The sequence below is a fragment of the Paenibacillus dokdonensis genome, assembly GCF_004916975.1.
Lineage (GTDB): Bacteria > Bacillota > Bacilli > Paenibacillales > Paenibacillaceae > Paenibacillus_AQ > Paenibacillus_AQ dokdonensis.
Map to the genome: position 1 here is coordinate 228,734 of NZ_STGQ01000003.1, position 57,671 is coordinate 286,404.

General features: G+C 47.2%; 56 protein-coding genes and 2 riboswitches (2 of these 58 running past the window's edge). Of the genes, 20 read left to right on the top strand and 36 right to left on the bottom strand.

Annotated features, from left to right (window positions below; translation table 11 throughout):
• The 3 genes in view from E6W40_RS25470 to E6W40_RS25480 are tightly spaced (at most 51 nt apart) and all read right to left on the bottom strand, a layout consistent with a single transcriptional unit that may run on beyond the window.
• Positions 1-951 carry the 5' portion of a cation:proton antiporter gene (locus E6W40_RS25470; protein WP_136608431.1) on the bottom strand. 300 nt of this gene lie to the left of the window's left edge, so only the first 951 of its 1,251 coding nucleotides appear in the window; it begins with the start codon at positions 949-951; its stop codon lies off the left edge, out of view.
• A gap of 18 nt (positions 952-969) precedes the next feature.
• Complete coding sequence (locus E6W40_RS25475) at positions 970-1,638, bottom strand: potassium channel family protein (protein WP_136608432.1); 669 nt, start codon at positions 1,636-1,638, stop codon at positions 970-972.
• Between the two features lie 51 nt (positions 1,639-1,689).
• A complete protein-coding gene (locus tag E6W40_RS25480) occupies positions 1,690-3,033 on the bottom strand; it encodes a TrkH family potassium uptake protein (protein WP_136608433.1) in 1,344 nt (447 codons plus the stop codon).
• Positions 3,034-3,096: 63 nt separating this feature from the next.
• Positions 3,097-3,235: riboswitch (cyclic di-AMP (ydaO/yuaA leader) on the bottom strand.
• Between the two features lie 262 nt (positions 3,236-3,497).
• Between E6W40_RS25480 and E6W40_RS25485 the strand changes: the two genes are divergently transcribed.
• Positions 3,498-5,192 carry a CPBP family intramembrane glutamic endopeptidase gene (locus E6W40_RS25485; protein ID WP_136608434.1) on the top strand — a complete coding sequence of 565 codons (1,695 nt, stop codon included), beginning with the start codon at positions 3,498-3,500 and terminating at the stop codon, positions 5,190-5,192.
• Here the strand turns inward: E6W40_RS25485 and uvrC are convergent.
• Complete coding sequence (gene uvrC, locus E6W40_RS25490) at positions 5,161-7,050, bottom strand: excinuclease ABC subunit UvrC (protein WP_136608435.1); 1,890 nt, start codon at positions 7,048-7,050, stop codon at positions 5,161-5,163. The genes E6W40_RS25485 and uvrC overlap by 32 nt on opposite strands.
• Before the next feature lie 153 nt (positions 7,051-7,203).
• Complete coding sequence (trxA, locus tag E6W40_RS25495) at positions 7,204-7,521, bottom strand: thioredoxin (RefSeq protein ID WP_136608436.1); 318 nt, start codon at positions 7,519-7,521, stop codon at positions 7,204-7,206.
• A 348-nt stretch (positions 7,522-7,869) separates the two neighbouring features.
• Between trxA and E6W40_RS25500 the strand changes: the two genes are divergently transcribed.
• Positions 7,870-8,028, top strand: a complete 159-nt coding sequence (locus E6W40_RS25500) for a YqzM family protein (RefSeq protein ID WP_127605276.1) — start codon at positions 7,870-7,872, stop codon at positions 8,026-8,028.
• 95 nt (positions 8,029-8,123) lie between these two features.
• Here the strand turns inward: E6W40_RS25500 and dnaI are convergent, their stop codons facing one another.
• The 4 genes from dnaI to E6W40_RS25520 form a co-directional block, all read right to left on the bottom strand.
• The gene (dnaI, locus tag E6W40_RS25505) at positions 8,124-9,080 is read right to left on the bottom strand and encodes a primosomal protein DnaI (RefSeq protein ID WP_136608437.1); all 957 of its coding nucleotides are present in this window, start codon (positions 9,078-9,080) and stop codon (positions 8,124-8,126) included.
• Between the two features lie 44 nt (positions 9,081-9,124).
• Positions 9,125-10,645, bottom strand: coding sequence for a replication initiation and membrane attachment family protein (locus tag E6W40_RS25510; protein ID WP_136608438.1), 1,521 nt, complete (start codon positions 10,643-10,645; stop codon positions 9,125-9,127).
• 79 nt (positions 10,646-10,724) lie between these two features.
• Positions 10,725-12,365, bottom strand: a complete 1,641-nt coding sequence (locus tag E6W40_RS25515) for an alpha/beta hydrolase family protein (RefSeq protein WP_168929051.1) — start codon at positions 12,363-12,365, stop codon at positions 10,725-10,727.
• Positions 12,366-12,467: 102 nt separating this feature from the next.
• Positions 12,468-12,764 carry a YuiB family protein gene (locus E6W40_RS25520; RefSeq protein WP_136608440.1) on the bottom strand — a complete coding sequence of 99 codons (297 nt, stop codon included), beginning with the start codon at positions 12,762-12,764 and terminating at the stop codon, positions 12,468-12,470.
• 360 nt (positions 12,765-13,124) lie between these two features.
• Between E6W40_RS25520 and hemQ the strand changes: the two genes are divergently transcribed.
• Positions 13,125-13,874, top strand: coding sequence for a hydrogen peroxide-dependent heme synthase (gene hemQ, locus E6W40_RS25525; protein WP_136608441.1), 750 nt, complete (start codon positions 13,125-13,127; stop codon positions 13,872-13,874).
• 71 nt (positions 13,875-13,945) lie between these two features.
• Here the strand turns inward: hemQ and E6W40_RS25530 are convergent, their stop codons facing one another.
• Complete coding sequence (locus tag E6W40_RS25530; protein WP_136608442.1) at positions 13,946-14,197, bottom strand: hypothetical protein; 252 nt, start codon at positions 14,195-14,197, stop codon at positions 13,946-13,948.
• A 1-nt stretch (position 14,198) separates the two neighbouring features.
• Complete coding sequence (locus tag E6W40_RS25535) at positions 14,199-15,392, bottom strand: NAD(P)/FAD-dependent oxidoreductase (protein WP_136608443.1); 1,194 nt, start codon at positions 15,390-15,392, stop codon at positions 14,199-14,201.
• 471 nt (positions 15,393-15,863) lie between these two features.
• Here E6W40_RS25535 and E6W40_RS25540 point away from each other — a divergent pair, with 471 nt between their 5' ends.
• Positions 15,864-16,865, top strand: a complete 1,002-nt coding sequence (locus E6W40_RS25540) for an NAD(P)/FAD-dependent oxidoreductase (protein WP_136608444.1) — start codon at positions 15,864-15,866, stop codon at positions 16,863-16,865.
• Positions 16,866-17,072: 207 nt separating this feature from the next.
• Here the strand turns inward: E6W40_RS25540 and sda are convergent, their stop codons facing one another.
• Together sda and E6W40_RS25550 are read right to left on the bottom strand one after the other, a co-directional pair.
• Positions 17,073-17,216, bottom strand: a complete 144-nt coding sequence (sda, locus tag E6W40_RS25545; RefSeq protein WP_136608445.1) for a sporulation histidine kinase inhibitor Sda — start codon at positions 17,214-17,216, stop codon at positions 17,073-17,075.
• A gap of 288 nt (positions 17,217-17,504) precedes the next feature.
• Positions 17,505-18,167 (bottom strand): YheC/YheD family protein, encoded by a 663-nt coding sequence (locus tag E6W40_RS25550; protein ID WP_136608446.1) that lies wholly within the window; start codon positions 18,165-18,167, stop codon positions 17,505-17,507.
• 212 nt (positions 18,168-18,379) lie between these two features.
• Between E6W40_RS25550 and E6W40_RS25555 the strand changes: the two genes are divergently transcribed.
• On the top strand, positions 18,380-18,592 hold the full coding sequence (locus E6W40_RS25555; protein WP_136608447.1) for a hypothetical protein: 213 nt from the start codon (positions 18,380-18,382) through the stop codon (positions 18,590-18,592).
• A gap of 86 nt (positions 18,593-18,678) precedes the next feature.
• Here E6W40_RS25555 and E6W40_RS25560 read toward each other — a convergent pair whose 3' ends face one another.
• Entirely contained in the window at positions 18,679-19,038 is a 360-nt protein-coding gene (locus tag E6W40_RS25560) for a HesB/IscA family protein (protein ID WP_136608448.1), read from the bottom strand.
• Between the two features lie 424 nt (positions 19,039-19,462).
• Between E6W40_RS25560 and mqnE the strand changes: the two genes are divergently transcribed.
• Positions 19,463-20,569, top strand: coding sequence for an aminofutalosine synthase MqnE (gene mqnE, locus E6W40_RS25565; protein ID WP_136608449.1), 1,107 nt, complete (start codon positions 19,463-19,465; stop codon positions 20,567-20,569).
• 113 nt (positions 20,570-20,682) lie between these two features.
• Entirely contained in the window at positions 20,683-21,744 is a 1,062-nt protein-coding gene (locus E6W40_RS25570; protein WP_136608450.1) for an NAD(P)/FAD-dependent oxidoreductase, read from the top strand.
• On the opposite strand, the gene E6W40_RS25575 is transcribed toward E6W40_RS25570, so the two are convergent.
• Positions 21,741-21,995, bottom strand: a complete 255-nt coding sequence (locus E6W40_RS25575) for a YuzB family protein (RefSeq protein ID WP_281281509.1) — start codon at positions 21,993-21,995, stop codon at positions 21,741-21,743. The genes E6W40_RS25570 and E6W40_RS25575 overlap by 4 nt on opposite strands.
• Before the next feature lie 166 nt (positions 21,996-22,161).
• Between E6W40_RS25575 and E6W40_RS25580 the strand changes: the two genes are divergently transcribed.
• Complete coding sequence (locus E6W40_RS25580) at positions 22,162-22,407, top strand: NifU family protein (RefSeq protein WP_094599257.1); 246 nt, start codon at positions 22,162-22,164, stop codon at positions 22,405-22,407.
• A gap of 73 nt (positions 22,408-22,480) precedes the next feature.
• On the opposite strand, the gene E6W40_RS25585 is transcribed toward E6W40_RS25580, so the two are convergent.
• The 7 genes from E6W40_RS25585 to E6W40_RS25615 form a co-directional block, all read right to left on the bottom strand.
• Entirely contained in the window at positions 22,481-23,266 is a 786-nt protein-coding gene (locus E6W40_RS25585) for an SDR family oxidoreductase (RefSeq protein ID WP_136608452.1), read from the bottom strand.
• 235 nt (positions 23,267-23,501) lie between these two features.
• Positions 23,502-24,344, bottom strand: a complete 843-nt coding sequence (locus tag E6W40_RS25590; RefSeq protein ID WP_136608453.1) for a MetQ/NlpA family ABC transporter substrate-binding protein — start codon at positions 24,342-24,344, stop codon at positions 23,502-23,504.
• Positions 24,345-24,488: 144 nt separating this feature from the next.
• Positions 24,489-25,157 carry a methionine ABC transporter permease gene (locus E6W40_RS25595; protein WP_136608454.1) on the bottom strand — a complete coding sequence of 223 codons (669 nt, stop codon included), beginning with the start codon at positions 25,155-25,157 and terminating at the stop codon, positions 24,489-24,491.
• Entirely contained in the window at positions 25,157-26,167 is a 1,011-nt protein-coding gene (locus E6W40_RS25600) for a methionine ABC transporter ATP-binding protein (RefSeq protein WP_136608455.1), read from the bottom strand. Before E6W40_RS25600 ends, E6W40_RS25595 begins: the two co-directional genes overlap by 1 nt.
• A 145-nt stretch (positions 26,168-26,312) precedes the next feature.
• Positions 26,313-26,450, bottom strand: a riboswitch (SAM riboswitch).
• An 89-nt stretch (positions 26,451-26,539) separates the two neighbouring features.
• Positions 26,540-27,259 carry a Cthe_2314 family HEPN domain-containing protein gene (locus E6W40_RS25605; RefSeq protein ID WP_136608456.1) on the bottom strand — a complete coding sequence of 240 codons (720 nt, stop codon included), beginning with the start codon at positions 27,257-27,259 and terminating at the stop codon, positions 26,540-26,542.
• A gap of 296 nt (positions 27,260-27,555) precedes the next feature.
• Complete coding sequence (locus E6W40_RS25610) at positions 27,556-28,491, bottom strand: COX15/CtaA family protein (RefSeq protein WP_136608457.1); 936 nt, start codon at positions 28,489-28,491, stop codon at positions 27,556-27,558.
• A gap of 198 nt (positions 28,492-28,689) precedes the next feature.
• Positions 28,690-29,037 carry a thioredoxin family protein gene (locus tag E6W40_RS25615; protein ID WP_136608458.1) on the bottom strand — a complete coding sequence of 116 codons (348 nt, stop codon included), beginning with the start codon at positions 29,035-29,037 and terminating at the stop codon, positions 28,690-28,692.
• 130 nt (positions 29,038-29,167) lie between these two features.
• On the opposite strand from E6W40_RS25615, the gene E6W40_RS29625 reads away from it, so the two are divergent.
• Complete coding sequence (locus E6W40_RS29625) at positions 29,168-30,574, top strand: DUF2515 family protein (protein WP_168929052.1); 1,407 nt, start codon at positions 29,168-29,170, stop codon at positions 30,572-30,574.
• Positions 30,575-30,604: 30 nt separating this feature from the next.
• On the opposite strand, the gene E6W40_RS25625 is transcribed toward E6W40_RS29625, so the two are convergent.
• From E6W40_RS25625 to E6W40_RS29630, 8 genes are all read right to left on the bottom strand, one after another.
• Positions 30,605-32,245 (bottom strand): putative polysaccharide biosynthesis protein, encoded by a 1,641-nt coding sequence (locus E6W40_RS25625; RefSeq protein ID WP_136608459.1) that lies wholly within the window; start codon positions 32,243-32,245, stop codon positions 30,605-30,607.
• A gap of 51 nt (positions 32,246-32,296) precedes the next feature.
• The gene (locus tag E6W40_RS25630; RefSeq protein ID WP_136608460.1) at positions 32,297-32,782 is read right to left on the bottom strand and encodes a DUF456 domain-containing protein; all 486 of its coding nucleotides are present in this window, start codon (positions 32,780-32,782) and stop codon (positions 32,297-32,299) included.
• Positions 32,783-32,838: 56 nt separating this feature from the next.
• The gene (locus E6W40_RS25635; RefSeq protein ID WP_136608461.1) at positions 32,839-33,579 is read right to left on the bottom strand and encodes a Cof-type HAD-IIB family hydrolase; all 741 of its coding nucleotides are present in this window, start codon (positions 33,577-33,579) and stop codon (positions 32,839-32,841) included.
• Between the two features lie 225 nt (positions 33,580-33,804).
• A complete protein-coding gene (locus E6W40_RS25640) occupies positions 33,805-35,883 on the bottom strand; it encodes a peptidoglycan D,D-transpeptidase FtsI family protein (RefSeq protein WP_425464962.1) in 2,079 nt (692 codons plus the stop codon).
• A 152-nt stretch (positions 35,884-36,035) separates the two neighbouring features.
• A complete protein-coding gene (locus tag E6W40_RS25645; protein WP_136608898.1) occupies positions 36,036-38,090 on the bottom strand; it encodes a peptidoglycan D,D-transpeptidase FtsI family protein in 2,055 nt (684 codons plus the stop codon).
• A 349-nt stretch (positions 38,091-38,439) separates the two neighbouring features.
• On the bottom strand, positions 38,440-39,405 hold the full coding sequence (locus tag E6W40_RS25650; protein WP_136608462.1) for a helix-turn-helix transcriptional regulator: 966 nt from the start codon (positions 39,403-39,405) through the stop codon (positions 38,440-38,442).
• A gap of 168 nt (positions 39,406-39,573) precedes the next feature.
• The gene (locus E6W40_RS25655) at positions 39,574-40,272 is read right to left on the bottom strand and encodes a hypothetical protein (RefSeq protein ID WP_168929053.1); all 699 of its coding nucleotides are present in this window, start codon (positions 40,270-40,272) and stop codon (positions 39,574-39,576) included.
• Positions 40,273-40,680: 408 nt separating this feature from the next.
• Positions 40,681-40,839: a hypothetical protein gene (locus E6W40_RS29630; protein WP_168929054.1), complete on the bottom strand. Its 159-nt coding sequence runs from the start codon at positions 40,837-40,839 to the stop codon at positions 40,681-40,683.
• Between the two features lie 281 nt (positions 40,840-41,120).
• Here E6W40_RS29630 and E6W40_RS25660 point away from each other — a divergent pair, with 281 nt between their 5' ends.
• From E6W40_RS25660 to E6W40_RS25670, 3 genes are all read left to right on the top strand, one after another.
• Positions 41,121-41,567: a hypothetical protein gene (locus E6W40_RS25660; protein WP_136608464.1), complete on the top strand. Its 447-nt coding sequence runs from the start codon at positions 41,121-41,123 to the stop codon at positions 41,565-41,567.
• Positions 41,568-41,604: 37 nt separating this feature from the next.
• On the top strand, positions 41,605-42,306 hold the full coding sequence (locus E6W40_RS25665; RefSeq protein ID WP_136608465.1) for an AIM24 family protein: 702 nt from the start codon (positions 41,605-41,607) through the stop codon (positions 42,304-42,306).
• A 67-nt stretch (positions 42,307-42,373) separates the two neighbouring features.
• On the top strand, positions 42,374-43,639 hold the full coding sequence (locus tag E6W40_RS25670; RefSeq protein WP_136608466.1) for an MFS transporter: 1,266 nt from the start codon (positions 42,374-42,376) through the stop codon (positions 43,637-43,639).
• Between the two features lie 96 nt (positions 43,640-43,735).
• Here the strand turns inward: E6W40_RS25670 and E6W40_RS25675 are convergent, their stop codons facing one another.
• Both E6W40_RS25675 and E6W40_RS25680 read right to left on the bottom strand, forming a co-directional pair.
• Positions 43,736-44,587: an EcsC family protein gene (locus E6W40_RS25675; protein ID WP_136608467.1), complete on the bottom strand. Its 852-nt coding sequence runs from the start codon at positions 44,585-44,587 to the stop codon at positions 43,736-43,738.
• A gap of 113 nt (positions 44,588-44,700) precedes the next feature.
• Positions 44,701-45,156, bottom strand: a complete 456-nt coding sequence (locus E6W40_RS25680) for an Lrp/AsnC family transcriptional regulator (protein ID WP_136608468.1) — start codon at positions 45,154-45,156, stop codon at positions 44,701-44,703.
• A gap of 244 nt (positions 45,157-45,400) precedes the next feature.
• On the opposite strand from E6W40_RS25680, the gene E6W40_RS25685 reads away from it, so the two are divergent.
• Both E6W40_RS25685 and E6W40_RS25690 read left to right on the top strand, forming a co-directional pair.
• Positions 45,401-46,234, top strand: coding sequence for a sulfite exporter TauE/SafE family protein (locus tag E6W40_RS25685; RefSeq protein ID WP_136608469.1), 834 nt, complete (start codon positions 45,401-45,403; stop codon positions 46,232-46,234).
• Positions 46,231-46,590 carry a DUF1634 domain-containing protein gene (locus E6W40_RS25690; RefSeq protein ID WP_136608470.1) on the top strand — a complete coding sequence of 120 codons (360 nt, stop codon included), beginning with the start codon at positions 46,231-46,233 and terminating at the stop codon, positions 46,588-46,590. The genes E6W40_RS25685 and E6W40_RS25690 overlap by 4 nt, the downstream gene beginning before the upstream one ends.
• 74 nt (positions 46,591-46,664) lie before the next feature.
• Here E6W40_RS25690 and E6W40_RS25695 read toward each other — a convergent pair whose 3' ends face one another.
• Positions 46,665-48,206, bottom strand: a complete 1,542-nt coding sequence (locus E6W40_RS25695) for a potassium/proton antiporter (RefSeq protein ID WP_136608471.1) — start codon at positions 48,204-48,206, stop codon at positions 46,665-46,667.
• 302 nt (positions 48,207-48,508) lie between these two features.
• Between E6W40_RS25695 and E6W40_RS25700 the strand changes: the two genes are divergently transcribed.
• A complete protein-coding gene (locus tag E6W40_RS25700; protein ID WP_168929056.1) occupies positions 48,509-49,648 on the top strand; it encodes a GNAT family N-acetyltransferase in 1,140 nt (379 codons plus the stop codon).
• An 86-nt stretch (positions 49,649-49,734) separates the two neighbouring features.
• Here the strand turns inward: E6W40_RS25700 and E6W40_RS25705 are convergent, their stop codons facing one another.
• Positions 49,735-52,278, bottom strand: a complete 2,544-nt coding sequence (locus E6W40_RS25705) for a beta-mannosidase (protein WP_136608473.1) — start codon at positions 52,276-52,278, stop codon at positions 49,735-49,737.
• A 399-nt stretch (positions 52,279-52,677) separates the two neighbouring features.
• Between E6W40_RS25705 and E6W40_RS29635 the strand changes: the two genes are divergently transcribed.
• Complete coding sequence (locus tag E6W40_RS29635) at positions 52,678-52,845, top strand: hypothetical protein (protein WP_168929057.1); 168 nt, start codon at positions 52,678-52,680, stop codon at positions 52,843-52,845.
• A 55-nt stretch (positions 52,846-52,900) separates the two neighbouring features.
• Here E6W40_RS29635 and E6W40_RS25710 read toward each other — a convergent pair whose 3' ends face one another.
• The gene (locus E6W40_RS25710; protein WP_136608474.1) at positions 52,901-54,808 is read right to left on the bottom strand and encodes a sensor histidine kinase; all 1,908 of its coding nucleotides are present in this window, start codon (positions 54,806-54,808) and stop codon (positions 52,901-52,903) included.
• Positions 54,809-55,041: 233 nt separating this feature from the next.
• Between E6W40_RS25710 and E6W40_RS29640 the strand changes: the two genes are divergently transcribed.
• Together E6W40_RS29640 and E6W40_RS30200 are read left to right on the top strand one after the other, a co-directional pair.
• A complete protein-coding gene (locus tag E6W40_RS29640; protein WP_168929058.1) occupies positions 55,042-55,206 on the top strand; it encodes a hypothetical protein in 165 nt (54 codons plus the stop codon).
• A 146-nt stretch (positions 55,207-55,352) separates the two neighbouring features.
• Complete coding sequence (locus tag E6W40_RS30200) at positions 55,353-55,745, top strand: hypothetical protein (protein ID WP_246073191.1); 393 nt, start codon at positions 55,353-55,355, stop codon at positions 55,743-55,745.
• A gap of 44 nt (positions 55,746-55,789) precedes the next feature.
• On the opposite strand, the gene E6W40_RS25720 is transcribed toward E6W40_RS30200, so the two are convergent.
• Entirely contained in the window at positions 55,790-56,815 is a 1,026-nt protein-coding gene (locus E6W40_RS25720; RefSeq protein WP_246073192.1) for a YeiH family protein, read from the bottom strand.
• Positions 56,816-57,040: 225 nt separating this feature from the next.
• Between E6W40_RS25720 and E6W40_RS25725 the strand changes: the two genes are divergently transcribed.
• Positions 57,041-57,271: a helix-turn-helix transcriptional regulator gene (locus E6W40_RS25725; RefSeq protein ID WP_136608476.1), complete on the top strand. Its 231-nt coding sequence runs from the start codon at positions 57,041-57,043 to the stop codon at positions 57,269-57,271.
• 71 nt (positions 57,272-57,342) lie between these two features.
• Positions 57,343-57,671 carry the beginning of a LysR family transcriptional regulator gene (locus tag E6W40_RS25730; protein ID WP_136608477.1) on the top strand. It continues 574 nt past the right edge of the window, so 329 of the gene's 903 nt are visible here — the first part of the coding sequence; the start codon lies at positions 57,343-57,345; the stop codon falls past the right edge of the window.

Here is a 57,671-nt window from a genome sequence, read left to right on the forward strand (position 1 = left end):
CACCGCTACCAGACTCGGCCAGAAATAGTCACCCAGCGCGCGGAAATCCACCTGGCTGCCCAGCAGGATAAAGATCAGCATTCGCATCATGACGCTGGTGTTATCCGCAAAGGTTCCCGTTTCCTCCAGCTTATCATCCATGGAAAGCCCCATTGTATCGGCATTGCCCCAGATCAGTCCGGCTACGAAGGTTGCCATAAATCCGCTCACGTGAAGCATATCTCCTATTAAATAGGAAGAAAGTGCAACTACGATCATAGCAATGGTAGTGTAATCCTTAAGCACGCCTAGACGGAAATGCGCCACCAAATAGGTTAATATAATCGCTACCACGGCGCCGACTACAATACCGCCTACAGCCGTTTTCACAAAATCCCATGCCATATTACCGATCTGCAGCGATTTCCCGCCGGTAACTGCCGCAAGCAAAGCGAAGGTAAGGATTGAGCCGGTAGCATCATTAAATGCCGACTCACTCTCTACGGTCTCTCTTACCCGCTCCTTAATCTTAACCTGCTTAAAGACCGGAATAATCGAAGCTGGATCCGTTGATGCAATAACGGCAGCCGCAAGAAAGGAGAAGATCCAATCGAGTCCAAATAACAAGTGAACTGCTGTACCCACGACGGCTGTCGTGATAATTACTCCGGGGACACTGAGCAGAGAAAGCGTAATCCATACCTTTTTCAGTCCGCTGAGCCGCAAATTCCGACCGCCGTCGAAGAGAATCAGTGCCGAGCCTACCGTCAATATCAGCTGGTTGATCAGGGAGCTGCTCGCCGCATTAATCAGATGCATCCCTCTTCCGAGCACCATACCTGCGATAATAAATACTGCAACATCCGGCAGCCTCAACCAGGAGGCCAGCCTTCCGGCCAGCATCCCCACCGTAATGATGAAGAGCAGAAGAATTAAAATATGATGAATGATTTCTGTAGTTGAAGATTCCACAATTGGCCACTTCCCGCTCTAGTTTACATTTACGGCTTCGCTCTCGAAGCGGTCTATATTGCTATTTGCACCGATAATGACCATGATATCTCCTGCATGTAGCTGATCCATCGCTGTGGGAGCGACAATAATTTTCCCATCGCGGTGCAATGCAACAATGCTGCAGCCGAATTTGGCACGCGTATTGACCTCGCTCAGCGTTTTGCCGTTCAGCGTTTCAGGCACCGTCATTTCCACGATACTGTACTCTTTGGATAACTCGATGTAATCCAGCAGGTTCGGTGTGACGAGCTGATGGGCCACGCGAATTCCCATATCTCTTTCCGGAAAAATCACCCGGTCAACGCCAAGCTTCGCTAAGGCGCGCCCATGAAGGATCGATATCGCTTTGGCAACGACTGTGCGAACACCCAGGTCCTTTAGCAAAATCGCGGCGAGAATGCTCATTTGAATATCATCGCCAATGGCTACAACCCCGCAGTCAAAATTCCGGATGCCCAGTGATTTCAATACTTCCTCATCCGTGGCATCGGCTACGACCGCATGCGTTAGGTACTCGCTCATATTGCTGACTACTTCTTCATTCTTGTCAATTCCAAGCACCTCATACCCCAGATCGATAAGCTCCAATGCAAGACTCGAGCCAAAACGACCCAGACCGATGACGACAAACTGCTGTGTTTTCATTTCTCTACTGATACTCCTTATATAATCAAATTTCTATTTTCTCTAACACATCTAACCGATAATAATTTTCCCTTCGGGATGACGATATAACTCTTTGCCCTTTTTAGGACCCAGTGCATACGCGAGTGTAAGTGGTCCCAGTCGTCCGGCAAACATCGTGAGACAGATCAGGATCTTGCCAACCAGCGTTAAGTGGGGAGTGAGCCCCAAGGATAGTCCAACCGTGCCGAACGCCGAGGTCGTTTCATACAGAATGGTCAAAAAGTTACTGTCCTCCGTCGTAGAGAGCACCATGGACACCCCTACCACCAGGAATAGAGCCAGGAAGGTAATCGTCAATGCTTTGAAAATGCGCTCCTGTGCCAAGCGGTAACGGAAAAGCACGATATCATCACGGCCACGGATCATCGCAATGACCGCTCCAACCAGAATGGTGAAGGTCGTGGTCTTGATCCCCCCTCCGGTAGATCCCGGAGAAGCACCGATAAACATCAATATAACCATGAAGAATTGGGAAGCTTGACGCATACTCGCCAAATCCAGTGTGTTTGCGCCTGCTGTACGCGGGGTGACCGACTGGAAGAAAGATGCGAGAATTTTGCCGCCCCAGTTCAAAGATCCAAGCGTTCTGGGATTCGTGAATTCGAAAACAAAAATTACCACTGCTCCGGCCAATATCAGTGCTCCTGTCATCGACAGCACGACTTTTGTATGCAGTGAAAGCTTACGTTTGTTATGATACTCTACCAGGTCAGACAGAACGATGAAGCCGATCCCCCCGGAGACAATCAAGAACATCACAACAATATTCACGAGTGGATCATACACGTAACCGGTGAGGCTGTTAAAGTGTCCAAACAGATCAAAGCCTGCATTGTTGAACATCGATACACCGTGAAAAATCCCGAAGTATATTGCCCTGCCAAGCGGCATATCAAAGGACCAGCGGATGGCAAACAAAATCGCTCCGCAGCCTTCAATGGCGAGTGAAAAAATCAGAACCTTACGAATTAGACGCACGATGCCTTCCATTGTATTCTGGTTCATAGCTTCCTGCAGTATTAAGCGGTCACGCAGTGAAATCTTGCGCTTCAGCGCCAGGGAGAATAACGTTGCCATCGTCATGATGCCGAGTCCGCCCACCTGAATGAGCAGCATGATCACAACTTGTCCGAAGGTGCTGAAGAAAGTACCTGTATCTTTGACAACCAATCCCGTAACACATGTTGCCGATGTCGCAGTGAATAAAGCGTCAATAAAACGAAGCGGCTTGCCCGTTGTATTCGAAATCGGCAAGGTGAGAAGTATGGCCCCGATCAGAATAATACCAGCGAACCCCAGAACCAGAATTTGCGGGGGCGCCAATCGAAACCATTTGAATTTAGCTGTCAACATAGTCACCTCTTTAAAAAAGTCAAAAGAAAAAAAGCATCGGAAATCCAATGCCTTTCGGTTTGGGCTCCTGCTGCATAACGCCTACGAGGTTAGCTGACGGATTCGGGCATGCACAGGTTGCCCTATTCGCTGCATTACAACGAAATTCACCCCTAAATAATGGTTCCCCCGTTTTCGAACGGAAATTCGGCGTATATATTATTCAATTGCATCAAAATTATAATCCTTATTGTTTTACATCACAAAGCCATTATTTGAATGAAAACCCCGAAATACAGCCAGATTACATCACAATTCTCATATAAGTCTGCCATTTTCTCGGGTTTACAAAACTTTTCCTTGATTTTCATCGTTTTTTCATGCTTCAAACGGGAGAAAACTGGCTTTAAGTGGACATCGTATGCTATGTTTACGTTTATACTATGTATATAACCACAATATAACCATGTTAAAGGGGGCATTTCATGAATCCCGTCGGACAACCACTTCAGCTCAAAGTCAATTATAAACGGCTGGGAGTGTTCGCGGTCATCGGTCTTGTTCTATTTGTCCTGTTCCAAGTCCTGCCTTCCACAGCATCAGATACGCTCGAGCAGCAGGACACCAAGGTCATCAGCAAGGAACAGGCGCAAAGCGCCGCCGTGGCATTCGCGCAAAATACGCTTCACCTCCAGATCGACATGAGTAAGAAAGCGCTCGTTACCTATCAGTCCAGTTCCGAGTTATTCGGATATTTATCCAAAGAGAAGCTTCTGGATAAATACAATAAAACATACGAAAAAAACTATCCTTATGATGTCTTCCGTGTCCGTTTGACCGAGCAGGGAGACAATGGCCATACCAGTGTCGACATACATATGAATTCAGGCAAAGTCATTGCGTTTTCCGTGACCCCGCAATATTCGAAGTTTGCGGTTGCGATGGCAGAGACCAATAAGAAAATGCGTGATAGTAAACTGCGGATTGTTGAAGGCAATATGAATCTTCAGGATAAAGAGCAGCTTGCAGAGCCATGGCTTCAGCAGTTGGGATATGATACCGGAAAACTGGAGGTATCCACTGGCGGCAGCGATGCGGGACTCCTCTATACGGATCCAAGCAAGTCAATCGGGAGCTCGAATCTTCAGCTGAAGTTTGCCTTTGAAGACGGAGCGATTCATTCCTTCCAGCCGTCTTTCTCAATCCCTGAAACGCATACAGCCTATGTGGAAAAGGAAACGTCCAAGGCTAAGTGGCTCACCATGCTGGGATATGGGCTCCTCACGTTCGTACTTGGCGTGCTTGCCATTGTTTACAGTGCCTTGTCCCGGCATCACACCTCTTTCAAGAGGGGGATATTCCTGAGTGCTTTTTATTTTGCAGTCGCTACATTCAGCAGCTATAACATGCTGCCAGCGTTTGAAGCAGAGGGGCTTTCCGGTTTTGCTCTTACTGTCGGCATGATTGTTCAAACGATCTTCAACCTCGTCATGTCCGCTCTTCTGTACTTCTCTCTGGTCGGCGGAGACGGGCTTTGGCGTAAAACAGGCCTCAATGCCTGGGCGCGGGTTAAAGAGCCTGGTTACGGGCCTTATGTGCTTCACAGCATGTTTACCGGCTATCTCTGGGCGTTCATACTGATGGGCGTGCAGTCCGTCATCTACATTGCGCTGGACAAAACGATTCATAGCTGGTCGACTACGGATGCCAGCCAGTCGCCATACAATATGCTCTACCCTTGGCTTCTGCCGATTATGGCCTGGATGGCCGGTATTTCCGAAGAAGCCGTTTACCGTTTGTTTGGTATTCCGATGCTGAAGAAGCTCGTCCGGAATACCTTTGTCGCCTGCCTGATTCCAACCCTCATCTGGGCGCTTGGACATACGCTGTATCCGATCTATCCTGTCATCACGCGGCCGATCGAGCTTACGGTCATTGGCCTTCTGTTCAGCTTCATCTTCCTGAAGCATGGCTATATCGCGGTTATGTTCAGCCATGTTGTCTTCGACAGCGTCTTGATGAGCTTCAGCCTGTTTGCTCTAGGCGACATCCCGGATATCCTGGCGGGGATTGTTACCATCATCATGCCAGCGATTGTCGCTTACATTGTATATCTGTTTAACCGCAAAAAGAAAAAGGAGCCATATATTATGACTCCTCATCCTGAAGGGCTGCAATAATCTGCTTCGCAAGCTTATCACCTATAGAAAGAGGCCGGAAATCATCGATGCTGGCCTCTTTTATTTTTTTCAGAGATCCAAAATGCTTCAGCAGCAGCTTGCGCCGCTTCTCACCGATGCCCGGAATGGAATCCAGCTTCGACACAACCATCGACTTGCCCCGCTGCTCACGGTGGAACGTGATGGCAAAGCGGTGGACCTCATCCTGAATCCGCTGCAGCAGATAAAACTCCTGGCTGTCCCGCGGCAGGTTTACCGGCTCCGCAGGATCGCCCACCATCAACTGTGCCGTTCTATGCTTCACATCCTTTACCAGTCCGCATACCGGTATAAACAGGCCGAGCTCATTTTCCAGCACGTCGACGGCTGCCGAGATTTGGCCTTTACCTCCGTCCACCACAATTAAATCCGGCATCTCCAGATTCTCTTTAAGTACACGTTCATAGCGGCGGCGGATAACCTCCCGCATGGTTCCGTAATCATCCGGTCCCTGGACGGATCTTACTTTATATTTGCGATACTCTTTCTTATCCGGCTTCCCGTCAATAAAGACGACCATAGCCGATACAGGATTCGTCCCTTGGATGTTGGAATTATCGAATGCTTCAATCCGGTGCAGATGCTCAATGCCAATCGATTGACCCAGATTGGATGCCGCTTTAAAGGTTCTTTCCTCGTCCCTCTCAATGAGCCTGAACTTCTCATCGAGAGATACCTTCGCGTTTTCGATGGCCATGCCTACCATTTGCCGCTTCATACCACGCTGGGGTACCAATACTTTAATGCCAAGCCATTCCTGGAGTGAAGCTGCTGCACCCGCAGCATCCAAAACATCTGCGCCATCCGCTTCCAATTTAGACTCTGGTGTAGATTCGGCCTCTTTGGCTGTTTCCGGAAGCAGAATCTCCTGCGGAAGAGCAGGATTATCGCTGTAATACTGTGTCACAAACGTCATGAAATCACTATAGGCCTCGCCATAGAATGGGAAGGCGGAAGCATGCCGCTGTACCATTTTCCCTTGCCGCATGTACAGAATTTGTACGCACATCCAGCCTTTGTCCACGGCAAATCCGAGCACATCGCGATCTCTGGCGTCCGCGGTCGTAATCTTCTGCTTTTCCATGATCGCATCGATGTTCATGATCTGGTCACGAAGCTCCTTGGCCCGTTCAAAATAGAGCTCCTCCGCAGCTTCCTCCATCTTACGCTGAAGTTCTTTCTTAATTTCCTCATGGCCGCCGCTCAAGAAGGATGTAATTTCATGAGTAATCCGGTCATACTCCGATTGCTGCACTTCCTTTTCACAGGGAGCAAGACATTGCCCCATATGGTAATAAAGACAAACCTCTTTGGGCATCACTCCACATTTGCGAAGAGGATACATGCGGTCGAGCAGCTTTTTGGTTTGCTGTGCCGCGTAAGCATTCGGATATGGACCAAAGTATTTCGCCTTGTCTTTCAGCACACGTCTGGTTACCTCAAGCCGTGGATGCGTCTCGTTTGTGATTTTAATGTATGGGAATGTCTTATCGTCCTTGAGCAGCACATTGTATCTTGGCTGATGCGTCTTGATCAGGTTGCATTCCAGAATAAGAGCCTCAATGTTGCTGCCCGTAACGATATATTCAAAATCACGGATATCCGCCACGAGCCGCTGCGTTTTTCCGTCATGACTGCCTGTAAAATAAGAACGGACGCGGTTTTTGAGGACTTTGGCCTTGCCCACGTAAATGATTTTCCCATCCGTATTCTTCATCAAATAACATCCGGGCAGATCCGGGAGCAGTGCAAGCTTGTTGCGGATATTTTCCATCGCTTTATCATGTTCATTTATTGCCTTATTGCTAAATTCATCCATGCATTCTCCCCCTCCGGTTATTTTATTATATGGGGAATTCATTAAAATCCAAAGTGCATTTTTATAAGGATGGAAGATTGAATTAGGACCGCAAACAAAGCGCCCCCGGAAATCCGGAGGCGCAGGATATGGTTCATCGTGAAAGATGCTTGATTATTGATGCTTGGAGATGATGTTCTTCAGGTTTTCTTTGGAATTCAGACCTACCACTTTATCAACCGGCTGGCCGTCTTTGAAGAAGATCAGGGTTGGAATACTCATGACACCGAAACGGGAAGCCGTTTCCGGATTTTCATCCACATTCAATTTGGCAATTTTCACGGAATCGCCCATTTCATTGGAGAGATCATCCAGAATTGGAGCGATCATTTTACAAGGACCACACCAAGGTGCCCAAAAGTCAACCAATACTGTACCTTGGCCTTCAATTTCAGCATTAAAGGATTGGTCAGTTACATTTACAATAGCCATAATATTTTTCCTCCTTATAAGAAAGCTGAATACAATCAAACTGATATGTCTTTGCGGACAGTTTAAGTATAACACATTTTTTTTGTAAATGTGAAATCCTTAATTACAGATGGGTATAATCCTAACTAAATATTAAACGGATTTTGCCAAGCTTAAACCGGAATGTTCAGCACCCCGAATCAACTACCGGTCGCAGCAGAAAAAGCCGTTTAACTCTATAAAGTATTCACCATATATTCTTTACAAATTCTTTGGAAATTGGGTATACTAATGTTAACTCGGGTTTCTCTGTCAATGACAACGTTCATTTACATAAAGTGAAACCATCCTGAGGGAGGCATTGTGATTATGGATGCAAACGTGCACGCGAACGATCCAAGGAAACACGTCAACGAAGAGCCGCGCAATGACTTGATGGATCTGATGAATGGCTTTGGAGGCATGGCTTTGCTCATGACCCTTATTTTCGCAGTCATGGTCATCATCAAGTTTGTTATCTCCGGCTAACAAAAGCTCGTAATGAGCTCAACACAAAAAGCCTGTCCTTTCCGCCTTTTCGGCAGAGGGTCAGGCTTTTTTCTATAGTTTTGGGTGCATAAGGCTTATGCGCGGCTCCGCCGCTGGTTCTCACCATGGAGATGCACAACATCTACAAATGGGGAAATCCGGTCCATCAGCCGCTGCCCCTTGTGCATTTCCTCGCCGTCTTTGCTTGTAAAGCTGAGATGCTTCTCCAGTCCGCCAAAATCATAATTCGAAGTGTAGAAGGTTGGTTTACGGTTCATTCTGAAATTAAGGATAGCCCCAAGTACATGATCGCGAACCCAAGGACTTAAATTCTCGGCACCGAGATCATCAAAAATCAGCAGATCGCAGTTTTTCATCACTTCTACGGTATCTTTGAGCTTCTGGCTGTCTTGAATCATGGATTTCAGATCTTCCATGAATTCAGGCATATATACGATGACTCCAGTATAACCTGCAATCGCAAGCTCATGCAGCATATAGCTCATGAGGAATGTCTTCCCCGTCCCGAACGAACCGAACAAATACAATCCTCTAGGCGTAAGTCCATGCTCCTTCACTTCCCGGATGTACCGGAATACCTGATTCACGGCAGGGGCACGATGCCGATCCTTACCCATAATCTCCACTTCGTTATATCCTTCCTGCAGTGCACGCTCGTCCACATAGAAGCTGCGGATCCGCTTCCGGATCTGATCCTCGTTCTGCCTCGCAACCTGCAGGGAGCAAGGCGCCTTACGCTCCACTAACTCCAGCTGTCCGTTCAGCGAAGCCGTCTCCAGCTTGCTGTAATGCCCTTGAAAATCATTAGGGCATTTCTCAAGGCCTGGACAATTGCCGCAATTGCGCCGGTCATTCACATATTGGTACAAACGCGGCAGATTGGTACGCAGTTTCTCTTCATCAAGCTCCGGATGCTCTTCGCGAAGCTCCTTTACTATCGGATCACTGAGCAGCTCATCGAATATAGCCTGTGATCTTTTTAGAAATGATGGCCCCTTCATTTGCTTCAATACCTGACCTAATGACTCCAAGCTCAGTTCCTCCTTCCTTCCACAAGCATCATGCCTTTATTGCATTAAACACCCTTTTTCTTGCTCGCTTGCATTTCAGCCGCCATCCGCAGCATTTCCTCGAATTCTTCCTCACTGACCGCGTCCATTGATCGATTTTCCTGTGCAATCGGAATTTCAGGTTTCATTCTCACGGGCTTGTTGCCGTATGTACGGGTTCTTCCTCCCCCGGAAGCGGCTGCCTGTTTCCCTTTAACCTTGGATTGATCACGTATATATTGAACGGCTTTCTCGTAACTATTCACCTGCTTCAGCAGCATATTGGAGGCAATGGCCTCCACAAAATTGCGGTTGATGCGCTGCTCGTTGCCGCCTGAAGTCAGAAGTGACATTAAATAATGGATGAGTACATTGATGACTTCGCCCGGCAGCTTGTAGCTGTGGTCGATTTTATCAAAAATATCAAAAAAGTTATCCGGAACGGAGCCTGGAAAAAAAGTTTTCAGCAGCTTCGTATAGGGTTCATTGCGCAGCATCATATTATACTGGTGGACATCGCACTTGGACTGGAACTGAACCGGAACATCCACATAGTATTCCATTTCAACGGCATGCTCCAGCGGTGCAGGGTCCTCCGAGGACGCCTCACTTTGCCGGAAAGAAACCACTTTACCCGCATAGACCTCACGCTGCTCCTGCCGCCGTTTGTCCTGACGGAAATGCAGATTCGCTTTGCGCTGAAGCTCGTCGAGGGCAATACCACCATCTGCGGCAAATACCCCGTCCTCATCCAGCAGCCGGCATAAGTCCTGTACGCTGAGGTCATACTTGTTCACCACATAATTGATGATACCCATCTGCTCGTGATTAAAGCGAAGCTTCTCCACATGCATGCGATTGACTGAGTCCTTCGGAAAACGCAGGATGATGTCGGCATAATTCAGCTCGTCCTCATCTCCTGACACGCGTAGACCGGGCTGCCTTGCGGTGGACACTTCGGAAAGTGCCTGCTCCAGTTCATAATCGATGACATGCGTGTTCAGCTCGAAAATATCATAAAAGGCCAGCGAAATATTCTCTTTGTGGCCGGCCGTTGATTCCGAATATTCCTCCGGTTCAGTGGCCCACAATTCCTCCCGGAGCGCCAATACGGCAAACTTGCCGATCTTATCCCGGAGCAGCAGCGTCAAATGCTGGGTATTGAAAAACTCTGCAGGTGACAAAGGCTGCTGAAGCTCGTATTCATAAATATAATCCTCATGCTCCGGCATATACATGCGGCAGGTTTGTAGCAGGCCCACCGCTTCCAGTAGCGAGGCTTGTTCAATCAGAAATTTCCGGCCTTTCTCGCTGGGCTCCAGACCCAGGGTCAGAAACAGGCGGCGCTGCTGCTCGAGCGGCGAATATCCTAATTTTTCTATAGGAATCTGCTGAAACAGCAGATGATATAAACTGATAGCAAAGGCTCCGACCATGGGCTGGTAAATCGAGCTGAGCATTCTGCTGTCCAGGCTGCTTAAGCAAAAATCGCGATATACGCAATACCTGTGATTTTCAGTAAAATGCAGCAGACTCTTCATATGCATATTTTGGCTCCTCCCATCGTAACGTAGACTTTCTCTATTCTATCATAAAAGGAATCCCCGCTCCGATATATTTCGACGATTATTTTGCCGCCAAATGAATCCAATCGGCCAAATCCTTGATCACGCCCCCGGGAACATTCGCAGCAATCCGGTACTCATCTCCTGTCGAAGGCTGATCATAAAGGGCGTACATGTGATTCAGCCCAGGATAAGATTTATACTTTACATCCGTCCTTGTGTCAAGCGCCTGCTTCCATACCTTCAAGCTCGATAAAGGGACCTGCACATCATTTTCGCCTTGAAGAATCAGAAGGGGAACATGCTGGTTCCGCGCGATCATAGGACCGCTGTAGCGGCGGATATCGTACCACCAGTAAGCGCTTGGCAATGGAAATAAACCGGGTAAATGCTCCTTGGAATATTCATCATCATGAAGCATATCGACAGCATTCTGCCAGGTATCCACCTTTGCCCGCTTGCGCTCCAGTTCGGCCCCTGTTTCATTATTGTCTACAGCCCGTTGCAGGATCCCCTTGTACTGCTGGAGCATCAGATCCTCTAACGAACCGGATGGAGCAGACAGCAGCATCGCCCCGGCGATGGCATCATGGTCCTCCTCCAGAATTTTCGGGACAAGCATGCCACCCTGACTATGCCCAAGCACATATATCCGGCTGGAATCGATCCGCTCATCCTGCTGCAAAAGCTTGATCGCAGACAAACTGTCCTCAATCGTTTCTTCCTGAACCGTAAAATAAGGCGTTAACGAGCGGTTGGGATATTCATATGTCCGCTTGGAATATCGCAGAACAGCAATCCCCTCATTCGCGAGCCCAACTGCGATATCACGGAACATTTTGCCGCCTCCCGATGATTCATCTTCATCGCTCGGACCTGAACCGTGAACCAAAACAACGGCTGGAAATTTTCCAACAGATTGCCCTGGAATGGTCAGCGTACCCGGCAGCGGCAGGCTCTTCGTTCCGACCGTTACTTTTTTCTCTACATATTGTTCAGGCTGGTCGTAAGATGGAGAAGTATAGGTATCGGAAGTGTTCCGAAGCAGAGCAAGATCATCCAATCTGCCGCCTTTGTCAAAACGCAGCTCCATCCGGAAGCTTTGCCCACGCGGCGTTTGGTAGATCAGAATAGCATTTTTATGTACATCATTCTCCTGAAAATCAGCTTTGAGCAGTATCCAAGAGCCATAAGTTTCATCCAGACTGTCTTTGTAATGTTCAAGCGTCTCATCCGGAAATAGATCCGCCAATGAAGAATTCATCATACTGCGTGCCTTGTCATAATCACCTAATTGCAAGAGCCTCATCCAATACATGCCGAGGGCGGTGAAATCCTCTCTGCCCGGCATCCATTGTCCTTCACGAAACTCCATTCGAACTCCCAAGGCGCTATTGAAGGATTGCAGCGGTACGCAGACCATATTTTCCGCATTCATGCCTGCCGGTTGAACGAGAACAAAATCCTTTTCATTTAAATCAGACAAGCTGCTGCCGAGGACAATATCCCATTTCCGGCTGCCTAGCCTCACTTTTAATGCCCTCTCCTCTTTGATCCATTGCACGCTTCCCCCAAGCGCCTCCGCAGCTGCACGCACTGGTATAATCTCCGCATCTCCTGAGGCCCTTGTGCTTTTTTCAGGAACAAACAAGCCCATCATGATGATCACCAGAAATATAAGGATACAAAATCTCCCCTTCAATACTCCTCCTCCTTCCATATCAAGCTTGTCATATTAGATATTACCTTCTATTTATATGAAACAAAACAGCCCTCCTTCCGGAGAGCTGTCCATTGTTCTTTCCTAAAACATTTTAAATCCGCTCTGACGCAGCTTCTGAATGGACAATCCACTGAAAACAGCGCCCACAAGACCTGCTACGCCCGTCAAATAATCTACGACACGGAAAGATTCCAAATGGCTGAGGAATGATACTTCGCCGCGGTCCCACAGCGAATATACCACAAGCGGCAAAATAATAACTACAAATAAATAAGAAGGAAACCATGTCGTCTTCATAAGCATATTTAAGATGAAGCCTATACCGAACATCATCACAAAAAATAAAACCATCAGCACTAACACAGGAATAAACTGCATCTTAACCTGTTCACCTCTTCTTCTCTCTGGCCAGTTCTTTTCCGTATGCGGCGGTAACCGTTCACATTTTCCGAAAATACAGGCAAATATATAAAATGAAATAAAGCTTGTTTCGCCATCATTATCATCTATCCTACTAATATAGGAAATGCTAGGCCTTTTCTTTAGTTCAATTTATGTAGTAAGTTTACTAGAAAATTTGTCACGAAGCAACGAACAATAAATGAATAGATTGTGACTTCATTTGCTCTTTCACTTGCGGTTGGATACAATATATAGAAGGTGTTTGAGATAGAATGTCAAAAGCACATAGCTTTAGATTATTCTATATAGCAACTAAATTTGGGAGTGATCGATAAAATGAACGAAGCAGCATCCACTTTAGAAGGCTGGTACGCTCTTCATGATTTTCGTTCCATCAACTGGACAGCCTGGAAATCTGCAGACGACGAAGAACGCGCAATGGCGCTTGATGAACTGCAGGAGTTTTTGAAAGAATGGTCCGAGGTTGAATCGGCCAATCAAGGCAGTACCGCTGTTTACACCATCGTGGGACAGAAAGCCGACTTTATCATCATGCATCTGCGTGAAACGCTGGAAGAACTTAACGCGGTCGAAACCGCATTCAATAAAACCCTGTTTGCCCGCTTCACAACCAAATCTTACTCCTATGTAAGCGTGGTGGAGCTCAGCAACTATCTGGCGGGCTCGGGCGACGGCGACCCAATGGAAAACCCGCATGTCATTGCGCGTCTGAAACCGATTCTTCCAAAAACAAATTACATCTGCTTCTATCCGATGAACAAAAAGCGTGACCAAAATGATAACTGGTACATGCTCGATATGGAAGAGCGCCGCAACATGATGCGCAGCCACGGGCTGATCGGCCGCTCCTATGCAGGCAAAGTGAAACAAATCATTACCGGCTCCGTTGGCTTCGACGACTGGGAATGGGGCGTTACGTTGTTCGCTGACGATGCGCTTCAGTTCAAGAAGCTTGTATACGAAATGCGTTTTGACGAAGTTAGTGCGCGTTTTGCCGAATTTGGAAGCTTCTTTGTAGGTACGCTGCTAAGCGCGGATTCCTTCGAAGAGATGCTGAAAGTTTAAAAGAAAAAGAGAAAGGAGCTGTCCCAATATACTGGGCAGCTCCTTTTTTAGTCTTATCATGAACAGTCAGGTTATTCCTCTTCCTGCTCTTGGTTCTTCAGGGACTCGAGAAACTCCGCTGTTGCACGGTCGCGGTCGCGGCTCTTCTCCTTCAATCTTTCAATGGCGGGCAGAATCAAAATATCGATTTCCTTCTGCACCGCATAAACCAGATCGTAGCGGCTCTGGTCCTCCAGATACCCTCCAACTTCCATCAACGCATTATAACGGTCCAACTCATCCCTCGTCAAAAGTGAGCGTACCTGAACGCTGCAGTGGCGCATCTTACAGGAATTTCCCCTTTTTCAATACCAGCGGAATACCGCCAATAATGAAGAGATAGCGCATATCAACAAGCTTTTTCATCTGCGCAGCCTTCCAGCCCTTGATATGCTTGTCGCCCACGACGGCAATGCCTTCGCCTTTACCCAGGGAAGCGACTGTGCCTTTATTGCTGTATACAAATTTTCTTGGCTGTTGGTTACGGATAGCAGCCACAATGTTATGTGCACAACATACGCCCTGCTGCATGGCAATTTGGGCGGTCGGAGGATACGGCCGGCCTTCCGGATTAAAGACGAGGGCATTATCGCCAATGATATAGATATGATCATGACCCGGTGCATGCAAATATTCATCCACCTTCACGCGTCCGCGTGCCGTTTCAAAGCCTGCAGCTTCAATCATGTGATTGCCGCGGATTCCTCCGGTCCACACCACTGTAGCAGCTTTGATTTCTTCACCAGTAGCGAGCAGAACACCATCAGGCGTGCATTCTTGGATCGCCACGCCAATTTTGAAGGTAACCCCTTTTCGCTCAAGCACTTCCATTGCATATTCAACAAGCTCGGGCGCAAAACCGGGAAGCGCAGACGGTGCCGCTTCTACATTGTAAATATTAACCAGGTTCGGATCCACATCATATTCTTTGCATAGCTCCGGAATACGTTCCGCAAGCTCTGCCACAAATTCAATACCGCTAAAGCCGGCTCCGCCAACGACAAAGTTCAGGCGTTCCTGCGGATGCCTCTCATTTTTATATAGAGCAAACTGGTATTCAATATGCTTGCGGATCAGACGGACCGAGTTGATGCTGCGGATCGTCATCGCATAGTCAGCCAAGCCTGGGATACCAAAGCTCTCGGATTCGCCTCCAAGGGAGATCACAAGGTAATCATAAGAAAGAGTGCCATCCTCCAGAATGACCTTTTTCTCATGAGGTCGGATTTCCTGAACGGAGGATTTAACCAGGTCAATTTTAAATTCATCAATCAGTTTCGAAATAGGAACACGTGTATTTTCAACGCTATCCGTGCCTGCGGCAGGCATATGCAAATGCGTCGTAATATAATGGTAATCATGACGATTTACTAAAGTGACATCTGCTTCATTATAATTCAATTCCTTTTGAAGTCGCTGTGCTGTCAGAATACCTGCGTATCCCGCGCCAAGGATTACGATCTTGGGAATGTTGCTCATCATCTTGCTCCTTCCAAATCCTTCTTTATATATTTATATATTTTTTGTGATACATTACAAAACTTATTGTGAAAATATACACTTTTAAAATCAGGATACATCCCGATCCTAACAAGATATGAGATCGGATTCGCATCTATTCTGCCAGCTGTGGAAACTTTTATCAGCGGTCAATTATAAATGTTAAATATTCAGGGCTTAAATGTCTGAAATTCGACAAAAAGATGGTAATGCACAATTGAAATGATAGCTACTTTCAGCCAAAAGATCAAGTCCTATTTGGACCTGGTTTCCGCGTCCAAAGCCGGATTTCACGGGCAAATTTTAACTGTTGCAGCCGTTTTTGCAGTCTCTTGTTTTCAAGACTTCCCTGACATGGAGCTTCCAGTTAACTTTTCAGCTGGAGCCCGGATATATTATAATGAAAAAGGTTATCCATTCTGATTATCAAGCTGGAGGTGCTTATATACAATGACATCACACTCAAATGATGTTGAAATATCCGACCTGCTCATCATTGGGGGAGGTCCTACTGGCATGTTTGCTTCCTTTTACTGCGGCATGCGCCAGGCGTCTGCCACGCTGATCGAGAGCATGCCTCAGCTCGGCGGGCAGCTTACCGCTCTATACCCGGAGAAATACATTTATGATGTAGCGGGTTTTCCAAAAGTGACTGCCCAGGAGCTTGTGGACAATCTGTCCAAGCAGATGGAGCTATTCCATACTAATGTGCGCCTGGAAGAAAAGGTGACTTCTCTGACGAAGCAGGATGAGCGTCATTTCATCGTGACTACAGACAAGGGAGAATACCATTCCAGAGCAATTATTATTACAGCCGGTGTCGGCGCGTTTCAGCCCCGCCGCCTCGAAGTTGAAGGCGCAGAGAAATTCGAGAAATCGAACCTGCACTATTTTGTTAACGATTTGAACAAGTTTAAAGGCAGAAAGGTACTGATTACCGGCGGCGGCGACTCAGCCGTAGACTGGGCCCTCATGCTGGAGCCAATCGCCGAACAGGTAACCCTGGTTCACCGCCGCGATAAGTTCCGCGCCCATGAGCACAGTGTCGAAAACCTGATGAATTCCAAGGTTAACGTCGTTACACCAACGGAAATTACAGATCTGCATGGTGAGAATACGATTACGAAAGTAACGCTCTCCCATGTAAAGACCAAAGAAACACAGGACATTGAAGTCGATGATGTGATCGTCAACTTCGGCTTCGTTTCTTCCCTTGGTCCAATTGCCGAGTGGGGCATCGAGATCGAATCGAATTCCATTCTCGTGGATTCCAGAATGGAAACCAATATTCCGGGTATTTTTGCCGCAGGCGATATTACCACCTATCCAGGCAAGCTTAAGCTGATTGCCGTAGGCTTCGGCGAAGCGCCAACCGCTGTGAACAATGCAAAGGTGTACATTGATCCGGAAGCAAAGCTGTCACCAGGACACAGCAGTAACATGAAGTTATAATGTATCCATAGATTGAACCACAAAAAAGGGTATCCTTGTTCAGGCTGCTGAAGCTTCGCAGTCTACAAAGGGTACCCTCATTTTTTTAATGTCGGTTCTATGTATCTCGATAATAGATTCTACACCTCCATGACGCCTTCAGATGGGAAACCTAATCGCAACCTTCATAAGGAAATGATAACGATGGATGTGTAGCGGATTATTTTCTTAGTGAACGACGCTCGGCTGGACAGCTTCAAGATTCCGTTTATGAATCTCAGCCAAAAGCAGGGTTATGAAATCCCGGTCCAGCATTAATTCAACCGCTGCATGATAAGAATCCAGAAGCATTTCATCCGTCAAGATAGCCATTCCTTTCACATCCTTCCCTTTTTTTCCTCAAAACTATCATATCAAACATTCCCAAGCGGAACAAGCGTTCGCAATATCCACAGGCAGTTGTGGAAATCCTGTGTATAATTTGTTAGCAAGTGTCGTAATAGCTATTAAAATGCAGTGGATGTTGGGGATAACAGTTATACACAGGAACGATTCAGCATTGGATAAACAAAAATATTTTTTCCTAACTCTTGTAAAAGTTAATGAATCTACCATTTATTACCCGGGTTATGGTTAACTAAACACCTTGATTTTTTAATTTTACTGGGGTCTAGTGTTGACTTCAAAAATCCATATTTTCCCACTGTAATCCAATCCGTAATCAAATCCGAGCTCGCCTATTCCAGGAAAGTGGTTCTCAAGAATCGAGGTGCATTTGCGCGTGATATGACGCATTTCAGTTCGCTTGGCTGCCGAAGAGATATGAGGAAGCGATCGGCGAAGTCCTTCCCTGCAGCTAAGCAGATTTCCTCCTTTGCTAAGATTCGTTACGAAGAGGCCGCTTTTGGCAAGTCTGCCAACCATCGCTCTGAATTCCCACTGCGCTCCGTTCTTCACATATTTCACGCGGTAATCAATCGGACGGCCTTGAATCCGTGCCAGATGAATTCCCTGTTGAATCAGATATTTCCGTTTAACTTTAACCCGCAAAAGTGCGTTATACATATCCTGAAAGGATGCATAATGATTTATTTTAAAAGAATGGGTGATACTGTAACTTGATCCGTAACGGGTCACTTTAATTACACCATATCCGCCGCCCCCAACAATCGGTTTGACGACCACAAATGCATAGGTTTCAAGCATCTCCTGAAGATTTGCTTTACTCAGTCCTCTTGTATGCGGTATATAAGGGGCCACTTCGGGATCTGTCAGCAGTGCTTCCGTTTTCAGCCACTTGCTTGCCAGCTGTCTTCCCCCCACTGCTACCGCCTCCTTTCTTACTCATATGCTTTTAACATACTCGCAAGGTGAAGTTATCTCCTGTATGTTTGTACATAACCGGCGAATCGGCTGCGAAAAACGGGTAAATGCGGAGTAAAATGGACAGAATGTTGACATAATAGTTCTATTGGCGTCTATGACTTTATCAGATATAATGGGATTTGAATGTTACAAAGGGAGGAAACTTGACCGTGGCTGAATTTTTTAGAATATTGTATTGGATCGCTATTGTTGGCATGTCTATATCGCTGGCTGCCGTAACGATTGGAATTTTCGCCATTGGATTTAAATTTATTAAAGATAAACGCAAGGGATTGGGTACCGGCTGCATCGTGTTTTCCCTGCTTGCAGCAGCTATGATCGTCTTTATGGTCAACCATACCTTTATTGTTCCGGCTTCCTAATGGCATATGGACAAAGCAAAAGGCTCACATCCGGCTTCATGCGAAGCGGTGTGAGCCTTTTTAGTATGGCTAGTGTTCCGGAGTGATCAGCACTCTTCGGGCGCCGGCTTACCAGCCTGAGCTGCTGTACGGAAAGAAGCTCCGCAGCCGCATGTTGCCGTAGCATTCGGATTACTCATCGTAAATCCACCACTCATGCCAGCATCCTCAAAATCAATCTCAAGTCCGTTGATGAGGGGTAAGCTTTGCTTATCCACAACGACCTTAAGATCGTTTACATCCATATATACGTCGTTCTCCGATTCTTCATCGTCAAAACCCATGGCGTAGGAAAAACCGCTGCAGCCACCCTCCTGTACACCCAGACGAAGGAACATGTTCGGAATCTCCTGCTCAGTGAGCATTTCTTTAAGCTTATCGGAAGCGGAATCGCTAATGTTAATCATAGGTCACCCTCCTTATGTTACTATCATCAGTATACTCCACAAATCTTATCCTCTCAAGTAACTGCTGCCCGTCATACTCATAGGTGCAGACCTTTTTTTTCCTGTCTACCGTATTGCGGAGCCAGAATGTGCGGTTTATAATAGGGTGGGTGATAAGGGAAAGGCATTTGTCGGAATTTTGTCACCTGCTTGACGATGGTCTGTCATAATTTTTTGTAACTTTTTTCACAAAAGTGTTGAATTTTCTAAGCAACAGGCATGCAGACCTGCCGCTATATTTAACCGGCCTTTGCTCCTTCGGAGCGCATTAACAAGCCGTTATTCTAGACTTGATTGAATGAAGCCGGACACCTTCCGACGAGCGGATTTTTTTTGTGTTTTTTTACTTAAACCGCATCCCATCAAAAGTACAGGAGGAATGGATATGTCCATGATCGTAACATCTAATACCAACAAGAGAATGGAAGAAATCGCTGAAAAAGTTCGCCACGGGGAGCGTCTAAACCTCGAAGACGGTGTATTTCTTTATGAAACGGATGATTTGCTGACTCTAGGGCAGCTGGCTAATGAAGTCAATCTGCGCAAAAACGGCAAAAAGGTCTATTTCATTGAAAATATGAGTCTGTACTTCACCAATGTTTGCGAAGCAAGATGCGCATTCTGCAACTTTAGAAAAGACCTTGGTGATGATGGTTCCTACACCCTGACCGGCCAGGAAATGGTTGAATACGTTGAGCAGCACATCCATCCGGGTGTACGCGAATTCCATATTGTCGGCGGGCATAATAATCATATGCCATTCCAATATTATGTAGATTCGCTGCAGGCGCTGACGGACCGCTTTCCTGATGTTACACTGAAGGCATATACGGCAGCGGAAATCGAATTCTACACCCGGATCAGCGGGCTAAGCACCGAGGAAGTGCTTAAAGAACTGCAAAAGGCAGGTCTGAAGTCGCTGACTGGTGGTGGTGCGGAGATTTTGTCCGACCAATACCGCCAGAAAATGAAGGTGGACAAAGCGAACGTGGAGCAGTATCTCGACGTTCACAGAACAGCTCACAAGCTTGGCATGAAGACTCATACAACCATGCTGTATGGCTCCATTGAATCGCATGAGGACCGTATCCGCCATATGATGCAGATCCGTGATCTTCAGGATGAAACAAACGGATTCCTGGTATTCATTCCGCTCTCCATGCAGCCTAGAAATAAGAATGCGGGCATTATGCGCCGCAACTCCGCATACGAGGATTTGAAAACCATTGCCATCAGCCGTCTGATGCTTGATAATTTCGATCACATCAAAGCGTACTTTATCAACATTGGTGCCCAGCTGACCCAGGTCTCCCTCTCCTTCGGTGCTTCCGATGTTCATGGCACGATTCTTAAGGAACGCATCAGTCACGCGGCTGGAGCCCTTACACCAGAAGGTTTGACACGTGATGAGCTGATCTGGCTTGTCAAAGGCGCAGGACGAATTCCGGTTGAACGGGATACATTCTACAATGAAATCAAAGTATATGAGTAAGCACTCGGATTAAGCATCACACCCAGAATTCGGCAGAAGGTACTCATTTCCAACTGAGAATTTTTCACACGCGATCATTAAAAGCTGATGTAAAGAAAGGAAAGACGGACCCAATGAGAAAATTTGTCATTCTAGGTGGAGGCTATGGCGGTCTTGCTATGATTCAAGGTCTGATCAGCAGCCACCTGCCGCCTGATATTGAACTGGTGCTGGTGGACCGGATGCCATTTCAGGGCATAAAAACGGAATATTACGCACTTGCAGCGGGGACGGCTTCAGACTTTGATCTGCGGATCCAGTTTCCAGTCCATAACCAGCTGACTAAACGTTATGGCGAAGTGACTTCCATTGATCTGGAAAAGAACCTGATCCATATGGAGCAGGACGAACCCATCGAATATGATTATCTCGTTATTGCACTGGGTTGTACGGACCGCTATCACGGCATTCCGGGCGCAGAGCAGTACACAAACAGCATTCAGACCTTTTCCAGCACCAGAGAGACGTATCATCGCCTGAATGATATCAAGCCTTATGGGCAGGTTCATATTATCGGCGGCGGTCTAAGCGGTGTTGAAACGGCAGCTGAGCTTCGCGAGAGCCGTCCCGACCTGAATATCACCATTCTGGACCGGGGCAGTCGTGTGTTGTCCGCTTTTCCGTCAACCGTATCTGCATATGTCGAACAGTGGTTCCGTGATCATGATGTCAACACCAGACCCCATATCTCCGTTTCCCGTGTCGAGGAAGGTATCGTATATAACGCGGATGAACCAATTTATACGGACACAACCGTTTGGACTGGCGGAATTCAGCCTGTGAAGGTTGTTCAGGATCTACCGGTACCCAAAGATCCTGGAGGCCGGATTCTTGTGAACTCGTATTCGCAAATTCCGGATCATCCTGAAGTATACGTAGTTGGTGACTGTGCAAGCATCCCATTCGCTCCAAGCGCACAGGCTGCTGGAGCCCAGGCCGAGCAGGTGGCAGAAATTCTGCATGCTCTCTGGCGCGGCGATACACCAAAACTTCATAAGATCCGCCTGAAAGGCACACTCGGCTCACTCGGCAGCAAAGCCGGTTTCGGACTGATGGGGAAAACCTCCGTAAAAGGAAGAGTACCCCGTCTCTTGAAGAGCGGAGTACTCTGGTTATCCAGACGCCATTTCGGCTAATCCAGCTCGAGGCTGTCCCAAGCCTCGAGTTCTTTTATTTTTGCCATAATGGCCTGATACAGCTCGTCCGCACTATCGGCATCAATAATTTCACCGTTTACCATTGCAAATGGCATCATGGCGCATTGACCGCAGTTGCTTAAACAGCCGTATTCTATAACATCATAATCCGGATTCTCTTCCAGATTGTCCATGACTTCATCGGTACCAAAATGCATGTTGTTCGTGCAAAATTCGATGATGGGTCTCACTTGGTAATCACCTGCTTCATATGAATTCATAAAATGAAGGACTAACCTTAGTTTAGCGGTGGTTGAAGATAATATCAATGTCTACGGTGCCTCTGAGAAGATATAGCCATTTTATTTTATCTCCATTTGTAATATAATAATCATTATAGGAAAGGAGTTGAAACTAATGAGCGAAAACGCACAAAGCACCATGTATGATGATGTAGCAGAAGTGCTGGATAAGCTTCGTCCGTTCCTTCAGCGCGATGGCGGTGACGTGGAACTGGTTGACGTTGAAGACGGCATCGTGAAATTGAAATTGATGGGTGCCTGCGGCAGTTGCCCAAGCTCCACTATTACACTCAAAGCCGGGATTGAACGCGCCCTCGTTGAAGAGGTTGAAGGCATCAACGATGTTATCCAAGTATTCTAATCCCATTCAATAACCTGCAATACACAAGAGACCTGCACTTCCTTAAGAAGCGCAGGTCTTTTTTTGGTGCTTCCTAAGATTTGGGGTTCGCCGGTTCGATCCATGGACGGATGGGATCCAGACCGCCCGAGATATCCATAATATTACCCGTAATAAAATCTGATTCATGCAGACATAAATATCGTATCACCCTGGCGATATCTTCCCCGCTCCCAGGCCTCCCCCGTGGCGTCTCCCGATCCACTAGGTCAGAAACTTCGGCAATCGATTTTTCCTTGTTGTCCCCGCGGATATCGCCGGGGCAGACCATGTTAACGGTGATACCGAATGGAGCCTCCTCCACCGCCAATGTTTTTGTAAAAGACACAAGCCCTGTTTTGGCAGCAGCATAGACTGCTCTATGCGGCCAGGCTCTGGCTTCTGCTGCATGGCCGTATCCGAAATGTATGATTCGCCCCCATTTTTTATGACGCATGGCAGGCAGCACCAGATGATCCAGCAGCATCGTACCTACCAGATTCCCCTGAATCAGCGACAAAATTTCCTCCTTCGTGTATTCGGAGAATAATCTCCGTTCACGAATAAAGGGGCCCGCATTATTCACTACGATATCCGCACTTCCGAGCCGGGATTCCACCTGGCGTACCAGTTCTTCAATCTGGGCCGCATCGGAGATATCAGCCTGAACAGCGATGCAGCGAACTCCAAGCTCCTCGATCCTTTGCTTGAGCTCTTCCGCCTCCTCCTGACTGTGAACATAATTGAGTGCGATGTCGCAGCCCTGCTCCGCCAGCGTAAGCGCGGTCATATTCCCGAGACCCTTCGCGCTTCCCGTTATGAGAGCTATTTTGTCCTTCAACATGATTCCTCCTCTCCAACCGGATGCCTTATTCTCCGTTAATTCCCCAATCCATTTATATGCCAAAATCATTCATTCATATGTAGTCCCACATTTTCTAGTATAAAAGATTTGTCTGAGCCTCACAACTTGCATCCCCTCAGGTTCAAGGTATAGCCTGCTTTCATGCAAAAAAGATCCACGGGCAATAACGCCCGCGGATCTTTTTATAATCATAAGTGATAATGCATGTTGCTTAAAACGCCGGAATAACAGCGCCTTTGTATTGGTCTTCAATGAATTTCTTCACATCGTCAGAGGTCAGGGCAGCAGCCAGCTTTTTAATGGCATCCGAATCCTTGTTATCCGGACGGGCAACCAGAATGTTGGCATAAGGGTTATCTTTGCCTTCCATGAACAATGCATCCTTGAGCGGGTCAATGCCAGCATCAAGAGCATAATTCGTGTTGATTACAGCCAGATCGAATTCGGACAATTGGCGCGGCAGCATCGCAGCATCGGATTCTTTGATTTTAATGTTTTTCGGATTTTCGATGATGTCACTTACTGTAGCTTGGATCATGTTGTCTTCTTTCAGTTTGATCAGACCGTTTTGAGCAAGCAGGCTCAGCGCACGTCCGCCATTTGTTTTGTCGTTCGGAATACCGACAACAGCGCCATTGGGAAGCTCATCAACCGATTTATGCTTTTTGGAGTAAGCTCCCAGCGGTTCCACGTGAACGGCTACTACAGGCACCAGATCCATTTTACGGGTGCTGTTCTCATCATCCAGGTAAGGTTTATGCTGGAAGAAGTTCGCATCGAGCTGTTTTTGGAACGTCTGTACATTCGGCTGTACGTAATCGGAAAACTCTTTAATTTCGAGCTTCACGCCTTCTTTTTCCAGTGCGGGCTGGATATGCTTCAGAATTTCCGCATGTGGTACAGCCGTTGCTCCTACAGTCAATGTTACGGTTTTAGCTTCCGTACCTTTGTCTCCTCCTCCGGCAGCAGGCTTTTCGTCAGCGTTTTTATTACCGCATGCAGCCAGTGCCACCACCAGAACCAAGCTAAGCAAAGCAAACAATCCTTTTTTCATTGTAAATCCCCCTTAAGTTTATCGTTTTAATATGATTTATTCACGGAAAGCTTCGCGCATGTGTTTTTCTTGTGTGAAAAACCATGCATGCGGAAGATTTCCTATAACATCCGAATATCGGATGACACTACCTTCGGTTTGTTACTATTTGCGTGTAAAATGTTTGACGAGCCGGTCGCCGGCCATCTGCAACAGCTGCACGAGAATGATCATAAACAACACGGAGATGATCATCACTTCATTCTGGTAACGGTAGTAACCATAGCGGATGGCCAAATCGCCAAGCCCGCCTCCGCCAACCATGCCTGACATCGCAGTGTACGAGACCAGCGTAACAATAGTAATCGTAATCCCGGCGAACAGGCCGGGTCTTGCTTCCGGCAGCAGCACCTTCATGATGACCTGCCAGGTGGAAGCTCCCATCGACTGTGCCGCCTCCAGCACGCCCCGATCCACCTCGCGCAGCGAGGTTTCCACCAGTCTCGCAAAAAACGGGGCAGCCCCGATGACGAGCGGCGGAATCGTTCCGAGCACCCCGTAGGATACGCCGACGATCGATACCGTGATCGGTATAAGCGCCACGATCAAAATAATAAACGGCACGGACCGAAGAATATTCACGATTATAGACAGGACGGTGTACACGGTGCGCACCCAACCGCTGCTTGAGCGCGAGCTCTGATACAGCACCACGCCCAGCGGCAGGCCCAGAAGGAAGGTAAAGATGGCCGAAGAGACGAGTATTTTGAGCGTATCCAGACTGGCAACGCCAATCTCATTCCAGTCCAATGTTGAAAAATCCAGTCCCCACATCAGTCAAGCACCTCCACATCCAGGCCTTCCGCAGTAACCCTCTGGATTGTCTTCTCGATTTGTCCCGGGTCCCCTTCCAGACGGACAATCAACTGGCCATATGGAATATCTTTAATTTTCGAGATGGTTCCCTGCAAAATAGCGAAGTCCACTCCTGTCTCCCTTGCTGTTCTGGACAGAATCGAGTCATATGTTTTCTGCCCCAGAAAGGTAAGCTTACAGAGGCGGGATGAACCGTCATGCGGAGCATCCAGCGCAAGCTGCGCTGACTCCCCTGCCTGTCCCAGGATAAACTCCCGGGTAACCGGATGCTTCGGCTTCAGGAAAACGTCCGTTACGGCTCCCTGCTCCACGATGCCTCCTTGATGAATGACAGCCACCCGGTCGCATATGCTCTGGATGACATGCATTTCATGTGTAATGAGGACAATGGTCAAGTGGAATTTTTGATTAATATCCACCAGCAATCTCAGAATCGAATCTGTGGTTTGCGGATCCAGCGCAGAGGTCGCTTCGTCGCACAGCAGCACCTGTGGATCACTGGCCAGCGCGCGGGCAATACCAACTCTCTGCTTTTGTCCGCCGGACAGCTGCGCCGGATATTTATCCTTGTGGTCTTCCAGCCCGACTAGCTGCAGCAGATCATCCACCTTTGCTGCAAGCTTTTCCTTGTCCATATGAGCCAGCCGAAGCGGAAAGGCAATATTTTCGTACACAGTCGCTGAGCTCAGCAGGTTAAAATGCTGGAAGATCATTCCGATTCCTCTGCGCTTGCTTTGCAGCTGCTGCTTGCTGAGCTTCGTCAAATCCACTCCATCCACCCAAACCTCACCAGAAGTCGGCCGTTCAAGCAAATTCATACAACGGATCAGTGTGCTTTTACCGGCACCGGAATGACCGATGACACCGAAAATTTCCCCTTTTCGAACGGACAGATCAAGGCTGGATAAAGCTTCAGTCGTTTTCGCGCCTTTGCCGTATTTCTTGGTTACCTGTTTCAACTCTATCAATCCGAAGCTCTCCTTCCCTGTACCTTTTGAACAAGTCCCTGTACAGCATCTATCGCTTTCAACCGTCCCAAGACGGTAACAGACAAAAATAAAAAGCCCTCTTGACGGAATCAAAAAGGGCTCTTCGTATACGAAGTCGCTTCCTTTCTCATCTGCCAATCCGCAGGATCCACCTGCAGTTGTAGGAATTAGCACCATGTCATTTCAGAATTGGCTGTTTGCCGCATCTCAAATCGGTTGCCGGGCTTCATCGGGCCTGTCCCTCCGCCTCTCTCGATAAGAAAAAACGTATGCAATTAAAAGTTACATTTTCATGATTTTCAGTATAATAACTTTTTCTTTCTTTGTCAAAAGGAAAATTGTTGAACGTCACTATACCTGCATGCCCTTTTTGGCCCAGAGCTCATTTGCATACTTATAAGCGGCAATCAGAGATTTGCATATCATATCAAGTCCTTGTTTCAGATCATCCAGATGCTTATCCAAATCTTCCAGCTCAACCTTATCATGCAAACCCTGATGCCGCTGCCACAAGTCATCCTGCATTTCTGCGTTCATATAGTGGATCTCCGCGTTGCGCCGCTTGCGCAGCACATTCAGGGAGCTCCGGTAGTCATTTTTGATTCCGATCAGCGCTTCGGCCAGCTTTTGATGATTTTTGAGATAATCAAACTGTCTCAGCACCGTAAAATAAGAATAATGCGCTTTTACTTTTGACGTATGCAGATCAAACATATCATTCAGAACAGTACCAAGCTTATCCAGAATAGAAAAGATGCGGATAAAACCATTTTTATAAAAATAGACGTATCTGGCGTACTCACTTTGTTCTTGAATGTTCATGTCATCAACGAATCCTGCTTTAACCGACTTGCGGAAAAAGCAAGCTGCGTAATAGCTTTGTTCAAGTTCATCCAGTGAAGAGACCAAGCCGCGCGTCCAAATCTCCAGCTTGCGGAAATCATGACTGGGATCATCGTTTTTCTCCATCTCCCTCTGCAGCAGCTGGATCGTTTGGGACATCCTTTCAATCGCTTCTTCAAGCAGCCCGTTATTTTGACGGGGCATTTCCCCAAGCATTGTTCGCAGCATAGACATTCTCTCCCTGCATCAAATTTGCGCAAATAAATATTTCATTGTAAATATTAGATGACTTTGTAGGCCGGGCATATCTTTAATTCGTCATATTACAATATAAACAAGTCAGGTTCTGGATTAAACTTCTCTAAAACAATTTCCATAACGTAATAGAACTCATAAGGACTTTTGGCCGTTAGATTCGTAACAGCAGCTCCGCTGCAATGTTAAGCTGCAAACAAAGTCCCCGAATACGCTTCGTGGACTTTGTCGATGATGCTTATTCAGTTAAAACTGCATGCTGGAGGCTTTTAATGGTTAACAGACTCTCTTCCAAGCTGCCATACGCGTACGCTCAAGTAGCATAATACTCCGAACAACGAAGAAATCAGCAAATTATGAAGCAGAGCCGCGAAGATATACAATTCAGGCTTGCTCAGCGTAAAGACAATTCCAGCGCCGCTGAATACCTGCAGCAGGCATAAAACCACCGCTGAAGTTCCGAGGCCCCAGAGCTCACGGCTGCCTTGATGCAGTTTGTAAGCAAAGTACGCCAGCACAATGATCGCGATAAACAGAAGCAGTGCGGCTAGCCTGTGTACGAAAGCGATAGCTACGCTGCCCGTCAGTTCCGGTATCAACTTGCCGTTGCATAGCGGCCAGCCCGAACAGCCTCCCGCCGAGCTCGTGTGACTTACATAAGCCCCGACATACACCACAATATACGAATAAATTGTGACTACCCAGACATAGTTCCGGAAAGCCAAACTGACCGGAGAACGCTCCTCCCTGAAGGTTGCGTGTTTATCCTTATCCATTTTCCGGGCTCCAAGCGCCAGCATCAGAGAGCTGGCAAAAGCAATCAAGGAGAAACCGAAGTGCAGCGCAAGCACCGCAGAGGATTGGTCATACACAACAGCCATAGCCCCCATTAATGCCTGTACAAGTACAAAGATGAGCGTCAGAACGGAGTACGTTCGCAAATCCTTGCGGTTCTTAGCGAAGAGCCAGAAGGCCACGACAACGGCTACAGAAGTTAGCCCTGCCAGACCACTGACCAAACGGTGGGAATATTCAATTAACGAAGCAATGGTATGCGCGGGAACAAATTGTCCCCGGCATAAAGGCCACTCATGGCCGCAGCCTAGACCCGAGTCCGTTTTGGTTACGACAGTTCCGCCAAAAGTCGCAAAAAACATAACAAAAAAGGTTAGGTAGCTGAGCCATTTCAATTGTTTGGTATTCAAAATTCTCTCACCTGCAGCTCAAATTAAAAACGCTCCAACTATACTGAAGCGCTCCGTATATTTACCAATCTCATTTATTATACCTGATAATTCATCATGGAATATACCCACTTTGTGACAAAATACAAAGAAAACGCATTCTTTTTGCATAATAAGACAATGACACCGCTCTTGCCGAGACAAGAGCGGTGCATCTTATTAATATTTATGAATCGTTCTGTACACATCCAATGCCTGCTGCAGGAAGCCTTCAATTTCCTCCCGTGATTTGCGCAGCTTGTTGACAAAGCGCACAAGCTCACGTCCGTCGGAGAAAGCCACAAAGCTCGGAATGCCAAGGATGTTCAGTTCCTGACTGACATCTTCAACTTTGTCCACATCCACTTCCACGAGCGTCATGTCGTTGGCGAATTTCGTTTCGACATCCGGCATGAAGGGATCCATGAATTTACAATCTCCGCACCAATCGGCTTTGAAAATAGCTACGGTTAATCGTGGAGATTGAATCGCAACCTGAAATTCAGCTTTAGAAGTAATCTTTTGCATCTATGATCAGTCCTCTCTGAACATTTCTTGTCCAATTCTTACTTTAGTGAATCAAAATATAGAGTGGAAGTCAAATTTTTGAGCCATACTGTTACTAAGATCATTTCACACCGGAAAGGAAGATCCGTCCATGGCGGAGAAGGCGGAAGGACATTCTACATTCCAGGGGGTTATCCGGCTCGCAAAGACGCTGCCCCAGACAGCTGCAGAAGCGTTCAAAGGAAAATATGCCTGCTGGAAAGCATCGCAGCTTCTGATCAAAGAACGCAGACCGTTCGGCTGGAAGGAAACGGCTGCCCATAGCATTCGCGACCAGCTCGACAAATTGCTTAGTGACCGGAACCGTATACGTGATAGCGCATTCGGCAAAGAAGAGGCTGCGGCTCCGCTCTCGCCAGAGGACCGGGATATCGTGAAGAGCATCCGTGAGTCTGTTCTCGATGCCAATCGCAGCAATATTACACGAACCGAAGCGTACTATGACTGCTACCGGGAATTTCCCGAGCTGCATTGGTCATTCCTGGCCCATATGGTGTCCCGTAATGCGGGCTGGAACATGACTGACCTCAAGGGCGGTTTGCTGTCAGATGTGGTCACAGACCAGCTTCGCGAGGATATGTATCAGATGCTAGAGCGCAGCAACGCCCTGATTTTTCTGGATGCCTACCCGCAGCTGCTTCTCTATATACACAGCCGGAGGCTTGGGAGAAGCCTGTTTCATCTTCTGCCCGAGTTTCGCGTCTCCTCTTTTATGCGCCCGTTCTGGGAGCGTTTCTGGATCGAACGCGACAGCGCTCTGCTGGCCGTCGGTCTTATTATTAACGAGCAGAACTATATCGAGGGCAGAGTCATTCAGAACAGCTATTTTCAAAAAAACATTCTGCACAGCTCTGTATTTACACTTCACAGCAGGTTTCAAATGAATCAGATTATTTTTCCGATGCTCGTACACCTTCCAGATCCAACTGCCGACGGAGTTGTTCAGAATGTTGCTGTTCCCCCATATGAAGAGGCCGAAGAAAGCCCTGAAAAAGATGATGCCGGACCCAACAGCTGTCGCGGCATGGTCGGCCTGATTCTGGAGCGTTTCTCAAATCTGGAGGAACGGATTGCCTTCGGAAAGGCTTTATATGCCATGCTCTTCGGTTACAAGGAGGTGCTGACTGGGGTTCAGGCTTTTGCTGCAGCGACCGCGCATCGGGGCTCCCGCCAGGAATATTGGCCCAAGCTGTTCACCAGCGAAAAAAAAGCAGCTCTGAACTCTCCACAGGAGAGCACAGAGCTGCTCAAATCGGAATGGCTTCCGAAGGGAAGACGGTTTTACAGCCCGCCACTAAACGAAGTCTGGCATGACATGGCTTACGAGCCCATTACCAGTTATGACTGGTTTAAGACTAAAACGGCCATTGATCAGGTGACCCGGCCAAAAAGGCCCATTTTCATTGAGATGACGCATGCCCACCGTTTTGCCGTTCAAAAAACCGCCCTGACCCATGATGTGGAAAGAGCGGTAACATGTTCTGATGATGCACCCTGATGGGAATCGGCAACATCAGAACATCATTTTTTATTGGCCCTGCGAATCCCCGGTCTTGAAGCGGGATGGCTGTAGGCGCATCAGTGGCCGCAGCAGCTTTTGCAGCTTGCGGGGATAGCTCACCAACTCATGCTGACGCAGCACGCCGAGCATAATCATGAGTACAAGATAGAGAATGACGACTGCCCCACCGACAATGATGCAGGTAATGAAGAAAGCGAGACGATCTGGCATGATATGCGTCATCTGAATGCCTGCCTCGTTCAGTCCATAACCTGCGGCGGCAGTCAGGATCACCGTCAGCAAGAAGCCTGTCCAGCGTTTGCCAAGAATCGAAAAAGGCACGATGACCTTCAGCATTCGCAGATTGAGCAGGGTAATGACCAAGAAACAGAGTCCGGTAGCGGCAATAATGCCATAGATGCCAAACCATGGGGCAAGCAAGTAGCTTCCCGCCAGCTTGACCACAATACCAACCATGACATTCACCATGGAGATCTTCGCCTTGTTTACTCCCAAGAGAATGGAGTTTGTTGTCATCATCGTGATCTGGAAGATCGTTCCGAATGTGAGCAGCATGATAAGCCAGCTCCCATCCAGACTGCTGAATAGAAGTCCATTAATCGAATATGCCGCTGTGCACAGCGCGATTACGATTGGCATCCCGGTCAGTACGGAGATGCGGAGCGCCAGCGTCATCTGCTGCTGCAAATGCTCCTGATCCTTACGCGCAAATGCTGCCGATATAACCGGTATCAACGAGGTACTGAGCGCAATGGCCAGTATCGGCGGAATACCGGCAATACTTTGAGCCCGTTGTCCGAGAATCCCGAGAAGCTCCGTTGCCTTCGCCGCTCCGATCTGACCGATCAAAAGCGGATTAACGATAGACGAGTCGATAAAGTTAACCGCAGGAACGGTTAAAGATGAAAGTACAATCGGAATGGACAGCGTGAAGATGTCCTTATAAATTCTCATCAGCGGCAGCTGGTTCACAGTACCTTCACGAAGCATCTCCGCCTTATCCTGCTTACGGATTTTTACCGTATAGTACAGCATAATCGCAAATGCCCCGATGCTTCCGAGCACGCCCCCAAAGGATGCGCCCGCTGCGACCCAGCTTCCGCTATAACCTGATTTCAGCAGTATATATGCCAAAATAATAGCTGTGCCTACACGCGCAAACTGCTCGACAATTTGCGAAATACCGCCGGCTGCCATATTGTTTCTTCCCTGAAAATAGCCACGCATCATGGCGATTGCAGGAAAAAGGAGCAATGCAGGTGCCAAGGCACGGATCGCTAACGACGCTTCAGGTACTTTGGATACGTATGTTGCATAATACGGCGCCAATACGTACAGCAGAACGGTAATAATAACACCGGCAAATACGGCAAACAGCAGCGCCGCATGATATACCTGACGCGCCTCGCCCGGCCTCTTCAATGCATAACGTTCCGATACCATTTTACTGAGCGTGCTCGGAATGCCGGCAGTGGCTACCGTAAGCAGCATCAGATACACGTTGTTCGCAATGGAGAATGAAGCCTTTCCGACATCATCAAACAAGTGATCCAGGGGCACTCTTTGTACCAGCCCCAATACCCTCGCCACCAATGCCGCAGCAGCCAGAATAAGTGTACCTTTGATAAACGATTCTTTTTTAGCCAAACCCTATTCCCTTCTTTCCCCCAGCGAGCACAACCCATGGAGCATATGACTTTAAAAAACAGCGATCCAAATAAAGAACACAACAATCATTACAATTTGCAAAATAATTTTCATCACCATGCTGCTGAACAGTCCCACCAATGTACCAAAGCCGACTTTTACGGATTTTGACACGGTGGAACCGACAATCAGTTCACCAACAAAGGCCCCTAGAAACGGACCGATAATAAGGCCGAAAGCCGGAATCACAAAAGGCCCGATAATAACGCCGATGGTGCTTAATATAACGGATAGCCGGGAGCCTCCAAACTTCTTCGTTCCCCAGGCACTAACCGCATAATCCGCCACAAACAGTACAATGATAATGAGCGCCTGAATGATCCAGAACCACACATTGAAATGCCCAAATGTAAAGAACCAGCCATAGACGAAAAAGGCAACAAATATCGCCACCGCACCCGGCAGCACGGGAAATATGGCTCCGGCCAGTCCAACGGCAAACAGGGCAATGATCAGAATCCATCCGAGTATAGCCATAGCTTCGATCCCTTCCTGATATAAATAGAGACTGATGATACGTTCTCCAGCTCATGCTACATAAAAATAAATTTTTCAATGACTTTCGCAATACCATCTTCATCATTGCTTGTCGTAACGAAATCTGCAGAATCTCGGACAACCTGCTGTGCATTCCCCATGGCAACGCCCAGCCCTGCTGCCTGAATCGCTGCCAGATCGTTCATGCTGTCCCCAACCGCAATCACTTCGCTCATATCCAGTCCAAGCAAGCCGCATACCTCGCGAATTCCGGCAGCCTTGTTTATCCCTTGCGGGTTCACTTCGAGATTATGAGGCGAGGAATTCGTAATTTCAAGTCCGCCCATATCCTGTAATTTCATCAGAATGCGATGGCGTGCATCATCATCTTCCGTATGAAACCCGAATTTGAGCCATTCCTTTCCCTCAATATCATCTACCCACTCATCCTTGTTATACACCCGCTCTACGGAATACGCCCAGTACCAGCAGTCTTCCGCCACAGCAATATCATGCATGGTAGAAATAAGTTTCGTATCCATCAAAGAACGCAGATACAGATCATGCGGAGCTCTCCACACCTCACTGCCATTCACGGTGATCATCGGCGTCAACAGCCCCAATTCTTCACCGTATGGCAGTGCACTCTCAAAGCTTCTTCCGGTCGAGAGACATACATGGACTCCCTTTTCTTTGGCTTTCTGTATCCACTCCGAGGTAACTGGCGAAATGATATGATCACTCGTCAGCAGGGTGCCATCCATATCCAGTGCTAGCAGTTTATATTGGTTATTCATGTTGTACCCCCCTGTACGTTCTCTTTTTCACGTTTCATGCACACATACGGACATTTTACCATAAAGCCGGGGATAGCCACAAAAGGGTTTTTCAATCGATGACCATCCATCCGTTTCGGGCAGAAACAGGACCTGCTATCCCTGCGCATAGAAAAGATCAGGAGCAGGTTCGTGTCTCCCCGAAGCCTGCCCCTGATTTCATCTGTATATGATAAAGCATAAATGTTAATGATTGCTGGTTGTTTGATTGTTCGTCGTATCGGTTCCATTGGCGTTATTGTCCGGATTGCCTTTTGGAACCCCGTCCAGTCCATAGACTTTGTCGTACGCATCAAATATTTTCCTGGCAATCGGCGCGGCACTTTGCGAGCCAAAGCCGCCTTCCGGAATCATAACGGCTACAGCCAGCACCGGATTATCCCGAGGTGCATAGGCGATAAATACGCCGTTATCCACGAGCTGATGACCGACCTGCTGCGTCGATGTACCGGTCTTCCGAGCAAAGGCATAAGGAAAATCTCCGAATGCTGATACTTCACTCTTCATTCCGCGCCGGATTTCATTCCAATAGGATTTGGGGAAATCCGCGGTATTGAGGACTTCCGGCTTAAAGGTTTTAACGATGTTACCCTTCTCATCGGTAATCTTGCTGACCAGCTGCGGTTTCAACCGCTTACCCTCATTAGCAAGCATCGCTGTATATTGCGCCAGCTGAAGGGTCGTATATTTCCCCTGCTGGCCGAATGAAGCATAGGCCATTGCAGATTGCGTACTACCTGCCTGCTTAACGTTCGTGTACTCCTTGCGCCCCTTCCACTCACCCGGAAGACCGCTGCCTGTCAGGACGCCAAGCCCGAACTCGGTCATGTAATCGTCCCAAACACCGATGCTTTTGTCTTTATACTTGTCATAAAGCTTTTTACCGATCATATCGACCATAAACGCATTGGAGGATTTCTCGATCGCCCGTGCAGGATCCATACCTCCGTATACATGTCCCGAAGAGTTTTGGACACGGGTCTGATGTCCTTCCTTACCAAAATAAGCTGCGCCTTTATCCTGATAATAGGTATTGGTTGTAATCAAACCTTCCTTCAAACCAAGCAGCACGCTGAGCGGCTTTTGGGTCGAACCAAGCAGAACAACAGACTCCGGATGGTCACCCTTTTTACCCGGATTAAACGAACGGATGGTGCCATTCATATAAATGTTTTGTATCTTTTTCCAGTTATCCGGTGTTACGCTGCCAGTCTGCCATACGTTCGTATCGTAATCCGGCATGCTGGCCATGGCTACGATATTGCCTGTCTTGACCTCCATCGCGACGGCAAAGCCGGTGGTGGCATCGCGATGCGTTCTGCCGGATACCGGATGGGTGTGAAGCCAGTTCAACTGCTCGGTAATAGCCTGCTCTGTGGATACCTGAATTTCCTTATTAATCGTCGAGTAGATGTTATCGCCTTTTACTGGTGGTACGATTTCATCCACGCCCTCCGGCATATTTCGCGGATTGATAGGCACCTTCTTGTAGCCGTTCTTGCCGCGAAGCTCGTCCTGATACATCAGTTCAAGCCCGTCAAACCCGACGAATTCAGGCTCCGTATACACAAGTCCCGGATCAGTCGTAACATCGCCGCTGCGCTGCTCTTCATCGATACCCTTGTACTTGCTCAGAGTCTTCGAGCCGCTGAATGTACGAATATATCCAATGGTTTGGACTGCAACGGTGTCCGGATCGTAATGGCGGACGCTCTCTTCTTCGATGGCGATGCCCGGGAAATCTGACTTATGCTCACTGAAATATGCAATTTCTTTGTCCGTAAGGTCCATTTTAATCCGGCGCGGAGAATAGCCAGCGTATTTTTTGTAATCCAAATCCATGGCGTCGATAATATCCTGTTTGGTCATTTTCTCCGCATCTGGATTCCCGTATTTATCAAACACCTCCAGAAGCCGCTGCGCAATTCCCTCAGCTTCGGGGCGGTTTTTACTACCATTTTTTTCACTATAATCCTTCATTAATGTGATATAAAGCGATTGTGTTGGTGTCGAATATGCTAGTTTTACACCTGCCGCATCAAAAATAGTTCCCCGTATTGGAGGAAGCGGTACGTCTTTGACAATATTACTGGATTCCTTCTCCGTCAGGGTTGGTCCCTCAACAAACTGAAGGATGGCCAGTCTGATAATAATGACACAGAAGATCATAAAAGTGCTGAAGAAGAACAAGTTGATTCTTAAATTCAAATTCCCCTTCTTTTTCGTTTCTTCCTGCTCCGGATGGTCCGGTGTGTATTCGCCCACCGGCTCCCCCCCTTTCTAACTAAAATAACATTGATTATTTTAGCATACATGAGGGGTGCTCGGCATCTTTCGCTATGATTCGACCTATGTTTGAACAAAACAAAGCGGCAGACCAGGAGCAATTTCCCCATCTGCCGCTATAATCGTCTCTCTTATTGCTGTTTATTGGAAGCTTCCTTCGCCTTCTCTTCCTCTGCTTTCTTGTCCTGCAGCGGCTTTTTCGGAACGCCGTCCAAACCGTACACTTGATCATAAGCATCGAACATTTTACGGGCAACAGGCGCGGCGCTGTATGCCCCGAATCCGCCTTCCGGAATGACAACGGCAACAGCCATTTTTGGATTATTGCGCGGTGCATAGGCTATAAACACCCCGTTATCCCGGTTAACCCCATTTACCTGCTGCTGGGAAGTACCCGTTTTTCTCGCGTAATCATAAGGAAATCCGTCAAAGGCCCCGTTAACGTTCGTGTTCATTCCTTTTTTAATGAGTTTCCAAAAGGATGCATCCAATTTAACTGTATTCAGAACTTCCCGTTTGGTTGTTTTTATCACCTTGCCGCTGGGGTCCGTAATTTTGCTGACGATTTGCGGCTTAATCCTCGCACCTTCATTCGCAAGCGTGGCAGTATACTGTGCCAACTGCAGCGGCGTATATTTGCCCCCTTGGCCAAAGGATGCATAAACAAGCGCAGCTTGGGCACTTCCGACTGATTTGGGAATACGATCGGCCGTTCCATATTCCTTTCGGCCCAGCCACTCATTAGGCAGGTCAACCCCTGTTGACACACCCAATCCGAATTCCTCCATGTACTTATTCCATACCGTGATACCCTTTTTACCAAACTTGCTATACAACGCGTTGCCGACCTTATCTACCATAAAAACATTCGATGAATGCTCAATGGCATCCGCGGGTGTCCGGAAATAGCCGTACGCGTGATTCTGGGAGTTATGTACAGCCTTTTGCTCCTTACCGAAATACGTGACACCTGTATCATTATAAGGAGTGGTCGTTGTAAAGAGTTTCTCATTCAATCCGACGAGTACGCTCAGCGGTTTGATCGTCGAGCCGAGCAGAACTCCTGAATCCAGCCCATGCTTCGACTTGCCGGAGCTAATCGGGGTAATGGCCCCGTTCTGATAAGTTGAATTGAGCTTATCAAAGTCCGCATTCGAAGCAGACCCTTTTTTCCATATGTTTGTATCGTAATCCGGTATGCTTGCCATGGCTACGATGTTGCCTGTGTCCACTTCCATGGCTACCGCATAGCCCGTCACGGCTTCGGGATGAGTCTGCCCGGATACCGGATGGGAATGCAGCCAAACGAGCTGATCCTTGATCGCCTGCTCCGTCTGCAATTGAACATCTTTGTTGATGGTCAGCCACACATCATTTCCCTTGACTGGAGGGATGATGTCCACAATCTCTTCCGGAATGTTGGCTGAGCTTACAGAGGTCACTTTGTAGCCGTTCTTTCCTCTCAGCTCTTTCTGGAATGATTCCTCAACGCCGTCAAAACCGACAATTTCGTCTTTCGTATATATTTCCCCGGGATTGGTGTCATCCGCACTATTTTGCCTTGCCTCGTCATAATCCTTCAAAATTTCCGTCCGTTTAAAAGATTTGACATAACCGACGGTCTGTACGGCAACGGTTTCCGGGTCATATTGACGCGTCGTCTCCTCGATAATCTCAATGCCCGGAAAATCAGATTTATGCTCCATAAAATATTGAATTTCTTTTTTGTTCAGATCCGACTTGATGCGGCGAGGTCTATATCCTTTATCCAGCTTGGATTCAAGATCCATCGCTTCGATGATTTCATCCTTTGTCAGAGGTCTGCTTTTGTCATCCCCGAACTGCTTGAAGGCATCTGCCATCTGTGCCGCCATTTTGTCTGCTTCAGGACGATTCTTCTTCCCTTTTTCCGTTGTCTTGTTGTAATCCTTCATTAACGTAATATAAAGTGACTCCACAGGATTTGAATATGCCAGCTTGACTCCTGCAGCATCGCGGATGTTTCCACGATCAGGAGGAAGAGGTATGTTTTTTGTATTCTGGCTGGCTTCTTTCACCGTCAAGCTGGGCGCTTCGACAAACTGCAGAACGGCCAAACGGACAATGACGACGCAAAAAATGATAAACGTGCTGAAGAAAAACATATTAATTCTCAGGTTTAGGCTGTTTTTGTTCTCGGCTTCCATTTCCTCCGGCGATTTTCCAGACAAGAAAAATCTCAAAATCCATTCCCCGTTTCCTCGAATATCCAATATTTAGAGAAACTTCTTATAAATATTAACACGAAAACCCATTATAAGGAAAATCATTTCCCGGGCTATAACCGTCATTTTGAAGTAGAAACTAGGAAAAGGTTATCGATAATTAATTTGGGAGGGAGAAAGCCGATGCAATGGAGGAGAGAAGCAATGAACCGGCCCAGGTAGATTGGATGATACATAAGTCAGCCAGAAACGCGGACCGGCATAGCGGCTGTAAAAAATATGCAGGCCCACTTCTCTGGTGAGTTGATGTAATAAAGTGAAAAATCGCCGTTCACCCATACACCGCAAGCCATTCTTTTAATTGGCGTTTCATCATTTCGCGATAATGAACAGGTTCAATAATTTCTGCTTCGGACCCATATTGGGACAGCCAGCTCATGAATTCACGGACATCAGAAACCTTCAGGCTAATGACTAGACTTCCATCATGCTCAGTCAGTTCCGCAAACGGCAATATAAATTCCTTTTCTTTGTAATTCGGAATGACCGCAGAGGAGAGCCTAACCTTGAATGCAACTGGTTCTTCTTCTTTTCCACGAAAATGTTCATGCCACTCTTGCTGTATATGGGTATGTACTTTGATGAAGCAATCATCCAACACTACGACCCGTTCAAAATGATTCAGGCGGTATGTATGTACTTCCCCCGTATTATGGTTTCGCCCGACCAGATAAAATCGGCGCTGCCACGGAATCAGGAGGTAGGGATCTATTTTACCGTAAAGAAGCTCATTTCGTTCTGGAATGTAATATTCAGCCTGAATGATTTGATGAGACAGGGTTGCCTGCAAAATCGGTATCAGATACTGGGACTGTTCCCCTGCGGATGATCCCTTGGCGGTTTTTCCCGGTTTGTGATGATCACTTTCCTGAAGCTCAGTTTCTATTCGATCGATGCTCTGTTTATGATGTGCAGCCATTACCTTTTCATAGGCGCCTTCGAATCCTTCGGGCAGCAGAGGTTTGACTTGATTCATGACCTGAGCAAGAGTCCGAAATGCATGAACTTCTTCCTCCGTCCAATCGAATGGATATAAAGCAAATCTGCCGATAAATTGATACCCTTTTCCATATCCAAGATGGGTGATAGGTATATGCATGGCGCTTAAGGCTTCCATATCACGGTAAATGGTACGTTCACTGGTTGTGCATCTTTCTGCCAGTTCCCTTGCCAGTATCCCCGGTTTAGCTTGAACAAGTGTAATGATGCGCATTAATCGAATTAGTCTGTCGGTCATGTGGATTCTCCTAGCTCATATAGTAAATTAGACTCACTTAGAGTTGCGTGATGTAGTCCATTCGACTTGTAGCAAAGCGAATCCTGCCTAAAAAACCCAGTTCTGTTTGCTTCTCTAGACTTATGTCTCAGGCTGATTTCTTCAAAGATGCGAAAATAAGCGAACATATTAACCGTTTTTTATTTTTAGAACCTTGCGATTTTGATAGGTGCTCACATAGTGCTCGCTCAGCTGGTATAACATATCCGCTTCTTCAAGCAATCGGCCATCCGTAAAACGCGCAGCTTCAATTAACAGCTCATCCCCTTTTCGACGCAGCAGCCACTCTCCACGGTCAATTTCCCCGTATTCGAATAAATGAATGGCCTCCTTCAGAACACTCTGGGTTTCCAGAAGCTTCACATGCTTTCGTACATGGAAATCTTCCGGCTGCTGTAATAGCCCTGTATGGTAGGTATAGTTCATATATAATTCCTTTACAGGAAGTTCCTTAATGCGTTCTTTATTCTTTTCTTTGAATTTCCATTGAGCTGACAAAACGCCATGCATGCCAGCATTTTGAGGTTCCAGAGCAAGTTCGATGGCTATAAACTGCTTCACACCATCATACAGATGACCGAGAGGAATCATGAGTGACTGACCCAGGTTTTTCATTGCCTTCGCTCCATGGACATGGATTAAAGAGACTTGCGGTTCAAACCATAAATGCAGCTGCACATCTTGGGCGATCAGTTTGGGTGTACTTCTCTTTCTTGAAGGACGAAAGTTTCCCCCATACCATTCAACCAACAAAATGACTTTATTGGAGCCGCTTGCAAAGATGTGGCTGCGGTTCCATGTAAAATTTTCCTGAATACCTGACTGCATGGACTTCACCCCTTTTCTTGTCATCTTTATATCGTACCAATATGGGCTGACAGCATACTGTCACGGAACATATGTTCGTACAATATATTTCTATCATTTTAGCATATTTACGACACGCTTGAGAAATCTCATTTATTCTTTTAGCCTTAATTCCCCCCATCCTTGTCAAAATGCGCAAAAAGACCTAAACAAAGCCCAGCACGAAGCCACTTATAGTATATAAGAACTACACATAAATAAATGTCGAAATATGTAACAAACACATGAAAATAAACGTTATATTTTAGTTAGGCATAAATAGGCTTTTCATTATCTGTATCACATGACGACAATATACTGCAAAAAAAACCCGAAAGTCCTGATGGACTACGGGTTTTTATCGCCTGGTTATGATATTATGATACAAAATCAGCTGACCGCTGCTTCGGCATCCGATCCTGCTGGTTTGACGGCTAATTCATTTGTAAAAACCGGTGCATAGGTTATTTTGTCAATCCAGATTTCTCTGCCTAAGGGCTTACCGTTCACAGTAATCAGCATTTTTTTGTATTGTTGTTCTTTTTCCATTTCAATCTTCTCCTTTTAACATTGCATAGCATGTGCTGCAGTCCCTCATACCGGCCTCAGCCTGATCTATGGTTATTTGTGTATTTTTAATAGTTATATTCTCAGCAAATGAAATAAGAGTGGCGAATCTAGCGGCTACTTACTAGATATACCCGTTCAGGGCAGTTCCTAAACTTTGAATCATTTACAAATATACAATCCGTATAATAATCAACTCCATGTGTTTTGGGGTAATGTAGGTTACCAGGCATGTTCCATACTATGCGGCAGGTGGTGAAAATATGAAAAAAAACAAGAAACTTCATAAAATATCATCACTCCGAACGATCAGTATGCTTTTTTTAGTGATATGGGGACCGCTGCTCGTCGGCACTTCCGCCCACGCGAATTATTTTCATGACTTCTACAATGGCGTGGAAAAGTTCTCTGATCTTCCGGGTGAGGTTAATCAGCTTAAGGAGAGTTATCAGGAGACGCTGGATGAGCTTGACCAGGCGAAGCAAAATGCCAAGGCATTCGAGGAGCAAAACGTTCAGCTTGTGGAGCAGAACCGTCAGCTGGCTGAAACAGTCAATCAATTGAAGGAAGTTAACGAGCTTAAGGACGCCAAAGCGCGTAAATTCAAAATCATGCTCATTACCGTGATTCTCCTTGTTATAGGGTATTTTGTCCTGATCCGCGTTTTACGTTTCGCCATGCGTCGCTCCAACCGGAGAACACGGCTATAGCTTTTCACACACTCACCTCTAAAAGGAGGAAACCTTGTTGAATATCAGAATCCGGGAATCCGGAGGAGGGAATGGACAGGCCGTTGACTTCTCGCTTGGTGAAGGGGAAACCATGCATATTCTCCATCCCGAGCAAGTCATCGCTTACCGCGGTCCTTCCGATGGCCGCAGCGACCGTTTCATGAATGTTAAAGGAATGTATCGAAAAAAAAGACTGATTCAGGCGGATATGAGCGGTCCCTGCCAGTTTACCGCTGCACTGCCTCCCGGATTTACCATTAAAACCGTGGAGCTCCAGGAATACAGCGATCTTCTCTACGACTTCCGCAATCTATTTTTTTACAGTACAGGAATTCAAATGCATACCCGGATACTTCACATTAAAAATATGCTGATTACCAAAGATGCGGTAAAGATGAAGTTCTCTGGTTCTGGAACGATCGGCCTGCTAACGGAAGGAGCGGTTTATGAATCGGAGCTCCATCCTTCCGAGCCGCTGTATGTCGATGCAGGCAGCCTCGTTGCTTATCCCGAAAATGCCAAGCTCGAATTAACCGTCTACGGCAATACACTGGCCAGCCAGCATATGAACTATCACTGGAAAATGACCGGAAATGGCACGGTGCTGTTTCATGCCGGGCAACAGACCAGCCGCCTGCAGAAAGAAATGGAACAAGAAGGCCTGCTGAAAAGAATTTTGCGCGAAGTGATCCCTTTTGGAGGCGTCATTATCAAGTAAGGGTATACGCATACCCTTTTTCTGTCATATAATCTCTTTATCCATTTGATGAGAGCAGGAGGTTTATATGTCAGTTCCTACAGTAAATAGCGCCGCACCGCAAAAAGGACGGCAGCCGCTAGCCGGTTCAGATGCTAGTGCTACCGTCTTCCGCATACTGATCGCAATCAGTCTTGTTCATCTGTTCAACGATTCGATCCAGTCGGTTATTCCAGCCATTTTCCCCATTCTGAGATCTTCCATGCACTTAAACTATACGCAGATTGGGTGGATATCCTTCGCTATAAATTTCACATCTTCCATTATGCAGCCCGTTGTCGGCTGGTTCGCAGACCGCAAGCCGACTCCGGCTATTCTGCCGGTCGGCATGGGCTTCACCTTTACAGGCATGCTTTTACTGGCCTTCGCCGATACATACCCGGCTGTGCTGCTGGCCGTCGTATTCGTCGGTCTCGGGTCGGCGGCTTTCCATCCGGAAGGCTCCAGAGTATCGCATATGGCTTCGGGCACACGCAGAGGACTGGCCCAGTCCATCTTCCAAGTAGGAGGAAACGCGGGTCAATCGCTGGCGCCGATGCTAACCATGTGGATCTTCATCCCGCTCGGTTTGTTTGGAGCCATCTGGTTCACTCTCGTAGCCGGAGCAGGCATTGCCGTTCAAATTTACGTTGCCAGATGGTATGGCCGGAAGCTGCAAAGCGGCGCACATGTGAAGAAAAAGGCAGCCGCACGCCAGCTGAAGCCTGAGGTACGCACGAAGGTCCGGTTTGCCATTGTGATGCTTATCGTGCTGGTCTTTGTCCGGTCTTGGTACAGCTCCTCCATCAGCACTTTCTTTCCGTTCTATTTGATTGATCATTATGGTTTAAGCGTCAATGACGCCCAGATCTTTATCTTCCTATTTCTTGGTGCGGGTGCAGTCGGCACCTTCTTCGGCGGGCCACTCGCAGACCGTTTCGGCAAGCGTAATATTATTTTCGGTTCCATGGTGCTTGCAGCTCCGCTCGCCCTGCTGCTGCCCCATGTCGGTTTGTGGGGGGCAGGCATTCTGCTGGCCCTGATCGGATTGATCGTCTTTTCCAGCTTTTCCGTTACTGTGGTATATGCCCAAATGCTCTTCCCCGGTAAAATCGGAACCGTATCCGGCCTCATCACAGGGCTGGCCTTCGGGCTTGGTGGTCTCGGAGCTCTTGTTCTCGGCAAATGGATCGATATGGTTGGTGTCAACACCGTGATGACTCTATGCAGCTTCCTGCCAATTCTCGGTATTCTAACCTTCCTGCTTCCTTCAGATAAGCTTCTGAATCAATGGTCCAGCCAAAGCGAGGAATAAAAAAAACCGAATCAAACCTAACAGAGCAAAACCCTTCCGGTCTCTTCGGCGAAATAAGTTTACCGAAGAACCAGAAGGGCCTTTTTAATGCTTTTCTTATTTGAGTCTTGCAAGGATTCTCCGTTTCCGGTAGAGCATCTTCCCTGCTTCCGCAACATCCTCAATCGTCCCCTTATTGCTGATGGAACCAAACAGAATACCTGCGACCGGCACCAGCTGAAACAGCTTTTTCCAGCCAAAGCTGTCCCTGTATGTCTGAACGACCTCACGCCAGCCCTGGATTTGGGAAAATACCTGCTGCGCATGATCTTCCTGCTCAAATTGGGCAAGCTCTTCCAGCACCGCCTTCTTACCTACAATATCGGCGGAAGCGAACTGCAGACATTTCACGATAAATACCCGCTCCTGTTCCGATCTTGGATCATATCCATAGCACAAAGCCATCTCCTGCAACACTTTAAGCGACAAGCCAAGTACCATCGGAATATCCGCAGCGAGCGTAAACACTCCTCCAACACCAGTGGTTGCACCCTGAGCAGCGGCAAACTTGACGCGGCGGCTTGTCAGCTCCTCTGCCGTTCTGTCCATAACCTCAAGCGGCAAATTCGCGGCTTCTTCAAGCGTAAGCTCAGCCTTTTCCCCATTGAGTTCCCGCTCCTCCGTCAGCTTGGCAGCACCGTTTTGCGAATGAATCCAGGCGGCCTGAAGCAGCTTCAACACGCTCTTTTGCTGAACCAGATACTGTCCACCAGTCTGCAGAAATCGCCCTAGTTCCCCCAGCGCATCCCCTATTTTGTCACGTATCCGCTTTGGGGTCAGTCGGTCCAGCAGCATAAACGGCAGACGACTGAGCTTTTCCCAAAACCACACCTGCTTCTGATCCTTCTCCCAAGCTTCAATTTTCTTAAGCTCTTCCGCTAAATATGCGGTCTCTTCCGTTGCAGCCATCAGAACACTCCTTTAATCAGAACCTGTTTTGGCCGGGTAATGTCTTGTTCTGCCCCTCGCGGGTAATGAGCGGCAGGATGGGAAATACTTTTCGAGAGAAAGGAAGCAGGCCATTAGATCAGCAAACCTTCTCTTTCCTTAAACCGTTTGATCAAAAATTCGCTATGAACACTTATGATACCCTGCAGTTCCTGCAGCCGAAGAAGATACCGCTCCACATGCTCCTGATTATCCATCAATGCATGAACATGAAGATGCGGTCCACCGCTCATCTGATACACACTGGTGATCTCCTCATCGGAGAGAAGCTGCTCCGCTACGGTCTCGAGCATACTCCATTCAACATCGATGTTGAAGTAAACCGACAGGCTTTTCCCTGCCTTCAGTGGATTAACACTTACCGTGAATTTATCGATAATCCCCTGCTCCATCAGGTTGTTAACACGTTCCCTGACGGCTGCTCTCGTCAAATTGACAAATCTGCCTAGCTCTGCGTGGCTGAGTCTCCCGTTATCCAGCAAATGTTTTAGAATGAGCTCATCCTTTTCATCCAGTTGATTAAAACGCATATTTTTCTCCCCTTCTCCCGGTCGGATTTTACGCCATCTGGGTGATAAATTCGCAATAGACTTTACAATGTAAATATAAAAATCAAATTTAATGTTCGATTGTATATTAAAAATTATACAATCGTTGTATAATAGACCCGTATTTCGCCCGAGTATCAGGACAGTTCACATATAGTGTACAGGTACCCCTGAGTGTAATGCAATCGGGTAAACTTTTTGGAGAGGAAGGTGTCTTGACTTGATTATGTTCTCACTGCAAATCCTTCTGATCGCCATTTTGGCCGGAATCGTAGGATCAGTGCTCGGACTTGGCGGCGGCATCATCGTCACGCCGGCTTTAACGCTGCTGTTCGGCGTGAGCATCGAGCATGCGATTGGAGCCAGCATTATTTCGGTTATCGCTACTTCAAGCGGATCAGCGATCGCTTACATACGCGACCGCATCACCAATTTGCGTGTGGGTATGTTTCTGGAAATCGCCACGACGATTGGTGCCATAACCGGAGCATTTATCGGTGGTCTCATCGCGCCCAATTTGCTCTATATTATCTTTGGACTTCTGCTCATCTATTCCGCGATCAATATGATCAAGAAAAAGAAAGGCGATCAGCAGGAGCTGGTTGAAATGCATCCCGCAGCAGCAAAGCTGAAGCTCGGAGGAAGCTATTATGACAAGGCCATTCAGCAGCAAATTCCTTACAATGTGGGCAATGTTTATGGAGGCTTCAGCGTGATGTACGGGGCCGGCGTCATATCAGGCCTGCTCGGTATCGGCAGCGGCAGCTTTAAAGTCATGGCTATGGATGTCTTCATGAAGCTTCCTCTTAAGGTATCGACGGCAACCAGCAACTTTATGATGGGTGTAACCGCCGCCGCGAGTGCAGGGGTCTATCTGCTGCGCGGGGACATTGATCCCCACATCGCGGGACCGGTTGCACTGGGTGTTCTGGCCGGGGCAACGATTGGAGCCCAGATTATGCAGCGCATGAAGAGCAAAACCATCCGGAAGCTGTTCATCCCGGTGCTGCTCTATGTAGCCCTCCAAATGATTTATGAAGGGGCGGGATTCGGCAAATGAATGAAAAAAGTGAAATTCAAGACGTTGAACTCGCCGTCAGCCGCTGGCTCCGGGTTGGTGTCATTATCAGTGCAGCGGTTATTGTCCTTGGCCTGATCCTGCTCTTTATTCAAGGCGGCAGCGGATATCCGGAGAACTTTTATCCTCACACCCTGTCCGATATATTTAGCGGTACTGCCCAGCTGAAACCCTACGCCGTCATTACGACCGGATTAATTTTGCTGATTCTTACGCCAGTTCTGCGCGTTGCCATCTCAATATGGGTCTTTGTGCGTGAAGGCGATAAGCTGTATGTTATCATTACCTCCATCGTTCTTATCATTCTGATCATCAGCTTCATACTTGGAAAGGCTTAAGAAAATATCCATAGCAAAGCTTAAACCTAATGAGCCCGGATTCCTTTTTTCACAGGAATAGCCGGGCTTTTTAATTACTTTTCTTCTTTGGTCTCATCCGTCGGCGGCAGAACATTCGTTGCTTCCTCCACAGGCTGCTTCACTTCGTTCAGATGAACGACAGGCAGGGCTGGCGAGGTCAAAATGGTCTTGAGCTGCTTGCGCTTAATTTTGGGACTCAGCATATACAGCGTATCTCCCGCCTCAATCCGCGTGTTCCCGCGCGGGGCAATGATTTGCTCATTCCGGATTATGGCCGTAAACAGGATATCCTCTGGCAGATCGAGCTCCGAAATTTCCTTTCCGGCGATCGCCATTGAGGTATTCACCTCAATATGGTTGATTTCAGATCTGGTTTTCCCTAGAGCAGTGAGCTCCAGCAGTGAGGGATTGGAAGGCTTGAGATCGCCGGCCAGCCCCAATTTCTGGGCAAGCGGGGACACGGTCGCCCCCTGAATAATGGCCGAGGTCAATACGACAAAGAAAACGACATTAAAGAATAGCCGCCCATGCTCCATTTGGGCCAATAATGGATATGTAGCAAGTACGATAGGAACCGCACCGCGCAGTCCTGCCCAAGAGAGCAGAACCTTTTCTCTCATCGAATATTTCATTGCAATGGTACTGATAAAAACGCCGATTGGACGAGCCACAAGCATAAGGATCAGCGATAGAAGAAGACCCGGGCCAATAATAGCCGGCAGCTTATCAGGAAACACGAGGAGACCGAGCAGTACAAACATGACAATCTGCATCATCCAGCCAAAGCCCTGGTTAAAATGCATGATAGACCTGCCATATGCCAGCTCCGAATTCCCCATGACGATTGCTGTCACGTATACGGCAAGCAGGCCGCTGCCGCCAATAATAGAGGTTCCGCTGTATGAAAGCACGGCGAAACCCAATGCCATGACCGGATAAAGTCCGGAGGAATCAAAATTGATTTTGTTAATCACATATACAGACAATCTGCCGATCAGCAGGCCAAGAACAAGACCAATGCCCATCTCCCATATAAATGACAGGATTAATCTGATTATGGAAGAATCCGGATGCTCGAATAACTCGATCAGGGATATCGTCAGGAACATCGCCATGGGATCATTACTTCCTGACTCCGCCTCAAGTGTGGAGGTCAAGCGTTTTTTAATATTTTTGCCGCCAAGTACAGAGAATACGGCTGCGGCATCTGTAGAACCGACAATCGCTCCGAACAAAAAGCCTTCCGTCCAGGATACTCCAAGCACGTATTTGGCAGCAATACCAACAACAAAAGCGGTTAGAAGCACGCCAACTGTGGCGAGTGAAAGAGCCGAGCCTATAACCGGCTTAATATCATCATATTTGGTCTGCATTCCGCCTTCGAACAGAATAACAATCAAAGCAAGAATGCCGACAATTTGGGTTATAAAGGCATTGTCAAAGTAAATAAACCGGTTCAGCACCATCCCGACAACAATAAACAGGACCAGTGCGGGCATTCCGAACCGTGAGGAGAACTTGGTGGTTAAGACGCCAATAAGCAGCAAACCAGCCATTAGTAAAACAAGTGAGTTAATCAATGTGGTAGATTCCAAAAGCCTCGCCTCTTTAGAGTAGAATACATGCCTTATCATTTGAACAATCCATATATATATAACCCTTCCGTGACTCTTTACAAACCCACTGCCTAATAAGAGGAAGACTTTCCATCTTGCAAAAAGAATGCCACCTCAGTACATTTTCCCGCTGGATTCCATTTTATTCCCTTACTCGGGTTGGTTTATCCATGGATTATCAATCCCCACCAGAGCAAGATTCAAAATGGATGATAGCATTTGCTTTCAGCTTCCCTTTATACTGAAAAAGGAATGTGAATGTGTACATGGAGGCGAAACCGATGAACATCCGCAAAGTTTTACCGCATGAGCTTGGAGAGGCTGCCGCCTTATCCGATTTTGTTTTCCGCCAGCCCGATCAGCAGTCCATGGGCAGGTTATTTCCATATTTGTTTAACCCGGGGATCAGCCAATCCTATGGCGCTTTTACAGAGGAGGGGAAAATCGTCGCTTTTATGGGCTTGGTTCCGGAAGTGATCCGGGTGGGAAGTGCCCGGCTTTGCGTATTCGGGCTTGGCTCTGTATGCACGCATCCGGATTACCGCGGTCAGAATCTCGCGAGCAAGCTGCTTGAAGAGTGTATGGAGCATGCCAAACGTTCCGGCGCTTCCCTTGTCTTCGTATCCGGAGACCGTTCCCTGTATATGCGATCCGGATGCCAGTACTTCGGACATGTGCACTCAGCTGCCCTGAATCATTCAACAGCACGATCGCTACAGGCCAGCACAGCGGACGATTGGAACATAAGAAACATGGAGCCTGAAGATATATTTGCTGTGACTGAGCTCTTTGCTTCTGCACAGGTCGGATATGAACAAGGTCCGGCACAGCTGCTCGCTTTGCTTGGTGCAAGTCCGATCCCTGATATTTTCCGTCTGAATCCTCAAGCTCTCGTAGCCATCAAGGATGGAAGAATACAGGCTTTCGCGCTGGCAGCCGTGCATTCCGCGGAAATCCAACATACGACTGCTTCGGAAGAGCCCTCCCGTGCTGTGGAATGGGCAGGCGATGTTCAAGGATGCGCCCGACTGTTTGCTGAAATTTACAACCGATTCCCGTCGAAGCATATGATCCTCCCCATCCCTTGGCAGCAGGAGGAAATGTTAAAAATGCTCCAGGCATCCGGGTCTGAGATGACCGATGGGCGGAACAGCGGAACGGTTTGGATTGCAGATGCTTCAAGTCTGCTGAACCATTGCTCATCTCTTCTGCCTGATTCCTGGGAAAGCATATTCCGCTGCAACGGCAGCCTTGATCAGGAGAGAAGCTATACGATTACTAAGGGAGACCAGGAGCTGCAGCTGGACGACAGCGGACTGCTGTCTCTGCTCTTTGATCCCAAGTCTCCGCATAAACCGATGGCTCCGGAAGGCTTCAAAACGATTCCATTACCGTATTTATCCGGGCTGCATTTCGTGTAATTAAACTTATTATTAATACAAAAGACTGCCTTAACCGCTTCCGCGGCTAGGCAGTCTTTTGTATACTCATCTACATTCCGGGCTTATCAGGATCGGATAAAATCCGCCATCGATTTCACAAGAAGCTGGTCTGGCTTGGCAGGAATGAACGCGCTGACAGACTCAGTCCGTGCAGAGAACTGCACCGTTTGGGGCATCCCTGGAACCAGATCGAAGAAATTATCACTGAAACAGCCTTCCACTTCGCTGGAAAGCCATACGTGTTTGGCGAGCTTGTTCGAACTTAGCTCAAATACCGTCCCGCCGCTTCCCTCGACTTCATGAATCTCGATTACGGGTTGCTCCAGAGCAAGCTCTTTCATCGGCACAAAGTAATGAACCTGGCTGTCCAGTACCTCTCCGGAACCTTCAAGCTGTGCCAGCAGGAAGGTATTTCGCATGTCTCTATTTTGCAAAAGCTGTTCGGCGGGGGATGAATATACCTTGGAAGATGTATTTGGCTTCATGTAGATAGGTACCGTGCGTTGGTTCAGAACTGCTCCATTCATATCCATAACCCATAAATGAATACTGCCGACGAACGGCTTCAGCTGATCGGAAATGACATACAAGTCCAGACCGTCTCCACTCGTTCCGTCAATCGACAAGGCGATATCCCGGAAACTGCGCTTGGCAGCATACTGCAGCGCTTTCCATCTGCCAAAATAGTCCATGCCTGCCCAGGAAGCCACCGGCCAGCAGTCGTTCATCTGCCAATAAAGCGTCCCCATACAGTATGGTTTACGGCGGCGATGCGACTCAATAGCCATTTTCATCGCCTCTGCCTGAAGCACCTGACTCATGTATAAAAAGGATGGAAAATCCTTAGGTTCATTCATATACATTTCCATGTACTGTTTAATCAGCCGGTTACCCTGACCATTTTTTTGATGCGCCAGCATGACAGGCGATTCGAGCTCCAGATCACTCTCTTCTGCATAACTGCGCACAGATTTATACTCAGGAAATGACTGGAATCCGTATTCACTCATGAACCGTCCGACGTAAATATTATAGTTTTCGAACGGCTCCACATTATGCCATACCCCCCAGTAATGAATATCCCCTGCCGTAGAATCATTAACCGCATGCTGCTTACTGTCTCCCGTTAAATCAATCATGGGTGATGAAGGCCAGTAAGGAATACCCGGTGCATGCTTGGCTACTGCCTCTGGCAGAATACTGTGGAAGATCTTCTCGTAGTCGCTCCATATTTTATCACGTAGTTCCGGCGCATAGCTTTGCTTCCAGCCCCAACCGCCACCTTCCGTATAATGTGACCAGGCGGTGTCGATCTCATTGTTACCGCACCAGATGACAACCGAGGGATGATTGCGGAGACGCTTCACATTTTCCTCCGCTTCTGCACGGACATTCTGCAAAAATGCCTCATCACCGGGATACATGCTGCAGGCAAACATGAAATCCTGCCATACCATCAGGCCGTATTCATCACACAAACGGTAGAACATGTCCTGCTCGTAGATGCCACCGCCCCACACCCGAAGCATGTTCATGTTGGAGGCAGCGGCTGTCGCAATTTCATGACGGTAGCGCTCTTCCGTAACTTCGGTAATGAAGCTGTCATTCGGGATATGATTCGCGCCTTTGGCAAAGACAGGAACTCCATTCAGTTCCACATAAAATGTAGATCCCGCTTCATCCTTTTCTCTAACCAGTTTGGCCGAACGCAGACCCGTTGTGACTGTCCTGGATGCGGTTAGGGATTCATGTTGTAACAACTCGACCTGAAATTCATATAGATGTGCATCTCCCAGCCCCCTGCACCACCACAGCTTCGGATTGGATATGACAAAAGGGATCTCGATCAAATTAATGCCTTGGTTTAGCACCACCTTTTGCTCCCAAATCAAAGCTTCAGTCTGGAGTCTGATCATCCCTTCCCCTTCTGCAACAGCCTCAATCTCAGTCACGGCCCTCAGTATGGCTTCAGCAGGAGTAATGTCAATCTGCTCGATGAACAGGTCCTGAATACGATTGTCCTCCCAGCCTTCAATCCAGACTTCCCTCCAGATACCGCTGGTAACGAATCTCGGACCCCAATCCCATCCATAATGATAAGGAGCTTTGCGGGCAAACACGCTGATCCTCTGCTCACCCAGCCCCCCTACTTCAGACTGATCATTGGATGCCGGAAGCGCATAACCCAGCTTCTCCAGCTTAGGCAGATCCTCCTGCACAGGAGAACGGAAGCGGATGTGAATCGTATTACCGCTGCTTTTCAGAATATTTTTAACATCCGCTTTCCACGTCCGGAACATATTATCTGCACTCAGCACCTGCTGACCATTCACGGTTACATCCGCATACGTATCCAGTCCGCCGAATACAAGCTCCAGCTGCGGAAGCAGCAAGAGCTCCTCCGGAAGATCGAAATGACTTTCATACTCCCAATCCTGCTTGTCGATCCACTGTACTTCTTTTTCATTGGTTCCGTAAAAGGGATCCGGTATCTTCGCATTTGCAAGCAAATCCGTATGTACGCAACCAGGAACCTTTGCATGCATCCATTCCTGTTCATGACAAGCTTTAAAGTTCCAATCGTTTACAACCCATTTTGTTCTGCTCATTATGCCCTCCCGCCAGCTTCAAGCTGATCAATATCAAATAAGTTATTGTTATCTATATTCAATAACAATAATAACAAAAATAATGATCATTAGCACCGATCACAATAAAATAAAAAACAAACTAGATAAAAGAATATCTTATCATGCAGTCATTAGTCATTTTGTCATAATCGCCAAAAACATTTTTATTCGTTATTATAATTATAATAATAATATATAACAATATAAATATTCATCTCGTTGATTAAGCTGTAACTCAGGCCAAAAGTTGTTTTTCGTCTATTTTCCTTCTATTTCGGCACGGTAATCGTATAGCAGACATAATCTAGAGTAAGTTCACAACGCACCTGAGCTAGCTTACTAATGCACATGCCGCTGCATTCAAAGGAGTGTCTACGTGTGAAGCCTGTAAAAACACGAAGTATCAGCCGTCCCAATACATCAGAAGCCCAAAGAAATCAAATAGCTCTTATTTCTGCACTGCTGTTTCTGATTGCTGCTTTACTCAGCTTATACGTCGCCTGGCAGGATTTAAGGAGTGGAGGTAATTCTGAAGTTTTCATCTAAAGTATGCAAAAATGACGCCGCTGTGAAGCCGGCGCCATTTTGCGTACAAGGTATTTTATATAGGATCCTCTTGGATGACGGCAGGAAAACGTACGATAACCTCCGTCCCCACTCCCTTTTCACTCAGAAACTTCATATTCCCTTTCATCACTTCAATAATGCGGAATGTGACCATGAGTCCGAGCCCCGTGCCTTTTGTTTTATTCGAAAAATAAGGCTCACCCAGTCTGGAGACTTCAGACGGCTCCATCCCTTCGCCATTATCCTGAATATGAATAACAACTTCATCTTGTTCGGTATAGGCCCAAATATGAACCTGCCCTTCTTCACGCAGCGCCTCGATACTGTTTTTGATTATATTGATAAAAGCTTGTTTGAATTTTGAAGAATTTCCTTCGATATATAAGTCCTTTGGAATTCTCGAAGTGATTTTGCTGCCTTGAAAATTGGCGAGAGGTATCAGAATTCCTTCGATATGGCGGAACTCATCAGCCAGCTCCAGCAGCTGTACCTGATCAATTTCAGGCTTCGCGAAGGTCAAGAAATCGGTAATTATGCCTGAAGCCCGATCCAGCTCCTTCAAGGCAAGCGTGAGATATTCCCTGTCTTTATGGATTGATTTTTCTAGCAGCAGCTGCAGAAAGCCCCGGGTCACCTGCAGAGGGTTCCGCACTTCATGGGCAACAGACGCAGCTAGATCGCTAATAATTTCCATTTTCTCGGAACGCTGCAGCTCCATATTGAACATTTCTAATTCCTTGGAATACATCAGAATCTGACGGTGATTCTCAGTGAATTTCTGACCGAGAACAGCAATAAGTGCAAGTGCAAATCCAAGAACTCCCCATTTCCACCAGTACAGCTCGTATTTCCCGCTGCTTACTATGAAGCTTATCATTTCAATCAGAACGGTGAGGCCGAATACAACAAAACCCGAGGTAAAAATCAGGGCATTCCTGTTGCCTTTGACCGCATACCCGATGGAGCTGACGACGACCAGGATAATCTGCAAAATAATCAAATAGCCGAGTATCTTAACGGATAACAAATAATACAAGTCAAAAATTCGATCATTAAGCAACAGGTTCACAACCATGAAACTCAAACATACTAGCGAATAAAATATCTGAAACTTGCGGAAATGCCGGATGATCTGCATATATCCTGCGCCAACTGTTTTTTCAAAGTAAAAAGTCAATGCGGGCAGCAGACTTAAGAGAGCAACGTCAAAAACGATAAGGATGATCTGTCCATAACCATTGTACAAGCTGTATAAAAGCGGCGAGTACGTCAGAATGATAGCTCCGATCGACAGCAAGATGAGTGTTAATGTCAGCCAGCTTATCAGCTGGCCTTTTCGCATGAACAAAGCCACAATCAACATGACCAGTCCCACAAATACCATGGAGCTGCCCAGGATCAGATCATCCAGATTCGATTTAACAAACTTCTTGAGCAGCATTTGATAATCGCCTGTCAGTACATCTCCGGCAATTCCGATCCTGTCCTTCTCCGCTTGTACCTGAATACGCAGCGTTTTGCCCATATCTCCGGGGCTTAGCGGAAGCAATATTTTGTTGGCGTCATACATATAACTACGGGTCTGCTCGTACACCTTACGCTGATCCAGATAAATAATGATGTGCTGCCCATAGACCTTTTTTAATAGCAGTGCGGAAGGGCTGGACTTAAGCTCGGGCAGTACCGTTTTATACCATGCATCTGCGGTATCCTGATCACGCGTTGGCAGGTTCTTCAAGGAATTCAACCTTTTCCAGCCCGCGTCCGGAGCTTCAATCGCCCTCAGATCGGCTGCATCTTTTTGCTGTGCCCATTTGAAATCCCAGCCTGACATCGAAATGTAATCCGACCCGGGTGCCGCAAAGCCAGAACCAGGCCTTGCGACAATCAAAACGATCATGACGAGCACCAGCACACAGGCTGTTTTGAATGCAACTCTCATATATCACCTCAGATAGTCATTTCTTATGCTATGAGGGCAGAAGACAATCCGCCTGAAATTTCGCAAATCTCTCGATTTATTATGTAATATATCGACAAATTTCGCAATTTCTCTATATTAAAAGTCATTCGCGTCGTCATTTGGCAACTGTTTCAGCAGCTGGGGCTTTGTTTATAAATGTACCAAGCGGAACAAATTACCTGAAAATAAAATATGAAGGAGGAGAAACAGCCATGCGTGAACCTCATAAGCAAGACATCGAGGTGGATCGGACAGAGGTACATAAGAAATCCGACTCCAGTCTCGTAGCTTCAACGTTTATCAAGTATGCGGCATACATCATCATTTTTTTCGGATTTCTCTACTTCCTGATCAGATATGTATTTCCAAAATTTTAAATTACAGCATGAGATAAGCCTCTCCCCGTGACCGCTGGGTTACGGGGATTTTTCATACAGTTTTTCCCACCTGAAAACGCAGGGTTTATTCTCAACTGTTTAGGGTAAGGGTAAGTATCGAATACAAAATAAGGAGATGAACCACTATGTCTGAAGAGTACAAAACGGAGGCGGATTTAACATATGAACGTTACGAAAATGCAGGAGAGCATCCTATTGACGAGGGTCTTCCCGAGGATGATTTTCGCGAAGTGAATACACAAACCGTACAAAGCATTACACGTGAGCCGGAAGCCGCCGATGTGGAGTTTTATACCCGCTCTGAAATGAGTCCGGAGCTCGGTAACCGGCGTACTGAGATTCCCGGAGAATCGCTGCAGTCTGCTGAGGATGACATAAGCGATGAAGAGACTGAGCTTGAAGATGTTCCTGATGCAGATGATATTCAGATGAACAGTCCGATTGACCCTTCGGCAACCATTGAAGATATGCATGGAACCGATCTGATCAATGGATATGATGGTGATGATTCAGAATAAAATAAAAACGGGCTCCGGGACAGCGGAGACCGTTTTTTGTCTTTTTACATAAAACCAAGCATATGCACCAACACAAACCCCATAATAGCCAATACTACCGATCCCATCAATCCGGCTGCAAACGGCTTCACTCCGTTGCGGCGGAAAAAGGCAAAATCGACATTGAGGCCAAGACCTGCCATCGCCATAGCGATCAGGATATAAGCGATATTGATGATTTGCGCTGTAACTGCATGAGGAATGATACCCAGTGAATTTACAGCACTCATCAGTAGAAAGCCAAGCACAAACCACGGAATTTGAATTTTGCTTTTATGCGTCTTTTCTTGCTCTCTGCGGCTGGCCCAGTATCCTACGCATAGCGAGACCGGAACCAGCAGAGCTACCCGTGTCAGCTTGACGATCACAGCCATATCCTCCGCTTCTTTCCCGCCTGGTGCCGCTGCCGCAATCGCATGGGCCACCTCATGGAGGGTACCACCTGCAAAAGCGCCGTACCCCGTATTCGTGAGTCCCAGAAACGGATACAGGCCTACATAGATTAATGTAAACAAAGTACCGAGAATAGCAACTGTAGCTGCACTGACAGCTGTTTCCTGATCTTTCGCTTTAATCAACGGAGCGATGGCTACGACAGCTGCAGCACCGCAAATGGCAGTCCCGCATGCCGTCATCAGCGACATCGTCCGATCCACTTTTAACAACCTTGCCAATCCATATACAACAAAGATCGTTACCGTAATATTGACCGCTGCCAGCAATACGACCTTTGGACCGGCGTGGGCGATGTCCATTAGATTCAGCCGCATCCCGAGCAGTATGATCCCGAAGCGAAGCAGTTTTTTATTGGAAAAGGAAACCCCCGGCATAATATAGTCCGGAACCCCAACGGAAGCTCTGTAAACCATCCCGAGGATAATCGCCAGAACGAGCTGGCCCATAATGCTTAGAAACGGAAAAAGGGATAATCCCTTTGCGAGCAGTGATAAAATCAGCGTCAGCCCAATCCCCAGAATAAATGCGTTAGTCTTTCTTTTTCTGCGAGGAACTGCAGATTCCTGTGAAATCATTGGTATTGCCATCCCCTTTGTTCAATCTCTGTTGTTCTCATACGCTCACTATAAAGTTGATGGCTCAGGAAGTGAAATACCGATTTGCTATCTCTATCATGAGGAAAACTAATGATTATAAGATTTCTTTAATATGCCGTTAATAGTAATCAGAAATGCAATATATAGATTATATTAAGTAATGTATATGTTACACTGTGTTCCATAAGGAGGTGCCGGTGCTCTTTGATGAACCAAGTGAAAATGGCGCGCATTCAAGCAGATTTAACCCAGCAGCAGCTGGCCGATCGAACCGGAGTAACCCGCCAAACCATCAGTTTAATTGAAAAAGGAACGTATAATCCGTCATTGAAATTATGCTTGAATATTTGTTATGCCCTGAACCGGAAACTTGATGATCTGTTTTGGGTACAATCAGAAGAGACTAAGCATGAAAAGATCGCGGATGAAAGATAAATGAAGACGAGGATGATCTATAGGATGGAAGATTTGAAGAACATTCCGAAATTAAATGGAGGAGTCACATCATGATTACGGATACACTGAAAGTGTTTGTCGCGGTGGCCGAGCAGCGGAACTTTTCCCAGGCGGCCAAACTGCTTAATTTATCCCAGCCGGGCGTGAGTCTGCATATCCGCAATCTGGAAAATGAGCTTGGTGCCAAGCTATTGCATCGTTCTCCCAAGCTCGTGAAATTAACGGAAGCCGGAGAAATATTATTCGGCAAAGCGCAACAGATTCTGGGTCTATATGATGAAGCCAAACAGGATATACATATGCTTAGAGATGAAGTGACCGGTTCCTTGTTTATGGGAGCCAGCTTTACGATCGGGGAATATATTTTGCCGAGAGTGCT

Bases quoted from the DNA above. Each gene is read 5' to 3' on its own strand.
- E6W40_RS25475 (WP_136608432.1), bottom strand. From the start codon at position 1,638: ATGAAAACACAGCAGTTTGTCGTCATCGGTCTGGGTCGTTTTGGCTCG.
- E6W40_RS25685 (WP_136608469.1), top strand. From the start codon at position 45,401: ATGTTCTCACTGCAAATCCTTCTGATCGCCATTTTGGCCGGAATCGTA.
- E6W40_RS25670 (WP_136608466.1), top strand. From the start codon at position 42,374: ATGTCAGTTCCTACAGTAAATAGCGCCGCACCGCAAAAAGGACGGCAG.
- E6W40_RS29640 (WP_168929058.1), top strand. From the start codon at position 55,042: ATGCGTGAACCTCATAAGCAAGACATCGAGGTGGATCGGACAGAGGTA.
- E6W40_RS25660 (WP_136608464.1), top strand. From the start codon at position 41,121: ATGAAAAAAAACAAGAAACTTCATAAAATATCATCACTCCGAACGATC.
- E6W40_RS25570 (WP_136608450.1), top strand. From the start codon at position 20,683: ATGAGAAAATTTGTCATTCTAGGTGGAGGCTATGGCGGTCTTGCTATG.
- E6W40_RS29630 (WP_168929054.1), bottom strand. From the start codon at position 40,839: ATGGAAAAAGAACAACAATACAAAAAAATGCTGATTACTGTGAACGGT.
- E6W40_RS25510 (WP_136608438.1), bottom strand. From the start codon at position 10,645: ATGCATATGAAGAGTCTGCTGCATTTTACTGAAAATCACAGGTATTGC.
- E6W40_RS29625 (WP_168929052.1), top strand. From the start codon at position 29,168: ATGGCGGAGAAGGCGGAAGGACATTCTACATTCCAGGGGGTTATCCGG.
- E6W40_RS25720 (WP_246073192.1), bottom strand. From the start codon at position 56,815: ATGATTTCACAGGAATCTGCAGTTCCTCGCAGAAAAAGAAAGACTAAC.
- E6W40_RS25645 (WP_136608898.1), bottom strand. From the start codon at position 38,090: ATGGAAGCCGAGAACAAAAACAGCCTAAACCTGAGAATTAATATGTTT.
- E6W40_RS25535 (WP_136608443.1), bottom strand. From the start codon at position 15,392: ATGAGCAACATTCCCAAGATCGTAATCCTTGGCGCGGGATACGCAGGT.
- E6W40_RS25580 (WP_094599257.1), top strand. From the start codon at position 22,162: ATGAGCGAAAACGCACAAAGCACCATGTATGATGATGTAGCAGAAGTG.
- E6W40_RS25500 (WP_127605276.1), top strand. From the start codon at position 7,870: ATGGATGCAAACGTGCACGCGAACGATCCAAGGAAACACGTCAACGAA.
- sda (WP_136608445.1), bottom strand. From the start codon at position 17,216: ATGGCTATCTTGACGGATGAAATGCTTCTGGATTCTTATCATGCAGCG.
- E6W40_RS25530 (WP_136608442.1), bottom strand. From the start codon at position 14,197: ATGCGCCACTGCAGCGTTCAGGTACGCTCACTTTTGACGAGGGATGAG.
- E6W40_RS25705 (WP_136608473.1), bottom strand. From the start codon at position 52,278: ATGAGCAGAACAAAATGGGTTGTAAACGATTGGAACTTTAAAGCTTGT.
- E6W40_RS30200 (WP_246073191.1), top strand. From the start codon at position 55,353: ATGTCTGAAGAGTACAAAACGGAGGCGGATTTAACATATGAACGTTAC.
- E6W40_RS25540 (WP_136608444.1), top strand. From the start codon at position 15,864: ATGACATCACACTCAAATGATGTTGAAATATCCGACCTGCTCATCATT.
- E6W40_RS25480 (WP_136608433.1), bottom strand. From the start codon at position 3,033: ATGTTGACAGCTAAATTCAAATGGTTTCGATTGGCGCCCCCGCAAATT.
- E6W40_RS25700 (WP_168929056.1), top strand. From the start codon at position 48,509: ATGAACATCCGCAAAGTTTTACCGCATGAGCTTGGAGAGGCTGCCGCC.
- E6W40_RS25485 (WP_136608434.1), top strand. From the start codon at position 3,498: ATGAATCCCGTCGGACAACCACTTCAGCTCAAAGTCAATTATAAACGG.
- trxA (WP_136608436.1), bottom strand. From the start codon at position 7,521: ATGGCTATTGTAAATGTAACTGACCAATCCTTTAATGCTGAAATTGAA.
- E6W40_RS25590 (WP_136608453.1), bottom strand. From the start codon at position 24,344: ATGAAAAAAGGATTGTTTGCTTTGCTTAGCTTGGTTCTGGTGGTGGCA.
- E6W40_RS25710 (WP_136608474.1), bottom strand. From the start codon at position 54,808: ATGAGAGTTGCATTCAAAACAGCCTGTGTGCTGGTGCTCGTCATGATC.
- E6W40_RS25680 (WP_136608468.1), bottom strand. From the start codon at position 45,156: ATGCGTTTTAATCAACTGGATGAAAAGGATGAGCTCATTCTAAAACAT.
- E6W40_RS25605 (WP_136608456.1), bottom strand. From the start codon at position 27,259: ATGCTGCGAACAATGCTTGGGGAAATGCCCCGTCAAAATAACGGGCTG.
- E6W40_RS25675 (WP_136608467.1), bottom strand. From the start codon at position 44,587: ATGGCTGCAACGGAAGAGACCGCATATTTAGCGGAAGAGCTTAAGAAA.
- E6W40_RS25635 (WP_136608461.1), bottom strand. From the start codon at position 33,579: ATGAATAACCAATATAAACTGCTAGCACTGGATATGGATGGCACCCTG.
- E6W40_RS25595 (WP_136608454.1), bottom strand. From the start codon at position 25,157: ATGTGGGGACTGGATTTTTCAACATTGGACTGGAATGAGATTGGCGTT.
- E6W40_RS25615 (WP_136608458.1), bottom strand. From the start codon at position 29,037: ATGCAAAAGATTACTTCTAAAGCTGAATTTCAGGTTGCGATTCAATCT.
- E6W40_RS25630 (WP_136608460.1), bottom strand. From the start codon at position 32,782: ATGGCTATACTCGGATGGATTCTGATCATTGCCCTGTTTGCCGTTGGA.
- hemQ (WP_136608441.1), top strand. From the start codon at position 13,125: ATGAACGAAGCAGCATCCACTTTAGAAGGCTGGTACGCTCTTCATGAT.
- E6W40_RS25520 (WP_136608440.1), bottom strand. From the start codon at position 12,764: ATGCAGTTTATTCCTGTGTTAGTGCTGATGGTTTTATTTTTTGTGATG.
- E6W40_RS25655 (WP_168929053.1), bottom strand. From the start codon at position 40,272: ATGCAGTCAGGTATTCAGGAAAATTTTACATGGAACCGCAGCCACATC.
- E6W40_RS25690 (WP_136608470.1), top strand. From the start codon at position 46,231: ATGAATGAAAAAAGTGAAATTCAAGACGTTGAACTCGCCGTCAGCCGC.
- uvrC (WP_136608435.1), bottom strand. From the start codon at position 7,050: ATGGATGAATTTAGCAATAAGGCAATAAATGAACATGATAAAGCGATG.
- E6W40_RS25560 (WP_136608448.1), bottom strand. From the start codon at position 19,038: ATGATTAACATTAGCGATTCCGCTTCCGATAAGCTTAAAGAAATGCTC.
- E6W40_RS25650 (WP_136608462.1), bottom strand. From the start codon at position 39,405: ATGACCGACAGACTAATTCGATTAATGCGCATCATTACACTTGTTCAA.
- mqnE (WP_136608449.1), top strand. From the start codon at position 19,463: ATGTCCATGATCGTAACATCTAATACCAACAAGAGAATGGAAGAAATC.